The sequence below is a fragment of the Paraburkholderia tagetis genome, from assembly GCF_022213065.1.
GTDB classification, from domain to species: domain Bacteria; phylum Pseudomonadota; class Gammaproteobacteria; order Burkholderiales; family Burkholderiaceae; genus Paraburkholderia; species Paraburkholderia tagetis.
The window spans coordinates 114,241-171,911 of sequence record NZ_JAKLJA010000005.1; the positions used below are offsets into that span (position 1 = coordinate 114,241).

Below are 57,671 nucleotides of genomic sequence, written 5' to 3' on the forward strand. Positions count from 1 at the left end.
GGCGAAACACAGCAATCGATCACCTCGAGCCGGTCTATCCACGTCTGCAGCGTCTCGCCGGCGATGAGCGCGGCAAGCTCGCGCGTGAGCGCCACTGCGTCCGAGCCGCCTGGCGTCTGGCCGAGGCTCCAGTGCCGCTGAGCCCAGTCGTCGCGACCGATGGCCGCGCACAGCGCCTGCCAGAATTTCAGCTCGAGCGCGCCCACCGCGAGCCAGCGCGCGTCCTGCGTGCGGTACAGGTTGTAGCAGGGCACGCCGCCGTTGAGCAGGCCGCCGCCGGGCTGGAGCGCCGCTGCGTCGTCGTTGGCGAGGGCGACCTGGGCCATCACGTTGTGCGCATGCGCCTGGTGCGCCATGGAAACGTCGACAAAGCGGCCTTCGCCGCCGCGCGCCACGTGCCAGAGCGCGGCGAGGATCTGCGTGAGTGCGGCCTGCGCGCCGCCGAGCAGGTCGGCAATCTGGAAGTTCGGCAGCACGGGTTCGCCTTCGCGCGTGGCGATCTGGTCGAGCACGCCCGCGTAGGCGATGTAGTTCAGGTCGTGGCCCGCCCGGTCGGAGAACGGACCTTTTGCGCCATAGCCGGTGATCGCGCAGTAGACGAGCTTGGGATTATTCGCGCGCAACGTTTCGTAGCCGAGGCCGAGCCGTTCCATCACGCCGGGGCGGAAGCTTTCCACGAGCACGTCGGCGTCACGCGCGAGCGCGAGCAGCACCGCGCGACCGCCTTCGGACTTGAGGTCGAGGCGCGTCTCGCGCTTGCCGCGGTTGACGAGCCGGTAGAACGCGCCAGGGCGGCCCGCGATTTCATCCTCGGCGCTTTGCATCATGTTGCGCGCCGCGTCGCCGGCGCCGGGCGGCTCGATCTTCAGCACGTCGGCGCCCATTTCTGCGAGGCGCAGTGTGGCCACAGGCCCGGGCAGGAGGCGGGTCAGATCGAGAACACGTAGGCCTTGCAATGCGGCGGGTATCGACACTCGTTTGTCTCCTGAAGACTTCTGAAGGCTCCTGACCGTTGCGCTGACTACGACACCGGCAAAACGGCCGACGCGTCGGTAAAGATGCGGGGCGGGCCGGTGCGTGCGCAAGCGGCGCTGTGCCAGCCCGCGATGCGTCAACCGATCTGCTCGAGCTCCTCGTGTGCCTCGAGCCAGTCGGCCTCGAGCGTTTCGAGGCGTGTTTGGACCTCGGCCTGCCGGCGGATGGCTTCGGTCAGCCGCGTCTTTTGCGTCGGCTCGTAGCTGGCGGGGTCGGCGACGAACGCGTCCAGCGTGCCTTTCTCCGCGTTGAGCGTGTCCATTTCCTTTTCTATCTTGCCGATCTTCGCCTGCAGCGGCTTTTTCAGGTGCGAGAGCCGCTGGCGCGTTTCCGCCTCCTGGCGGCGCTGTTCCTTGCGGTTCACGCCGGCGTCGCCGGCGTTTGCGCCATCGAGTGCATTTGCCGTGCCGAGCGCCGCGCTCTTGATGGCCGCGCGCTGTTCGGCGGCGTGCTGCAGGAGCCAGTCGCGGTAATCGTCCAGGTCGCCGTCGAACGGTTGCAGGCGGTGCTTGGCCACCAGCATGAACTGGTCGGTCGTGGCGCGCAGCAGATGCCGGTCGTGCGAGACGAGGATCAGCGTGCCTTCGAACTGCGCCAGCGCCATGGTGAGCGCGTGACGCGTTTCAAGGTCGAGGTGGTTGGTCGGCTCGTCGAGCAGCAGGAGGTTGGGCTTCTGCCAGATGATGAGCGCGAGCGCGAGGCGCGCCTTCTCACCGCCCGAGAACGGGGCGATGGGCGCGGTGGCCATCTCGCCCGGAAAGTTGAAGCCGCCCAGAAAGTCGCGCAGCTCTTGCTCGCGCGTATCGGGCGCGAGGCGCGCGAGATGTTGCAGCGGCGTGTCGTCGGGGCGCAGCGTTTCCAGCTGGTGCTGCGCGAAATAGCCGATCTGCAGGCCCTTGCCGGTGCGCAGCTCGCCCGAGAGCGGCGCGAGCGTTCCGGCGAGCGTCTTGATGAGCGTGGACTTGCCCTGGCCGTTCGCGCCCAGCAGGCCGATGCGCTGCCCGTTCTGGATCGACAGCGCGACGCCCCCGACGATGGGCGTTTCGCTGCCGTCGTCGGCGCGGTAGCCGCAGCGCACGCTGTCCATCACGAGCATGGGGTTGGGCGCGGAATCGGGCGTGCGGAACTCAAACGTGAACGGCGAACTCGCGTGCGCGGGCGCGATAAGCTCCATCTTCTCCAGCGCTTTGACGCGGCTTTGCGCCTGGCGCGCCTTGGTGGCCTTCGCCTTGAAGCGGTCGATGAAGCTTTGCAGATGCGCGACGGTCCTTTGCTGCTTTTCGTAGGCGCTTTGCTGGAGCGCGAGCTGTTGCGCGCGCAGGATCTCGAACTGCGAGTAGTTGCCGCCGTAGCGTTTGACTTGCTGGTTCTCCAGATGCAGCGTGACGTTGCAGACGGAATCGAGAAACTCGCGGTCGTGCGAGATCACGACGAGCGTGCCGGGATAGCGCTGGAGCCAGTCTTCGAGCCAGACAATTGCGTCGAGGTCGAGGTGGTTCGTGGGTTCGTCGAGCAGCAGCAGGTCCGAGCGGCACATCAGCGCCTGGGCGAGGTTCAGGCGCATGCGCCAGCCGCCCGAAAAGCTCGCCACGGGCTGTTGCGTTTGCTCCATGGTGAAGCCGAGGCCGAGCAGCAGCGCCTCGGCGCGCGCCGGCGCGGTGTAACCGTCGGCGTCGGCAAAGGCGGCGTGAGCCTCGGCCTCGGCCGCGCCGTCGTGGGCTGCGGAGGCCGAGGCGATGCGCGCCTCGATTTCGCGCAGTGCGGCGTCGCCATCGAGCGCGTATTCCAGCGCGTTCTTTTCGACCGCCGGCGTTTCCTGGGCGACATGGGCGATCTGCCACGACGGCGGCATCGAAAAGTCGCCGGCATCCGCATGCAGTTCGCCGCGCAGCACGGCGAAGAGCGTGGACTTGCCCGCGCCGTTGGCACCGACGAGGCCGACCTTTTCGCCCGGATTCAGGGTGAACGAGGTCTGGTCGAAAAGCGGCTTGGTGCCGCGGGCAAGGCTGAATTGATTGAAGCGGATCACGAGAGCGCCAGCACGGACAAAACGTAAAGCGCTATTTTAACCGGGGCGCGCAGCCCGGGGCGCGTAGCTCGGGGCGCGTAACTCGGGCAGCGCAGGCTGCTCGGCCCTTGCCTCGGCATCGGCCGGACGGCTAACGCTGGGCGGCGGCGCATTGGGTCGTTCGGCCAGGGTGCGGTGGACCGGTTTTCTCACGTAGACTGGCGCTTTCGTTGGGAGAGCCAGATGTCGACGGTTTATTCGTTTTCGGCCGCGCCGCTCGGCGGCGGCACGCCGGTGAGTCTCGAGCAGTACACGGGCAAGATCATGCTGATCGTCAATACGGCGAGCGAATGCGGATTTACGCCACAGTACCAGGGCTTGCAGAAGCTCCACGAGCAGTATGCCGCGCGCGGCCTCGCGGTGCTCGGTTTTCCGTGCAACCAGTTCGGCAAGCAGGAGCCGGGCGACGCCGCGCAGATCGGCGCCTTCTGCGAGAAGAACTTCGGCGTCACGTTTGCGATGTTCGAGAAGATCGAGGTGAACGGCGCGAACGCGCATCCGCTCTATCAATGGCTCAAGGGCGAGGCGCCGGGATTGCTCGGCATTGGGCGGATCAAATGGAACTTCACGAAGTTCCTCGTGGACCGCAACGGCAAGGTCGTCAAGCGCTATGCGCCGGCCACGAAACCCGATGCCATCGCGGCGGACATCGAGCAACTGTTGTAAAGGCAGGCTCGCTTGCGGGCTCGTTACAGTACTGGCGCGAAGAGGCGGGCGACATGCATCGACATCTTGCGCCACGCGTGGGCGTCGCGGTATTCGCTGCGGTCGATCTCGAACGTATCCTCGAAGTCGCGCAGCAGCATCGCCTCCACTTCGGAGGCAAAGCCGCGGTGCACGGTCAGCACCATGATTTCGAAGTTCAGCCGGAACGAGCGGTTATCCAGATTCGCGCTGCCGATGGCGGCGGCGGTGTCGTCGATCAGCACCACCTTCTGGTGCAGGAAGCCCGGCTTGTAGCGGAAGATGCGAATGCCCGCGCGCACCGCGTCGAAGGCATAGAGCGTGGAGGCCTCGAACACCACGAAGTGATCGCGCCGGCTCGGGATCATGATGCGCACGTCCACGCCGCGCAGGGCCGCGAGGCGCAGCGCCGAGAACACGGCTTCATCCGGAATGAGGTAGGGCGTGGTGATCCAGATGCGCTTTTTCGCGGCATTGATCGCCTCGACGAAAAAGAGCGAGCAGGTCTCCTGACGATCGGCGGGGCCGGTGGGCATCACGAGGCAGTACATGTCATCGCCGTCGTGCGGCTTGACTTGCGACTTGACTGCCGGCGGCTCGCAGCCCGGCAGTTGCTGGGTGACCCAGTACCAGTCTTCGGTGAAGGCGAACTGGATGTTGGCCACCACCGGCCCGCGTACCTCGATATGGGTGTCGCGCCACGGCGAGAGGGGCGGCTTCGCGCCCAGATATTCGACGCCCACGTTGTGGCCGCCCACGAAGGCGCGCTCGCCGTCCACCACTACGATCTTGCGGTGGTTGCGAAAGTTGAGCTGGAAGCGGTTGACGAAGCGGCGCTTCGTCGAGAACGGGTGGACTTCGATGCCGCCCGCGCGCAGGTCGTGCACGTAGCTCGCAGGCAGGTCGAAGCTGCCGATGCTGTCATAGAGGAACAGGACGCGCACGCCGCGTGCGGCGCAGGCGAGCAGGATGTCCTTGAACATGTCGCCGAGTGCGTCGGCGCGCACGATGAAGAACTGCACGATCACGTAATGGCGCGCTTGTTCGATAGCGTCGAAGATCGCGGCAAACGTGGCTTCTCCGTTGACGAGCGTGCGCACCGTGTTGCCCGGCACGAGCGGCATGCCGCCCAGGTGCGAGAACGTGCGGATCACGCGCGTGCTCAATTCGTCGGCTGGCCAGTCGCCCACGTTGACGAGCTCGTCTGCCGTGCCGCCGGGTCGGCTCCAGGCGGGCACATGCGCGCGTGAACGCAAGGTTTCGTTGCGCAGCCGCCGCGCGTCCGCATAGCCCTCGAACTTGCTGCGGCCAAGGAACAGATAGGGGACCAGCGTGAGGTAGGGCATCGTCGCGAGCGAGACGGCCCAGGCGATTGCGCCTTGCGAGGTGCGTGTGTTGAGGATGGCGTGGCACGCCGCGATCAGGCCGAGCAGATGCATGATCGCGAGCAGGGTGCCGAGGGTTGACCAGTCGAATCGCATAAAGGCGCGGGACGCTCCTGAAGCCGGGCGGCGCTTGGCGCGACTGCGGATCGTGCGAAACGCTAAACGTCTGTGCTGCGTCCATGCCGCGTGAGCCGGGAAACGTCCATCTTACCGAACCCTGTCGGGCGGTGGCGCCTCGGCTTGCGCGCCGGCTTTGCGCCAATCGGGGGGGCGTGTTTGCGTGCCGCCGGCCAGGTCGTGCGTTGCGGTGCGCCGCGGTGTTCCGGAGCGTTCTTGAACGCCCAGGAACACCGCTTGATAGCTACTGCTCCATGCTCAGACCGGCAGGTCCGCGGCCTGGATCAGGAAAACCTGGTCGTCGCCCGCGCTCGTCGAGAGCCAGACGAGTTCGAGACCGCCGAACGCCGCTTCCACGTTCGCGCGCTCGTTGCCGATCTCCACCACGAGCACGCCCTCGTCGGTGAGCCAGTTGCGCGCTTCGCCGATGATGCGGCGCACGATGTCCATGCCGTCCGCGCCGCCCGCGAGCGCCATTTCCGGCTCGTGGCGGTATTCGGGCGGCAGCGCCTGCATCGATTCGGCGTTCACGTATGGCGGATTTGTGATGATCACGTCGTAGCGGCGCTCGGCCAGCGGCGCGTAAAGGTCGCCTTCGAAAAGCGCGATGCGCTCGTCGAGGCCATGCTCGCGCACGTTGCGCGCGGCGACTTCGAGCGCGGGCGCCGAGAGGTCGACGGCGTCGACGTCGGCGTTCGGGAACGCGTGCGCGGCGAGAATCGCGAGGCTTGCCGAGCCCGTGCACAGCTCGAGCACGGCGGTGACCGCTTCAGGATCTTCAACGTAGGGCTGCAAACCGTCTTCGAGCAGCTCGCCGATGAACGAGCGCGGCACGATCACGCGCTCGTCCACATAGAAGCGCACGCCGTGCATCCACGCTTCCTGCGTGATGTAGGCGGCGGGCACGCGCTCATTCGCGCGGCGCTCGATCACCGCGAGCACCCGGTCGACTTCCTCGGGCGCGAGGCGCGCGTCGAGAAATGGATCGAGCAGGTCGAGCGGTAGATGCAGCGTGTGCAGGATCAGGTACGCGGCTTCGTCATAGGCGTTGGTCGTGCCGTGGCCGAACGCGAGCTGCTCGGCCGAAAAGCGCGAGACGCCGTAGCGCAGCAGGTCGCGCACGGTGGAAAAGGTCGTGGCTAGCGGATGGGTCATATTTTTTACTCCAGCAATATTCCGGCAGGCGCGATTGCCGCTCGGTTGCCTCTCAGTTGCCGCTCAGGCGATCAATTGTTCCAGCACCCGGCGGTACACGTTCTTGAGCGGATCGACGAATTTTACTTCGATATGCTCATCGATCTTGTGGATGCTGCCATTGAGCGGCCCGAATTCCACCACTTGCTCGCACAGGCGCGCGATGAAGCGGCCATCGGACGTGCCGCCCGTGGTCGACAGCTCGGTGCTCACGCCGGTCTCGTCGAGAATCGCTTTTTCGAGCGCGTTCGAGAGCGCGCCGCGCGGGGTGAGGAAGGGCAGGCCGCTCACGCTCCAGTGCAGGTCGTACTCGAGGGCGTGCTTGTCGAGAATCGCATGCACGCGCTTTTGCAGGCCTTCCACGGTGCTTGCCGTCGAAAAGCGGAAGTTGAACATCACGTCGGCGTGGCCGGGGATCACGTTGGAGGCGCCGGTACCGCTATGGATGTTGGAGACCTGCCACGTGGTGGGCGGGAAGTATTCGTTGCCGTCGTCCCATTTTTCGGCGACGAGATCGGCCAGCGCCGGCGCGAGCAGATGCACGGGATTCTTCGCGAGATGCGGATACGCGATGTGACCTTGCACGCCTTTCACGATGAGCTTGCCCGACATCGAGCCGCGCCGGCCGTTCTTCACGCAGTCGCCGAGCGTGTGCGTGGAAGTGGGCTCGCCCACGATGCAGTAGTCCATTTTTTCGCCGCGCGCCTGCAGCGCCTCGACCACCTTGATGGTGCCGTCGGTCGCGGGGCCTTCTTCGTCGCTCGTGATGAGAAAGGCGATCGCGCCGCGATGCTGCGGGTGCGCCGCCACGAACTCTTCGCTTGCCACGACGAACGCCGCGAGCGAGGTTTTCATGTCGGCGGCGCCGCGACCGTAGAGCTTGCCGTCGCGGTGCGCGGGCTCGAACGGCGGCGAGCTCCATTGCTCGATCGGGCCCGTGGGCACGACGTCGGTGTGGCCCGCGAAGGCGAGCAGCGGGCCTTCGGTGCCCGCCGTGCCGCGCTTGACGGCCCAGAGGTTGGTCACGCCGTTGGATTCGATCGTTTCGCACGCGAAGCCGAGCGCGGAGAGGCGTTCGGTCATGATGCGCTGGCAGTGCTGGTCGTCGGGCGTCACGGACGCGCGTGCGATCAGGGCTTCGGTAAGGGCGAGGGTGGCGGACATGAATGAACCACTTTCAATAAAAATGCCGGCGCCGCTGATCGAACAGGGGCCGGCAACAGCAAGGGATAACAGTGTGCGCCCGATTCGGCAAACGCGCGCGCTAAAGGAGCTCGGCGGGCGTTCATCGTGCGCACGCGGCGCTCAAACAGCGAGCACCGCGTTCAGGCGAGCAGCGTCTTTCAAACGAACGGCGTTTCGCTCAAGCGAACAGCGTTTCGTACTGCTCGGCGGAAAAGCCCAGCGTCTTCACGCGGCCATTCACGGCAAGCACCGGGCGCTTGATGATCGACGGCTTGTGGATCATCAGCGCGATCGCGCCCGTGGTGGTATCGGCTTCGGCCTTGTGCACCTCGGACAGCCCGCGCCAGGTCGTGCCGCGCTTGTTGATGAGCTGATCCAGCGATACGTCCTTCAGCCAGTCCTGGACCAGCGCATTCGACACGCCCGCTTTCTTGAAGTCGTGGAATTCGAACTCGACGCCGTGCTCTTCGAGCCACACGCGGGCCTTCTTCACGGTGTCGCAGTTCGGAATGCCGTAGACGACGACGGTCTTTGCGGCCTTCGCCATCAGTCGCCTCGCAGCAGCTCGTTCAGGCCGACCTTGGCGCGCGTCTTCGCATCGACCTTCTTGACGATCACGGCGCAATAGAGGCTGTGCGAGCCGTCCTTCGAGGGCAGGTTGCCGGCCACGACGACCGAGCCCGCCGGGATGCGGCCGTACGAGACTTCGCCGGTTTCGCGGTCGTAGATCTTGGTCGACTGGCCGAGGTACACGCCCATAGAGATGACCGAGTTCTCTTCGACGATCACGCCTTCCACGACTTCCGAACGCGCGCCGATGAAGCAGTTGTCTTCGATGATGACCGGGTTGGCCTGCAGCGGCTCCAGCACGCCGCCGATGCCCACGCCGCCCGAGAGGTGCACGTTCTTGCCGATCTGCGCGCACGAGCCGACGGTGGCCCACGTGTCGACCATCGTGCCTTCGTCCACATAGGCGCCGATGTTGGTGTACGACGGCATCAGCACGACGTTCTTCGCGATGAACGAGCCGCGGCGCGCGATGGCCGGCGGCACGACGCGAAAGCCGCCCGCTGCGAAGTCTTCGGCCGTGTAGTTGGCGAACTTCGAGGGCACCTTGTCGTAGAACTGGCTGTAGCCGCCAGCGGGCATCGGCGCGTTGTCTTCCAGGCGGAACGACAGCAGCACAGCCTTTTTGACCCACTGGTTGACGACCCAGTCGCCGTCCTTCTTCTCGGCGCAGCGCAGCGCGCCGCGGTCGAGTTCCGCGATCACGTGGGCGACGGCTTCGCGCACGTCGTTCGGGGCGGACTTGGGCGAGAAGTCGGCGCGGTTTTCCCAGGCGGTATCGATGATCTGCTGAAGTTGTTGCGACATGGTGGTGGTTTCGTGTGAGTTCAAATGCGATGGCTCGCGCACCCGGAGACGGGCGCGCGTACGGAAGTGGCTTTGCTGCGCGTTACTACCCGAGCGAGCGGCAGAAGTCGACGATGCGCTGCGCGCCCTCGATGCACTCCTCGACGTCGGCGACGAGCGCCATGCGGACGAAGTCTTTGCCAGGATTCGCGCCATGCGCTTCGCGCGCGAGATACGAGCCCGGCAGAACCGTAACATTATAGTCGGCGTAGAGGCGCTGGGCGAACGCGGTATCCGACAGGCCAGTGCGCGCGACGTTGGCCCAGAGATAGAACGCGGCGTCGGGCAGCTTTACGTCGAGCACGTCGGCGAGCATCGGGGTGATCGTCGAGAATTTTTGCACGTACTTCGCGCGGTTCTCGCGCACGTGCGCCTCGTCGCCCCAGGCCGCGATGCTGGCGGACTGCCAGACCGGCGAGAGGGCCGAACCGTGGTACGTGCGGTAGAGCAGGAATTGCTTGAGCAGCGCCGCGTCGCCTGCGACGAAGCCCGAGCGCATGCCGGGCGCGTTCGAGCGCTTCGAGAGGCTCGAGAGCATGATCAGGCGCTCGAAGCCGCGGCCGAGCCGGTGAGCCGCTTCCAGGCCGCCGAGCGGCGGATTCGCTTCGTCGAAGTAGATTTCCGAGTAGCACTCGTCGGAGGCGATCACGAAGCCGTAGCGCTCGGACAGCGCGAACAGCTCGCGCCAGTCGTCGAGCGTGAGCACGGCGCCGGTCGGGTTGCCCGGCGAGCAGACATAAAGCAGCTGCGTGCGCGCCCAGACGTCTTCGGGAACCTGCGAATAATCGCAGGCGAAGTTGCGCTTCGGATCGCTGTTCACGAAGTACGGTTCGGCGCCCGCGAGCAGCGCGGCGCCTTCGTAGATCTGGTAGAACGGATTCGGACAGAGTACGATCGGCCGCCTTGCCGGGTCCGCTGGGTCTCTTGCTGCCGCCGTGGGATCCACGACCGCCTGGGCGAGCGCGAAGAGCGCCTCGCGCGAGCCGCACACGGGCAGCACTTGCGTGGCGGCGTCGACGGCGGGCAGGCCGTAGCGCTCAGTCACCCATTTCGCGATCGCTTCGCGCAGCGCCGGGCTGCCGGCCGTGGCCGGATAGGCCGAAAGGCCGTCGAGCGAGGCGACGATGGCGTCGCGGATCAGCGCGGGCGTCGGATGTTTCGGCTCGCCGATTCCGAAGCTGATAGGGCGCAGGCCAGCATTCGGCGCGACGTCCTTGAAGAGCGCACGCAGCTTTTCGAAAGGGTAGGGCTGGAGGGAGTCGAGTAGCGGATTCACTGGCTTGGCGGGCGAAAAGCGAAAGACGGGTGGACCGCGCGCGGCGCAAGGGTCGGCATGGCGGCCCGGTTCCGGCGACGACGTGACCATGACATGGCCATGATATGGCCGGTTTCTGCTGCGCCTGGCGGGGCGATCCGGCATGGGTGGAGCGGATCGCGGCGGCGCAACGCCTGTCGTGCGTCGGCTGTGGCTGCTGCGGCTGGAAAAGCGTGAAGTATAACTTGGCGATGCGCTGCCTGCGGACGCTCTCGCGTGTGCGCGGGCGAGGCACATGGCCGGGAATATGGGCTCGAGGGTCCCGCGAGACCCGGTGGGCGCGCTTCGGCGGCGGAGGTCGCCTGCGCATGACATGCCGCGCATAGCGCATATACGACAACAAGCAGGCCGACAAGCAGGACAATCGGGAATAAAAAAGGATAGGTATGCAGTCTGGAAATCGACCGATGCGCGCTATCTGCGAATCGGCGTATGGGTACGTATTGGTGTACGAAGCGGTGTACGAAGCGGTGTACGAAGCGGCGTATGTATCGGCGCTGAACGGGAGGGCTGTGCGATGAGCACGAGCCTGAAGTCCGGCTGGCCGACGCTCGCCATCATGATCGGCGCCTCGGTGTGGGGCGTGATCTGGTATCCGCTGCGCACGCTGGCGAGCCTCGGCCTGACGGGCACGGCCGCCGCGGCGGCGACCAGCGCGGCGGGGTGTCTCTTCGTGCTGTTGCTGCGCCGCCGCTCGATCGCCACGGTGCGCTGGCATTGGGTGCTGCCGATGCTGGGACTGGCGGCGGGCGTCACCAATATCGGCTTCGTGTGGGGCGCGATCCACGGCGAAGTGATGCGCGTGCTGCTGCTTTTCTATCTCACCCCGGCATGGACCGCGATCTTCGCGCATTTCATCCTGAACGAGCGCCTCACATGGCACGGTGCGGGGCTCTCCGCGCTGTCGCTCGCGGGCGCGGTGCTCATGCTGTGGTCGCCGAAGCTGGGCGTGCCGTTGCCGGCCAGCGCCGCCGAATGGGCGGGGCTGGCCGGCGGCATGGGCTTCGCGATGAGCAACGTGCTCGTGGTGAAGACGAGCCGCGTGCTGCCGCAGATGAAGCCCGAGATGCGCACCGCCGTGATTTTCTGCGGGGCGGCGATCCTGGGCACGGTGGCGTCGCAATTCGAGCCGATGCCGGTGCTGCACGGCGGCGAGTCGCTCGCGCGCATCGTGTTTCTCGTACTCCTGCTCGGCTTGTTGCTCAGTTCGAACAATATGCTCGTGCAGTACGGTCTCGCGCGCGTGCCGGCCAACCGCGCATCGATCATCATGCTGTTCGAGATCGTGGTGACCGCACTCTCGTCGTGGCTGCTCGCGGGTGAAACGCCGCGGCCGCGCGAGTGGGCGGGCGGCGCGTGCATCGTGCTCGCCTCGCTGCTTTCGAGCTGGGTGCACCGCGCGCAGGACGCTAAAAAGAGCGAGCGGCATGAGAAGCACGCGAGTGCCGACGCCAGCACGATTGCCCACGCGCAGGCGTGCCCCATCGACGAAAGCGGCAGAATCGCTGATTGCGGCGATGGCGACGGCGGCGCCAATGACCCCGGCGGCCCCGGCGCATCGCGGCGCGGCGGGCGGAATGGCGCGCGCACGATGGTATGATTGCCGCTGATCCTCGCCGGCCGGGCGCGCACAAGGTGCTCCGCGCGGCGAGCCGTGGCGGCTGCCCGACATGTAGTGCCTGAAGTGCTCAATGCGTGTGCGCCGCGTGGCGCACCGCCGTGCGACCGGTCGTGAGGTCGACGGCACGTGGCCTGCGGCACGGGCGGTCCCGTTCACTCTCCCTATTCAAACAGCGATATCGCCGTGCGTCTGACCTCGATTAAACTCGCTGGCTTCAAATCATTCGTCGATCCCACGCATTTCCAGGTCCCGGGCCAACTCGTCGGAGTGGTCGGGCCTAATGGCTGTGGCAAATCGAACATCATCGACGCCGTGCGCTGGGTGCTCGGCGAATCCCGCGCGTCGGAGCTGCGCGGCGAGTCGATGCAGGACGTCATTTTCAACGGCTCCACCGCACGCAAGCCGGGCAGCCGCGCGAGTGTCGAACTCGTGTTCGACAACGCGGACGGGCGCGCCGCGGGCCAGTGGGGCCAGTATGCCGAGATCGCTGTCAAGCGCGTGCTCACGCGCGACGGCACCTCGAGCTACTACATCAACAATCTGCCGGCACGCCGGCGCGACATCCAGGACATCTTCCTCGGCACCGGCCTCGGGCCGCGCGCGTACGCGATCATCGGGCAGGGCATGATCGCTCGCATCATCGAGGCGAAGCCCGAAGAGCTGCGCGTATTCCTCGAAGAGGCCGCGGGCGTCTCGAAGTACAAGGAACGCCGCCGCGAGACGGAAAACCGTCTGCACGACACGCGCGAGAACCTCACGCGCGTGGAGGACATCGTGCGCGAGCTCTCCGCGAACCTGGAGAAGCTCGAAGGCCAGGCGGTGGTGGCGACGAAGTTCCGCGAGCTGCAGGCCGAAGGCGAGGAAAAGCAGCGTCTGTTGTGGCTGCTGCGCAAGAACGAAGCGGCCAGCGAGCAGCAGCGCCAGCAACGCGCGATCGAGCAGGCGCAGATCGACCTCGAGCGGCACACCGCGCAACTGCGCGAGGTGGAAGCGCAGCTCGAAACGCTGCGCGTCGCGCACTATTCAGCGAGCGATGCGATGCAGGGCGCGCAAGGCTCGCTCTATGAAGCGAACGCCGAAGTGAGCCGCCTCGAAGCGGAAATCAAGTTCATCGTCGAATCGCGCAATCGCGTGCAGGCGCAGATCGCGGCGCTCACCGCGCAGCGCGAGCAATGGCAGGTGCAGGCGCAGAAGGCCCAGGACGACATCGCGGACGCCGAAGAGCAGCTCGCGATGGGCGAGGAAAAGGCGGCCATCGCCGAAGAACAGGCGGCCGCGAAGCAGGAAGCGCTGCCCGCGCTCGAAAACCGCTGGCGCGATGCGCAGGCGCAACTGAATGACGAGCGCGCGGGCATCGCGCGTACCGAACAGGCGATCAAGCTCGAAGCCGCGCATCAGCGCAACGCCGACCAGATGCTCCAGCAGCTTCAGCAGCGCCACGAGCGTCTGAAGTCGGAGGAAGGCGGTCTCGACGCGCCCGACGAAGTGCAGCTCGAAGAGTTGCGCATGCAACTGGCCGAGCAGGAAGAAGTTCTGCGCGAGGCGCAGGAGCGTCTTGCCGATGCGCAGGACACGGTGCCGCGCCTCGACGCGGAGCGCCGCGCCGCGCACGAGCGCGTGCAGGCCGAAGGCGCGCAGATCCATCAGCTCGAAGCGCGCCTCGCCGCGCTCAAGCAGCTCCAGGAGAACGTGCAGACCGAAGGCAAGATCCAGCCGTGGCTCGAGCGCCATGAACTGGGCGCGCTGCCGCGTCTGTGGAAGAAGCTCCATGTCGAAGCCGGCTGGGAGACCGCACTCGAAGCTGTGCTGCGCGAGCGGCTTGCCGCGCTCGAAGTATCGAATCTCGACTGGGTGAAGGCGTTCGCGACCGATGCGCCGCCGGCCAAGCTTGCGTTCTATGCGCCGCCGCCGGCCGGACAGGCGCCGGCCGCGCCCGCGGGTCTCACGCCGCTGCTCTCGCTCGTGCGCATCGACGACGCGGGCTTGCGCGCGGTGCTCAACGAGTGGCTCGGCACGAGCTTCGTGGCCGCCGATCTCGCCGAAGCGCTTGCGCAGCGCGCGCAGTTGCCCGAAGGCGGTGCCTTCGTGGTGAAGGCTGGCCATACGGTGACGCGCGTGGGCGTGCAGCTCTATGCCGCCGATTCGGAGCAGGCGGGCATGCTGGCGCGCCAGCAGGAAATCGAGAATCTCACGCGCCAGGTGCGCGCCCAGGCACTGCTCGCTGACGACGCACGTACCGCCGCGGTACGTGCGGAAGCTGCGCATACCCAGGCGGCCCAGGCGCTCACCGAAGTGCGCCAGCAGGCCGAGCGCGCGACGCAGCGCGTGCACGCGCTGCAGATGGACGTGCTCAAGCTCACCCAGGCGCACGAGCGCTATACGGCGCGCAGCACGCAGATTCGCGAGGAACTCGAAGAGATCCGCGCGCAGATCGAAGAGCAGCGCGCGCTGCGTGCGGAGTCGGAGGCGAACTTCGAGCGCCATGACGCCGAGCTCGCGGAGTTGCAGGCTCGCTTCGAAGACAATCAACTGGCGTTCGAGTCGCTCGACGAGGAGTTGGGCAACGCGCGCAACGAGGCGCGCGATCTCGAGCGTGCGGCGGGCGATGCGCGCTTCGCGGCGCGCAACATGGCCAACCGCATCGAAGAGCTCAAGCGCAACATCCAGGTCGCGCACGACCAGAGCGAGCGCGTAGCCGTTTCGCTCGAAGACGCGCGCGCCGAGCTGGAAACGATCAACGAGCAGACCGCGCACACGGGCCTGCAGGACGCGCTGGAAATCCGCGCGGAGAAGGAAGAAGCGCTGCGCGCCGCGCGCGCCGAACTCGACGACCTGAGCGCGAAGCTGCGCGCGGCCGACGAGACGCGCCTGACCGCCGAGCGCGCGCTGCAACCGCTGCGCGACCGTATCACCGAATTGCAGTTGAAGGAGCAGGCCGCGCGCCTGAACGGCGAGCAGTTCGTCGAGCAACTGCAAGCCGCGGGCGTGGACGAGGCCGCGTTGCAGGAAAAGCTCACGGGCGACCTCAAGCCTTCTTATCTGCAGGGCGAAGTCACGCGCATCAACAACGCGATCGCGGCGCTCGGGCCGGTCAACATGGCCGCGCTCGACGAGCTGGCCGCCGCGAAGGAGCGCAAGACCTTCCTCGATGCGCAGTCCGCGGACCTCACGAGCGCGATCGAAACGCTCGAAGACGCGATCCGCAAGATCGACCAGGAAACGCGCACGCTGCTGCAAGGCACCTTCGACGAGGTGAACCGGCATTTCGGCGACTTGTTCCCGCGCCTCTTTGGCGGCGGCCAGGCGAAGCTCATCATGACCGGCGACGAGATTCTCGACGCCGGCGTGCAGGTGATGGCGCAGCCGCCCGGCAAGAAGAACTCGACGATTCACCTGCTTTCGGGCGGCGAGAAGGCGCTCACCGCCACGGCGCTCGTGTTCGCGATGTTCCAGTTGAATCCGGCGCCGTTCTGTCTGCTCGACGAAGTGGACGCGCCGCTCGACGACGCCAACACGGAACGCTTCGCCAATCTGGTGCGCGCGATGTCGGACAAGACGCAGTTCCTGTTCATCTCGCACAACAAGATCGCGATGGAGATGGCGCAGCAGTTGATTGGCGTGACGATGCAGGAGCAGGGCGTTTCGCGCATCGTTGCGGTCGACATGGAAACGGCAGCCGGTTTCGCACAGAATATGGCCTGATGGTCTGACGGGCAGATCCGACGGCGGGACTGACGGGTTGGGCTGACGGTTGGACTGAATAACGGCGCGCGGCGCGCGGCTGGCAACGCCTGCGTTTTACGAGAAGGGCGGCCGCTGCAAGTGCCGCTGGCGCCACGCATGCGGTGCGCGTGTTCCTGAGGGATGGCGCGCGCCGCCGGAAAAGAATTGCAGATGGAGCATGCATGGATCAGTTGACTCTCGGGTTGATCGGCACGGGTGCCGTGGTCGTCGGGGGCGTGGTGGTGTACAACGCGTGGCAGAGCGCCAGGGTGCGCCGGCGCATGCCGCGCCCGATGCCCGAAGAAGCGGCTGAGGCGCCGCCGCGGGACGACCCGAACGAGCAGAGCCCGTTCATCGAGCCGGCGCGCGCGCCGGCCAAGCGCGAACCATCGCTCGCGGGCGGCAGTGCCGCCGAGGAGCGCGTGGAGCCGGGGTTCGGCGCCGTGGCGCCGGCCGATACGCCGGTGGACATCCAGGCAGAGAGAACCTCGCCGAATGGTTTTGCGAACGACGAGCCTGATGAGGCCGAGGGCGAGCAGCCGCACGCGTCCTCCACGGAGCACGGCGAGCCGGCGGCTCACGGCGCAGAGGACGAGAGGCGGGACGAGAAGCGCGATGAGAAGCGCGATGAGAAGCGGGACGAAAAACGCACCGAACGCGTCGAGCCGGTGCTGCCTGCCGCCACGACGATCTCGTCTGCGCCGCCCGCCATCGTGGACCGTCGCATCGACTGCATCGTGCCGATCCGGATCGGCGGGCCGCTGCCCGGCGAGCGCGTGATTCCGTTCGCGCAGCGCTTGCGCCGCGCGGGCAGCAAGCCGGTGCATATCGAAGGCAAGCCCGAAGGCGGCGACGGTTGGGAGCTGCTGCAAAACGGCGTGCGCTACGAAGAATTGCGCGCGGCTGCGCAACTGGCGAACCGCAACGGACCGCTCAACGAACTCGAGTTCTCGGAGTTCGTCGCGGGGGTGCAGCAATTCGCCGATGCGCTCGATGGGCTGCCCGAATTTCCCGATATGACGGAAACAGTGGCGATGGCCCGCGAGCTCGACGGTTTCGCTGCGCAGTGCGATGCCCAGCTTTCGATCAACGTGCTCTCGGACGGCGCACCGTGGTCGGCGAACTACGTGCAGGCGGTGGCGGCCCAGGACGGCTTGCTACTCTCGCGCGACGGCACGCGCTTCGTGAAGCTCGACTCGAAGCAGAGCCCGGTGTTCATGCTGCAATTCGGCGACACCAATTTCCTGCGCGACGATCTCACCTACAAGGGCGGCCAGATGATTACCCTGGTCCTCGACGTGCCGGTGGCCGACGAAGACATCCTGCCGTTCCGCCTGATGTGCGATTACGCCCGCTCGCTCGCGGAGCGCATTGGCGGTCGCGTGGTGGACGACCAGCGCCGACCGTTGCCTGAATCCGTGCTGCAGTCCATCGACAAGCAGCTCATGACGCTCTACGCGAAGCTCGAGCAGGCCGGCATTCCGGCGGGCTCGGCGGCCACGCGGCGGCTCTTCAGTCAGTAAAGCCAACGCTTTGTCATAGCAAGAGGCGCGGCGCCAATCACGGCGCCGCGCTTTTTTGTGCGCGGCGCAAACGCCGGGACAGTTCGGCGACGCACCGAGCTAGCCGATCGGCCGATGCCACGTCCGTGGCTTCCTGAGATAATCTGACAATCTAATTCACTCAGAAGAAGCCGCCCCAAGCATGGTCCGTTCTCCCGCCCGTCCTCCCGAAGAATCCACTGCTGCGCAGCGCGCGTCGTGGTTGCGCGCCGAACTCGAGCGCGCCAATTACGCGTACTACGTGCTCGATCAGCCGGAGCTGCCCGACGCGGAATACGACACGCTGTTTCGCGAGCTCCAGGGCATCGAGTCCGAGCACCCGGAGCTTGTCTCGCCCGATTCACCCACGCAGCGCGTGGGCGGCGAGGCGGCGGCAGGCTTCGAGCCCGTGGTGCACGACGTGCCGATGCTCTCGCTCAACAACGGCTTCGCTGACGACGACATCGCCGCGTTCGACAAGCGTGTGTCCGACACGCTCGGCAAGGCCGAAGGCGACCCGGTCGAGTACGCCTGCGAGCTCAAGTTCGACGGCCTGGCCATCTCGCTGCGCTATGTGGACGGTGTGTTCGTGCAGGCTTCCACGCGCGGCGACGGCACGACCGGCGAGAACGTCACGGAAAACGTGCGCACCATTCGCTCGCTGCCGCTACGCCTGAAAGGCCAGCACGTGCCGAAGGTGCTCGACGTGCGCGGCGAAGTGCTGATGTTCCGCCGCGACTTCGACCGCATGAACGAGCGTCAGCGCGAAGCGGGCCACAAGGAGTTTGCGAACCCGCGCAACGCGGCGGCGGGCAGCCTGCGCCAGCTCGATTCGAAGATCACGGCGCAGCGGCCACTGTCGTTCTTCGCATATGGTATTGGCGTGCTAGAGGGCGAGCCCATGCCGGCCACGCACAGCGAGTTGCTCGACTGGTACGCGAAAATGGGCTTGCCGGTGAACAGCGAGCGCGCGGTGGTGAAGGGCGCGCAGGGTCTGCTGGAGTTTTTCCGCGGCATGGGCGATAAGCGCGACGCGCTGCCCTACGACATCGACGGCGTGGTCTACAAGGTCAACCGGCGCGACGAGCAGGAGCGGCTCGGCTTCGTCTCTCGCGCGCCGCGTTTCGCGCTTGCTCACAAATTCCCGGCCCAGGAGGCGCTCACCAAGGTCGTCGCCATCGACGTGCAGGTGGGTCGCACCGGCGCCATCACGCCGGTTGCGCGTCTCGAACCCGTGTTCGTGGGCGGCGCGACCGTCACGAATGCCACGCTGCACAACGAAGACGAAGTGCGCCGCAAGGACATCCGCATCGGCGACACGGTGATCGTGCGCCGCGCGGGCGACGTGATTCCCGAGGTGGTGAGCGCGCTCATCGACCGCCGTCCCGAGGACGCTCGCGAGTTCGTGATGCCCACCGCGTGCCCGGTGTGCGGCTCGGGCATCGAGCGCCTGCCCGATGAAGCGATTGCCCGTTGCACCGGCGGCCTGTTCTGCCCGGCGCAACGCAAGCAGGCGCTGTGGCACTTCGCGCAGCGCCGCGCGCTCGATATCGATGGCCTGGGCGAGAAGATCATTGACCAGCTCGTCGACCAGAATCTCGTGCGCACGCCGGCCGACCTTTTCAACCTCGGATTCTCGACGCTGGCCGAGCTCGAGCGCATGGCGGACAAGTCGGCACAGAATCTGCTCGATTCGCTCGAGAAAGCCAAGTCAACGACGCTGGCTCGTTTTATCTATGCGCTTGGTATTCGCCACGTGGGCGAATCCACGGCGAAGGACCTGGCGAAGCATTTCGGCTCGCTCGACCCCATCATGGACGCGTCCCTCGAGCAGTTGCTCGAGGTCAACGATGTCGGCCCCGTGGTGGCCGAGTCGATTCATCAGTTCTTTGCGGAAGAACATAACCGCACCGTAATCGAGCAACTGCGCGCGCCGGGCAAGGTCAGATGGGCGGACGGTCCGCCCGCGCCGAAGGCGCCGGTGGGCGTGCTGGCGGGCAAGACGGTGGTACTCACCGGTACGCTGCCCACGCTCAAGCGCGAAGAGGCGAAGGAGATGCTGGAAGCGGCCGGTGCGAAGGTGGCCGGCTCGGTGTCGAAGAAGACCGACTACGTGGTGGCGGGCGCCGACGCGGGCAGCAAGCTCGCGAAAGCCGAGGAACTCGGCGTGCCGGTGCTCGACGAAGAAGGGTTGCACAAGCTCCTGGAGGGGCACACGACATGATTCGCGAAATTCTCAGGATGGGCGATCCGCGCCTGCTCGGCATCGCCAGACCGGTCGACCATTTCGACACGCCCGAGTTGCACGAACTGATCGCCGACATGTTCGACACGATGCGCGCAGCGAACGGGGCGGGGCTCGCCGCGCCGCAGATCGGCGTCGACCTGCAGGTCGTGATCTTCGGCTTCGAAGACAACGAGCGCTATCCCGACGCGCCGGCGGTGCCGCAAACGGTGCTGATCAATCCGGTTATCCATCCGCTTTCGCACGACATGGAAGAGGGCTGGGAAGGCTGTCTTTCGGTGCCGGGCATGCGTGGCGCGGTGAGCCGCTACTCGATGATCCGCTACGACGGCTTCGACCAGCACGGCAACCCCATCGAGCGCGTGGCCGAAGGCTTTCACGCGCGCGTGGTCCAGCACGAATGCGACCATCTGATCGGCAAGCTGTACCCCATGCGCATCACCGACTTCTCGAAGTTCGGCTTCACCGACATCCTGTTCCCCGATCTCGATCCGAAGAGCGACGATTGAGACGGGGCGCGCCGGAAAGCGGGCGCGCATGAAAAACGGGAGCCAGACGACTCCCGTTTTTTGTTGCAGCCCGCGCGCGATGCGCGGGTTTCAGCGGTTTCAGCAACCGCGGCGGCTTCAGAACGCCTCGTCAGCCGACAGATAGCGCCATTGCCCTTGCGGCAGTGCGCCCAGCAGCACGCGGCCCATGCGCACGCGCTTGAGGCCCACCACTTTCAGCCCGACCAGTTCGCACATGCGGCGGATCTGGCGCTTCTTGCCTTCGCGCAGCACGAAACGCAACTGCTCACCGTTTTGCCAGCTCACCATCGCGGGCTTGAGCGGCACGTCGTCGAGCGAGAGGCCGTGGCGCAGTTTCGCGAGCGACTCGGGCGGGAAGTGCTGGTCGACTTCCGTCTCGATATCGCCGTAGGTCACGCGCACGAGGTACTCCTTGTCGATATCTGAGCTTTCGCCGATCAACTGCTTCGCGACACGGCCATCCTGGGTCAGGACGAGCAGACCCGTCGAGTCGATGTCGAGGCGGCCCGCCGGGGCGAGCGTACGCAGGTGTTGCGCCGAGAAGCGGATACCCGAGTGGTCGCCGTCCCAATGATTCCCGGCCGTGACGAGCGTGGTCGCCGGCTCATAGCCGTCCTCGGCCTGACCCGAAACGTAGCCCACCGGCTTGTGCAGCAGGATCGTCACCTGGCGCGCCTGTGCGGCGAGCGCAGCGGGATCGATTTCGATGCGTTGCTCCGGCGTGACCTTGGCGCCTAGCGTATCGACGACCTCGCCGTCCACGTAGACCCAGCCTTTCTCGATCCATTCATCGGCCTCGCGGCGTGAGCACAGGCCTAGCTCCGACATGCGCTTGGACAGGCGCAGCGTATTGTCGCCGTCGACTTCCACGCGCGCGGTGCGTTGCGGGGAGGTATGGTCATCGGCAGTGCGCGCCGGCGCGCGGCGCGGTGCCTGGTCGGGGCCCTTCGCGAAGGGTTTGGGCCCGGACTTGCGTGCGTGCGCGACTTCTGCGCCGCGCCGCTCGCGCGGAGCGAACGATTCGCCATCGTTGCGGCTGCGGGGGCGCGAGCCTTCGCCGCTGCGCTCGTTTGCGTTGCCCCAGGAGGGTTTCACGGGGCGCGCGAAGCCTCGGTCGTCGCGCGGACGCCGTTCGTCGGAGCCCTGATCGCGGCGAAACGCGGGGCGTCGATCGCCGCCTTCATCGCGAGCACGGAACGGGCGGCGTTCACCACCTTCGTCGCGAGCGCGGAAGGGGCGTTGGCCTTCGCCTTCGTCACGACGCGGGAAGCGGCGTTCGCCGCCTTCATCGCGAGCACGGAACGGGCGGCGTTCACCACCTTCGTCGCGAGCGCGGAAGGGGCGTTGGCCTTCACCTTCGTCACGGCGCGGGAAGCGGCGATCGCCGCCTTCATCGCGAGCACGGAACGGGCGGCGTTCACCACCTTCGTCTCGAGCGCGGAAGGGGCGTTGGCCTTCACCTTCGTCACGGCGCGGGAAGCGGCGATCGCCGCCCTCTTCACGAGCACGGGGGGGGCGGCGTTCACTGCCTTCGTCACGGCGTGGGAAACGGCGTTCGCTACCCTCATCGCGGGCACGGAAAGGACGTTGGCCTTCACCTTCGTCGCGGCGTGGGAAACGGCGTTCGCCACCCTCGTCGCGGGCACGGAAAGGACGTTGGCCTTCACCTTCGTCACGGCGCGGGAAGCGGCGCTCGCCACCCTCTTCACGGGCACGGAACGGGCGTCGCTCATCACCATCAGTGCGGCGCGCGGGCCGCGCATCGCGGTCCCACGGCTTGGCGCCGCGCGGCGCGTCTCCCGCATCGCGGCGGCGACGTTCGTCGCCATAGCCGCCGCCTTCGCGCGGCGCGCGTGCGGGACGGCCGGATGTGTCGCGCTCGCGCGCCATCGCCGGCTTTCCTGAGGCGGGTTTTCCGCCGGGTTTCGCCGAGGACGGGCGCGCTTGTGCGGGCCGTCCTTCAGCCGGCCGCGCCTCGGCTGGCCGTACCGGCTTGCGGGCAGTTGTGCTGCCGCGGCGGACGGGGGCGCGTTCGGGGGTGGCCGGGCGCGGATGTTTGGCTGTCAGTTTGGCTCGCATGGTTCTACGTCTTTCGCTGTTGCTTTCACACTGCTATCGCGCGCAGCAGTTCTGTTTCGACGCGGATCTGCTGGCGGTTGTCGGACAGACCCGAACCGTCGAGCAGAAACACGTCCTCCACGCGCTCGCCGAGCGTATTGATCCGCGCCGCCTGGACGCCGATGCGGTGCTCGGCCAGCACGCGCGCGATGGAATAAAGAAGGCCCAGCCGGTCGTTCGCCGACACGGACAGGATGTAGTATTGGTCGCGCTCGTCGGCCCGCAGGTCGACGCGCGGTGTCACCGGGAAGGTGCGCGACAGGCGCGAGAGCCGCCCCTTCGACGGCTCCGGCAATGGATTGCCGGACGCCGCGAGGCGTTGGGCGAGCTCCTGCTCGACCAGGTTCGCGATATCGCGGTAATGCACGTCGTCCTCGGTGTGGGCGACGATGAAGTTATCGAGCGCGTAGCCGTGGCGCGTCGTGCTCACGCGCGCATCGAGCACGGACAGGCCGCTGCGGTCGAAGTAGGCGCACATGGTGGCGAACAGGTCCGGCCGGTCCTTCGCGTAGACGAGCACTTGCAGCGCCTCGCCAACCGGCGAAGGCCGCGCGCGCACGACGGGCGAGGGCGTCTCCACGTACCGGTAGAGCACGCGCGTCTGCCACGCGATGTCGGCGGCGTCGTGACGCAGGAAATAACCGACGTCGAGCTTGTCCCACAGCGCGCGGTGCGCGTTTTCCGGCACCGTTTCGAGGCGCAGCAGCGCGAGCGCCAGCTCCTGGCGCGTCTTGAGCTCCGAGTGGGCATCGGGCTTGGCGCCGCCGAGCACGGCGAGGGTCGAGCGGTAGAGGTCCTCGAGCAGCTTGCCTTTCCAGTTATTCCAGACCTTGGGACTGGTGCCGCGGATATCGGCGACGGTCAGCAGATAGAGCGCCGAGAGCCGCCGCTCCGTGCCCACCAGATCCGCAAACCGCTTCACCACTTCGGGATCGCTCGTGTCCTGCTTCTGGGCGACCTGGCTCATGGTCAGGTGCTGCTGCACGAGCCAGACGATGAGTTCGGAGTCGTCCGTGGCGATGCCATGCTCGCGGCAGAAACGTCGCGCGTCGGCCATGCCGAGCTGCGAGTGGTCGCCGCCACGCCCCTTGGCGATGTCGTGAAAGAGCGCCGCCACGTAGAGCACCCAGGGCCGCTCGAAATTGCCGATCAACTGGCTGCAGAACGGATACTCGTGCGCGTGCTCGGCCACGGCGAAGCGGCGAATGTTGCGCAGCACCATCAGGATGTGCTGATCGACCGTGTAGACGTGATAGAGATCGTGCTGCATCTGCCCGACGATGCGCCGGAAGTTCAGCAGATAGCGACCCAGCACGCTTGTCTGGTTCATCAGCCGGATGGCATGGGTGATACCCGCGGGCTCCTTGATGATCGCCATGAAGAGGCGGCGGTTTTCGGGGTCGCGGCGCCAGTGCTGGTCCATCTTTTCGCGCGCGTTGTACAGCGCGCGCATGGTGCGCGCCGAGAGGCCCTTCACGCCCGGCACCTGTTCGTACAACAGGAAGGCTTCGAGGATGGCATGCGGCTCGCGCTCGAACACGTCGTCGGTCACGATTTCGATCATGCCCTGTTTCTCGACGAAGTGATTCGAGAGGGTGCGCGTGATGCCGCTCGTGCTCGGGAAGAGCTGCGCCTCGATGTTCTGGATCAGGATGGTCGAAAGCTGCGTAACCGCCTTGGCGGCCCAATAGTAGCGGCGCATGAGCTGCTCGCTCGCGCGTCGCGCCGCGCTGGCCGAGTAGCCAAAGCTTTCGGCGACGCTCGTCTGCAGATCGAACACGAGAATGTCCTGGCGGCGGCCAGCGATCACATGCAGGCGCGCGCGCAGCGTCTTCAGGAATGCCTCGTTGCGGCGCAGCTCGCGCGCCTCGCGCCCGGTAATGAGGCCGCGCTGATCGAGTTCTTTCCAGCTGCTGCCAAATGCCGCGGCTTCGGTGACCCAGAGGATCAATTGCAGGTCGCGCAGGCCGCCGGGACTTTCCTTGATGTTCGGCTCCAGCGAGTAGGGCGTGTCCTGGAAGCGTCCGTGGCGCTGGCGCATTTCCAGCACTTTCGCCTGGAAGAACGCGCGCGGGTCCATGGCGTCGCGGTAGCGCTGGGCGAAGTCGCCGAACAGCGTCGGGCTGCCTGTGAGGCGGCGCGCTTCGAGCAGCGACGTGCGCACTGTGACGTCGCTGGCGGCCTCGTCGAGGCATTGCGAGACGCTGCGCACACTGCTGCCGATGTCGAGGCCGAGGTCCCACGCGAGGCCGATGAAGTGCTCGATGCGCGCTTCGAGCGGCGCGAGCGCTTCGTCGTCGGGGAGCAGCACGAGAATGTCGACGTCGGAGTATGGCGCGAGCTCGCCGCGCCCGAATCCGCCCACAGCCACGAGCGCGAGCGAGGCCGGCAGCTCGCACAGGTTCCAGGCACGGCGCAGCGTGTCGTCGGTGGTGCGGGCAAGGGCGCGCATCAGCGAGTCGACATTGGCCGCGTGCTTGAACCGTTCGAGCAACTGGGCCTTGGCGGCCTTGTAGTCGGATTTCAGCGACGACGTATCGGGTGCGGCGACGGCGGGAACGCTCATGGGCTTCGGTGCTGGTGGCGCGGATTGAAGGATGCCCGCCGCGCGCGGACTGCCGGGCGAAGGGCCGTGCGCGCGTGGGGTGATGATGCCGGCTTGTGCCTGGTTTGTGCCCGACGTCACGCGCTCACGCGTCCAGGGCGCCGTGATCAGAGAAAAACCAGGCGGCGACCAGGTGCAAATTGGGCACTGCGCCGCGGCTGGCGCGCAGTGCCTTCACGACTATTACAATCAGACCGCGGAGCCCGCCAACTGCGCGACGATGGCCGGCTTCGCGGGCGTGCCGGCCGAAACCGTCAGCACTTCATAGCCCGTTTCGGTCACGAGCACAGTGTGCTCCCATTGCGCCGAAAGGCTGCGGTCCTTGGTCTTGACCGTCCATTGGTCCGGCATGGTGCGGATCTCGCGGCGGCCGGCATTGATCATCGGCTCGATGGTGAAGATCATGCCGGGCAGCAGCTCGACGCCGGTACCGGGGCGGCCGTAATGGAGCACCTGCGGATCATCGTGGAACACCGTGCCGATGCCGTGGCCGCAATACTCGCGCACGACGCTATAGCCTTGCGATTCGGCGTAACGCTGGATGGCGTGCCCGATGTCGCCCAGATGGCCGCCCGGGCGCACCTGGTCGATGCCGAGCCACATGCATTCGTAAGTGGTCTGCACGAGGCGCTTCGCGAGAATCGAGCCCTCGCCGACGATGAACATGCGGCTCGTGTCGCCGAAGTAGCCTTCCTTGATCACAGTGATGTCGATATTGAGCGTGTCGCCGTTCTTCAGCGCCTTGTCGCCCGGAATACCGTGACAGATCACGTCGTTCACCGAGGTGCAGATCGCCTTCGGGTAGGGCGGATAGCCGGGCGGCTGATAATTCAGCGGCGCCGGAACCGTGCCCTGCACGTTGGTCATGTATTCGTGGCAGAGCCGGTCGATTTCGCCCGTCGTCACGCCCGCCACGATAAACGGCGTAATGTAGTCGAGCACCTCACTCGCCAGCCGGCAGGCGACGCGCATCTGCGCGATATCGTGTTCGTTTTTGATCGAAATGGCCATGGTGTGCGCCCGAAAATGCAGTCGAATATCAAATTATCGCACCTTATCTGCACGGTCGCAGGCTTTTGAGCGGCGAGGCGGACGCATTGAGCTACACATCGGATTACATATCGGCCACACCGTCGGCGCACCGGCGCACTCCCTTCCGAGGGTAATAGCCGGCTTGAGTGTGGTCAGTTTTACGTGCTATAATCTTCGGCTAAGTCGCCCCTTGTATCTTTTTTAACGGGATTCAGGAGTCGATTATGCCTGTTGTCGCCGCAGGCAAAAAATAACGGCGGCAACTTTGTTGAAATCGCGAGCCGGCGCACCCAGGGTGTCGAGCGCGTCAGTCCTGTAAAGAGCGGGGCGGCGCACCCGATACGGCAGCCGGCTTAAGACCCAAACCCTAGCGGAGAATTGCAACATGGCAGTTACCATGCGTCAGATGCTGGAAGCCGGTGTCCACTTCGGTCACCAAACGCGCTTCTGGAACCCCAAGATGGCCCCGTTCATCTTCGGTCATCGCAACAAGATTCACATCATCAACCTCGAAAAGACGCTGCCGATGTACAACGACGCACTGAAGTATGTGCGTCAACTGGCAGCGAACCGCGGCACGATCCTGTTCGTCGGCACGAAGCGTCAATCGCGCGACACGATCGCCGACGAGGCAGCACGCGCAGGCATGCCGTTCGTGAACGCACGCTGGCTCGGCGGCATGCTGACCAACTTCAAGACGCTGAAGGTTTCGATCAAGCGCTTGAAGGACATGGAGGCAGCTGTCGAGGCGGGCGAGCTCGAGAAGATGAGCAAGAAGGAAGCGCTCCTGTTCGAACGCGAAATCGCCAAGCTGCAAAAGTCGATCGGCGGCGTGAAGGACATGGGCGGCATTCCCGACGCAATCTTCGTGGTCGACGTCGGCTACCACAAGATTGCTGTGACGGAAGCGAACAAGCTGGGCATCCCCGTCATCGCCGTGGTCGACACGAACCACTCGCCGGAAGGCATCGACTACGTGATCCCGGGCAACGACGACGCCAGCAAGGCCGTTGCGCTCTACACGCAAGGCGTGGCTGACGCGATCCTCGAAGGCCGCGCAAGCGCGGTGAACGAAGTGGTCGCAGCAGTGCGCGGCGACGACGGCGGCGACGAGTTCGTCGAGGTCAATTCGGAGGCGTAAGCCGCCCCGTGTCCGGCAAGAAAAGGGGGCTTTCCATAGGCCCCTTTTTTTTAAGCCGTGGCGTTCGAAGCCGCGTCATATGTGCGGCACCGTAGTCCTGTAGAAGCAGCTGTAAAAAAGCGTTTCAGCACGGCATTTACGGAAACGAATTCCTGCTGGCCGCATCGAATCATGCGGCTGGCGCGTACCAGACAGATTCAAGGAGCGAATGATGGCGGCAATTACCGCAAGCATGGTGGCAGAACTGCGCGCGAAGACCGATGCGCCGATGATGGAATGCAAGAAGGCGCTGACGGAAGCCGACGGCGACCTCGCGCGTGCAGAAGAACTGCTGCGTGTGAAGCTCGGCAACAAGGCAAGCAAGGCTGCGTCGCGCGTCACGGCTGAAGGCGTGATCTCGTCGTTCATCGGTGCCAACGCTGGCGCCGTGGTCGAACTGAACTGCGAAACCGACTTCGTTGCGAAGAACGACGACTTCCTCGCGTTCGCCAAGACGGTCGCTGAACTCGTCGCTACGCAAAACCCGGCTGACGTCGCCGCTCTGTCGGCGCTGCCGCTGGACGGCTCGACGGTCGACGCAGTGCGCCTCGCGCTGGTCGGCAAGATCGGCGAAAACCTTTCGATCCGCCGTTTCGCGCGTTTCGAAACCGCCAACAAGCTGGCTGCGTACCTGCACGGCACGCGCATCGGCGTGCTGGTCGAGTACACGGGCGCCGAAGAGCAAGTGGGCAAGGACGTCGCGATGCACATCGCCGCGATGAAGCCGGTCTCGCTGTCGTCGGACGACGTGCCGGCCGAGTTGATCGCCAAGGAGCGCAGCATCGCCGAGCAGAAGGCTGCCGAATCGGGCAAGCCGGCTGAGATCGTCGCGAAGATGGTCGAAGGTTCGGTTCAGAAGTACCTGAAGGAAGTCTCGCTGCTGAACCAGCCGTTCGTGAAGAACGACAAGCAGACGATCGAGCAGATGCTCAAGGCTGCTGGCGCGACGGTGCAAAAGTTCGCCCTCTTCGTGGTGGGCGAAGGCATCGAGAAGCGCCAAGACGACTTCGCCGCCGAAGTGGCCGCGCAAGTCGCTGCTGCAAAGCAGCAATAAAGGCCGCGCAAGCCTTTCGAGTATTAAGCCGTATCAAGCAGCATCAAGCTTTATCGCAGTAAAAGCATCACCGCAGTACCGTAGCAAGCCGCGGCGGAGTGATCCGCCGCGGTGGGCAGCGTAGCGACGCCCGATGTAGCGGCGCCTTGCGCGGCGGACTCCCGCCGCGCCCCGTGGCGCAAATCTTCGCTATTCTGGCGGCGCTTGCCCCAAGTCGTATTTCACCCCTACAGTTTCAAGTTATTGCCCTGTTAGTGCCCTTTGCGCGCGATCCTGGATACCTCCATGCCCACACCCGCCTATAAACGCGTCCTGCTCAAACTTTCCGGCGAAGCCCTCATGGGCGACGATGCCTTCGGCATCAACCGCGCCACGATCGAACGAATGGTGGCAGACGTGGCCGAGGTGGTTCGGCTCGGCACCCAGCTCGCAGTCGTGATTGGCGGCGGCAACATTTTCCGCGGCGTCGCGGGCGGCGCGGCCGGCATGGACCGCGCGACGGCCGACTACATGGGCATGCTCGCCACCATGATGAACGCGCTCGCGCTGCAAGACGCCATGCGTCATGCGGGCATTGAGGCGCGCGTGCAGTCGGCGCTGCGCATGGACCAGGTGGTCGAGCCGTACATTCGCCCGCGTGCGATTCGCCAGCTCGAAGAGGGCAAGGTCGTGATCTTCGCGGCGGGCACCGGCAATCCATTCTTCACCACCGATACCGCCGCCGCGCTGCGCGGCGCGGAAGTGGGCGCGGAAGTCGTGCTCAAGGCCACCAAGGTCGACGGCGTCTACTCGGCGGACCCGAAAAAGGATCCCACGGCCACGCGCTATTCGTCGATCAGCTTCGACGAGGCAATCGGCCGCAATCTGCAGGTGATGGACGCGACGGCGTTCGCGCTGTGCCGCGACCAGAAGCTGCCCATCCGGGTTTTTTCCATCGTCAAGCCGGGCGCGCTGAAGCGCATCATTCAAGGCGAAGACGAAGGCACGCTCGTCCACGTGTAAACTCTCGTCTCACGCGAGACACGAACGCGGGCCGCGCCGCCCTTTGAGCGAGCAGGCGGGCCCGTACCGTAATGAAGGTTCGGAGGTATCAAAATGGCTGTGGCTGACATAAAGAAGGGCGCTGAGCAAAAAATGCAGCGCTCGATCGAAGCGTTCAAGAGCGACCTGGCGAAAATCCGCACGGGCCGCGCCCATACGGGCCTGCTCGATCACATCCAGGTCGATTACTACGGTTCGCCCGTGCCCATCTCGCAGGTCGCGAACCTCACGCTCGTGGACGCCCGCACGATCGGCGTGCAGCCATGGGAAAAGAAGATGGTGCAGGTCATCGAAAAAGCGATCCGCGAGTCGGATCTCGGCCTGAACCCGGCTACGCACGGCGATCTGATCCGCGTGCCGATGCCCGCGCTGACCGAAGAGCGCCGCAAGGAGCTCACCAAGGTCGTCAAGAACGAGGGCGAGACGGCGAAGGTGGCCGTGCGCAACCTGCGTCGCGACGCCAACGAGCAGCTCAAGAAGCTCGTGAAGGACAAGGAAATTTCCGAAGACGACGAGCGCCGTGGCGGCGACGACGTCCAGAAGCTGACGGACCGCTTCGTGGCCGAGATCGACAAGCTCGTCCAGACCAAGGAAGCGGAGATCATGACGGTCTGAGGCCCGTAGGCTCTCAGTTCCGCCAGGGTCTCTTGCCCTATTGTCCGTATCTGCAGTTTTAGTCTGACGGCCATGACCTATACCAGCTCAACCGTTCGCGTGCCCGACGTGGCGGCCGTGCCGCGCCACATCGCGATCATCATGGACGGCAATGGCCGTTGGGCGACTCAACGCCGCTTGCCGCGCGTCGCGGGCCATACGCGCGGCGTGGACGCCGTGCGCTCGGTCGTCGAGGCCTGCGTCCAGAGCGGCGTCGAATACCTCACGCTGTTCGCTTTCAGTTCGGAGAACTGGCGACGTCCGACCGACGAAGTCTCGTTCCTCATGCGTTTGTTCGTCACCGCGCTCGAGCGCGAAGTGGCGCGTCTGCATGCGAACGGCATTTGCCTGCGCGTGGTCGGCGACCTGTCGATGTTCAACGAACGCATCCAGGACCTGATCCGCCGCGCGGAAACCAAGACCGCGCGCAACACCCGTCTCACGCTGACCATCGCCGCGAACTACGGCGGCCGCTGGGACATCATGCAGGCGACCCGCAAGCTGGTTGAAGCGGCTGCGGCAGCCGGCGAGCCGGTGCCCGTCACCGAGGACACGATTGGCCAGTACCTGGCCATGAGCTACGCGCCGGAGCCGGATCTCTTCATTCGCACGGGTGGTGAGCGGCGAGTGAGTAATTTCTTGCTGTGGCAGCTCGCATACGCAGAATTTTATTTTACCGAAACGTTCTGGCCGGACTTCAACGCCGAGGCGCTCAATCGCGCGATCGCCTCCTATGCCGAACGTGAGCGCCGCTTTGGCCGCACGAGCGCCCAGCTCGCAAAACAATCCCAGAACGCCGACTCTCTTTCATGCTAAAGACCCGTGTCATCACGGCGATCGTCCTGCTGGCCGTCTTGCTGCCGGTCACGCTGTTCGCGCCGGTTGCCTGGTTTGGCGTGCTGATCGGCCTCGTGGTGTTGTTCGCCGCGTGGGAGTGGGCGCGCCTGCTCAACGCCGGCAAAGTGGGCTCGGTCGTCTACGCGGCAATTGCGGTGCTGGTCGTGCTCGCGAGCCAGCGGCTCGCATCGGCGCATCCGCTCTATCAGGCGGCCGGCATCTTCTGGGTCATCGCAGGCCCCTACGTGCTCGTGCGCAAGCCTACGCTCGCTGCGGGTGTCTGGCGTGCGTTTCTGCTCGCCGCCGGACTCGTGATTTTCAGCGCCTGCTGGCACGCGCTGGTCGCGGCACGCGCGGTGGGCATCGCATTCGTGCTCTCGCTGCTGCTGGTGGTCTGGCTCGCCGATATCGGCGCATACTTTGCTGGTAAGGCATTCGGAAAGCATAAGCTCGCGCCATCGATCAGCCCGGGCAAGACCTGGGAAGGCGCCGTGGGCGGCTGGGTGGCCGTGATGGTGGTGTCCATCGCCGCGCTCGCGCTGCATGCGTTCGAGCCGACCCTGTATTCGGAGCTCGCCGACCATCAGGGGCTTGGCCGGGCGCTTCTGGTGCTTACCGTGCTGGTCGCGTTCAGTGTGATCGGCGATCTGTTCGAGTCGATGACGAAGCGCCAGGCGGGCGTAAAAGATTCGAGCGGCCTCCTGCCAGGCCACGGCGGCGTGCTCGACCGCATCGACGCGTTGTTGCCGGTGTTGCCGCTTGCCATGCTGCTGCTTGCTTAGAGGCACTTGGGCACTCGGTTAGAGACGCCCGGTTAGAGAAATGAAAATGCAAAAACGACTCACCTTGCTCGGGTCCACGGGCTCGATCGGAGACAGCACGCTCGACGTGGTCGCGCGTCATCCGCAACGCTTCTCCGTCTACGCGCTTACCGCGCACCGCAACGGCGACAAGCTCGTCGAGCAATGTTTGCGCTTCGCGCCCGAAGTGGCCGTGGTCGGCGACGCCGACACGGCCGCGGCGGTCGAGCGCAAGCTGCGCGCGGCCGGCTCGAAGACCGTCGTGACATACGGGCCGCAGGCGCTCGTCGAGGTCGCGAAGAGCGATGGCTGCGACACCGTGGTCGCGGCCATCGTGGGCGCAGCGGGCCTCGTGCCCACGCTCGCGGCGGGGCAGGCCGGCAAGCGCATCCTGCTCGCGAACAAGGAAGCGCTCGTGATGTCGGGCGACATCTTCATGGATGCCGCGCGCGAGAACGGCGCGGTGCTTTTGCCGGTGGACAGCGAGCACAACGCCGTGTTCCAGTGCCTGCCGTCCGAAGGCACGAAGCATGGTGGCGTGACGAAGATTATTCTGACCGCTTCGGGCGGCCCGTTCCGCACGCGCGAGCCGGCCACGCTCGTTGGCGTGACGCCGGACGAGGCCTGCAAGCACCCGAACTGGTCGATGGGCCGCAAGATCTCCGTCGACTCGGCCACGATGATGAACAAGGGTCTCGAGGTCATCGAGGCGCATTATCTGTTCGATCTGCCAGGCGATCGCATCGACGTGCTGATCCACCCGCAGAGCGTGATCCATTCGATGGTCTCGTACGCGGACGGCTCGGTGCTCGCGCAACTGGGCAACCCGGACATGCGCACGCCGATTGCGCACGCGCTGGCATTCCCGGATCGCGTGGATTCGGGCGTGGCGCAACTCGACCTGACTCAGGTGGCGACGCTCAATTTCGAGAAGCCGGACTACGCACGTTTCCCGTGCCTTGCGCTGGCCATGAAGGCGCTGGCCGAGGGCGGCGTGGCGAGCGCCACGCTCAACGCGGCCAACGAAGTCGCGGTGGACGCGTTTCTCAACCGCCGGATCGGTTTCATGGCGATCGCGCAAACGGTCGACGCGGTGCTCAATGCGCTGGACAATCGCAGCGCCGCGAGCCTCGACGTCGTACTCGAAGCCGACGCAGCCGCGCGCCGCGCGGCGCTCAAGATTATCGACAGCCTGCCGGTGCCGGCCTGAGACCTCGCTCGGGCCGCTCCCGGGCTGCGCGCAGGCCGCCCGAGGGTACATGAGGGCCTGCTTGCAGGCTCGTCGGCCCGCCAATGAGGTTGCCCCGCATCGGCGCGCTGCTTCCAGCAGAGGAGGCACATATGAATCTGCTCACCGAACTGGTGGCTTTTGTCGTGGCGATCGGCGTACTCGTCGTCGTGCACGAGTATGGGCACTACAGCATCGCGCGCCTGTGCGGCGTCAAGGTTCTGCGGTTTTCGATCGGCTTCGGCAAGCCGCTCGTGCAATGGGTCAGCCAGAAGAGCGGCACCGAGTGGACGATCTCGGCGCTGCCGCTCGGCGGGTACGTCAAGATGCTCGACGAGCGCGAGCTGACGGACAAGCAGGACAAGATTCCCGAGGCTGACTTGCCGCACGCCTTCAATCGGCAGTCGGTCGGCAAGCGCATCGCCATCGTCGCCGCCGGGCCGGTTGCCAATTTCATTCTTGCCATCGTGCTCTTCGCGGGGGTGTTCGCGAGCGGCGTGACCGAGCCGTCCGCGATCGTGGCCGTGCCGCCGGCACAAACGGTCGCCGCGCAGGCCGGTTTTCAGGGTGGCGAAACCATTGTTTCCGTGAGCGACGCCAATGGCAACGATACCGAGCCCGTGCGCTCGTGGGCGGATCTGCGCTGGAAGCTGCTATCCGCGGCCTTCGATCAAAATCGCGTGGTGCTTTCCGCGCGCGATGGCGGCGGCACTTACGACTTTCCCCTCGATCTCTCGCACCTCACCAGCAAGGATCTCGACGATGACTTCATGTCGAAGCTCGGTCTCGAGGCCGGCGGCAGCAAGCTGACGATCGCAGGCGTGGAGGCGGGCAGCGCCGCACAGCAGGCGGGGCTGGAAAAGGGCGATCGTCTGCTTGCGATCGATGGCCGTCCCGTTGACAGCGCAAGCACTTTCATCGGCTATGTGAAGGCTCATGCGGGCCAGCCCGTGCATCTGCGGATCGCGCGCGGCGCAGCACAAAACGCCGAACAAAACGCCGCGCAAGCCGGGGACGCAGGCCAGGTGCAGACGATGATGGTCACGGTCACGCCCGCGACACAGCGCGACGGCGAAACGGGCCAGGAAGTGGGGCGTATCGGTGCGGCGCTCGCGGCGCAGGCGCTGTCGGTGGACGTGCGTTACGGGCCGATCGAGAGCATTCGGCTGGGCGCGTTTCGCACGTGGGACATCTCGATATACTCGCTGCGCATGTTCGGCCGCATGCTCACGGGCGAGGCATCGCTGAAGAATCTGTCGGGCCCGGTGACGATTGCTGACTATGCAGGCAAGAGCGCAAGACTCGGTCCGTCCGCGTTCCTGTCGTTCCTCGCCCTTGTCAGCATTAGCCTCGGCGTACTCAACCTGCTCCCAATTCCGGTATTGGATGGGGGGCATCTGTTATATTATGCGGTTGAAGCCGTAACGGGCAAAGCCGTCTCGGACCGCTGGCAGCTCGTGTTGCAGCGCGCGGGACTTGCCTGCATCGTCGCGCTGTCGGCGATCGCGTTGTTCAACGATCTGGCTCGGTTAATCCATTTTTAAAGATGTCTGGCGGCGTCCGAGGGCGGGCCGCCCGATCTGATGCAGCTATACACACTGGGGAAGCACGTTGTTTAGACCTCATCGCTTGGTTCCAAAAACGGTTGCGGCCGCGGCGATCGCCGCACATGGTCTCGTCGCTCATGCAGCGACTACGCCATTCGTGGTACAGGACATCCGCATCGAAGGACTGCAACGCGTCGAGCCGGGCACGGTGTTCGCGTACCTGCCCATCAAGCAGGGCGATACGTTCACCGACGACAAGGCCTCCGAAGCCATTCGCGCATTGTATGCGACGGGTTTCTTCAACGACGTGCGCATCGGCACCGAAGGCGGTGTCGTCGTCGTGCAGGTGCAGGAGCGTCCGGCGATCGGCACGATCGACTTCGCGGGCATCAAGGAGTTCGACAAGGACAACCTCACGAAGGCGTTGCGCGCAGTCGGCCTCTCGCAGGGCCGCTACTACGACAAGGCGCTCGTGGACAAGGCCGAGCAGGAGCTCAAGCGCCAGTACCTCACGCGCGGCTTCTATGCCGCCGAGGTCACGACCACGGTCACGCCGATCGACCGCAACCGCGTTGGCCTGCTGTTCTCGGTGGTCGAAGGCCCGAGTGCGAAGATCCGCCAGATCAACTTCATCGGCAACAAGACGTACAGCAGCGGCACGCTCCTCTCGGAGATGCAGCTGTCCACGCCGAACTGGTTCTCGTGGTACACGAAGAACGACCTGTACTCGAAGGAAAAGCTCACGGGCGACCTCGAGAACGTGCGCTCGTACTACCTGAATCACGGCTACCTCGAGTTCAACATCGACTCGACGCAGGTTTCGATTTCGCCCGACAAGAAGGACATGTACCTGACGGTCGGGATCCACGAGGGCGAGCCCTACAAGATCTCCGGCATCCATCTGGCCGGCAATCTGCTCGACCGCGAGGCCGAGCTCAACAAGCTCGTCAAGATCAAGCCGGGCGACCGCTTCTCGGCCGAGAAGCTGCAGGCCACGACCAAGGCCATCGTCGACAAGCTCGGCGAATACGGCTACGCGTTCGCGACCGTCAATGCGCTGCCGCAGATCAATCAGGCCGATCACACGGTCGACCTCACGCTGCAGATCGATCCGAGCCGCCGCGTGTACGTGCGCCGCATCAACGTGATCGGCAACACACGCACGCGCGACGAAGTCGTGCGGCGCGAAATGCGCCAGCTCGAAAGCTCGTGGTTCGATTCGAGCCGCCTCGCGCTCTCGAAAGACCGTATCAACCGCCTCGGCTACTTCACCGACGTCGACGTGACTACGGTTCCGGTGGAGGGCACGCCCGACCAGGTCGACGTGAACGTCAAGGTGGCCGAAAAGCCGACCGGCGCCATCACGCTGGGTGCGGGCTTCTCCTCCACGGACAAGGTGGTGCTCTCGGCCGGTGTCTCGCAGGACAACGTGTTCGGCTCGGGCACGAGCCTCTCGGTGAACGTGAACACCGCGAAGACGTACCGCACGCTGGCAGTCACGCAGGTGGACCCGTACTTCACGGTGGACGGCATCAAGCGCATTACCGACGTCTACTACCGCACGTACCAGCCGCTGTACTACTCGACCGATTCGAGCTTCCGCATCGTCACGGCGGGCGGCGACCTGAAGTTCGGCATCCCGTTCTCGGAAGTCGATACGGTCTTCTTCGGCATCGGCTTCGAGCAGGACCGTCTCGACACCGACGCGTACACGCCGCAGAGCTACATCGACTACGTGAAGAACTTCGGCCGTGTGTCGAACAACATTCCGTTCACGATCGGCTGGTCGCGCGACGCGCGTGACAGCGCGCTGATTCCGAGCCGCGGCTACTTCACGCAGGCGAACTTCGAATGGGGCACGCCGGTCGGCTCGACGCCGTACATCAAGACCGACGTGCAAGCTCAGTACTATTATTCGTTCGCGCGCGGTTTCGTGCTGGGCATGAATTTCCAGGCCGGTTACGGCAAGGGCCTCGGCGGCAAGCCGTACCCGATCTTCAAGAACTACTACGCGGGCGGTATCGGCTCGGTGCGTGGCTACGAACCGAGCTCGCTCGGCCCGCGCGACGCCAAGACGAACGACCCGATCGGCGGCTCGAAGATGGTGGTCGGCAACATCGAGCTCACGTTCCCGCTACCGGGCACTGGCTACGACCGCACACTGCGCGTCTTCACCTTTGTCGACGGTGGTAACGTCTGGGGCGACGAGGGCAGCAGCATCGGCTCGAACGGTCTGCGTTACGCATACGGTGTGGGTCTTGCGTGGATTTCGCCGATTGGCCCGCTCAAGCTGAGCCTGGGCTTCCCGGTCACGAAGCATACGGGTGACCAGTACCAGAAGTTCCAGTTCCAGATTGGTACGGCCTTCTGACGACACGCGCAAGAACAGGCATTTACAGAAACGAGAGGATAACTTTGCTAACGGGTATGTTTTCCAGGCGGACGATCGGGGCCTTGACGCTGTCGCTGGCGATGCTCGCTGCTGGCACGGGCGTGGCCCATGCGCAGGAAGCGAAGATCGCGGCGGTCAACTCCGACCGCATCCTGCGCGAATCCGGCCCCGCGAAAGCCGCGCAAACCAAGCTCGAAGCCGAGTTCGCAAAGCGCGACAAGGACCTGCAGGACATGGCGCAACGCCTGAAGGCCATGTCGGATGCCCTCGACAAGAACGGGCCGGGCATGTCGCCTGGCGATCGCGCGCAGAAGCAGCGCGATCTGTCGCAGCTCGACAGCGACTTCCAGCGCAAGCAGCGTGAATTTCGCGAAGATCTGAACCAGCGTCGCAACGAAGAGCTTGCGGCGGTGCTGGACCGGGCTAACAAGGTGATCAAGCAGATCGCCGAGCAGCAGCACTACGATTTGATCGTGCAGGAAGCGGTGTACGTGAGCCCGCGCATCGACATCACCGACCAGGTCCTGAAGGCGCTTGCAGCGTCGAGCGGCGCTGGCAGCAGCAATTAAGGCAGGAGCATCACGCGCATGGCTTTTACGCTTGAGGACATCGCCGGGCGGTTTGGCGGCGAAGTGATCGGCGATCCGACGCAACGTGTCGGCTCGCTTGCGCCGCTCGACCAGGCCGGTCCGCAGCAGCTGGCGTTCCTCGCCAACCCGAAGTATCTGTCGCAGGTCGAGACGACTCGCGCAGGCGCAGTCCTCATCAGCCCGGACGATCTCGAAAAGCTTGCTTCCCGCGAGGCGCGCAACTTCATCGTCACACCCAATCCGTATGCTTATTTTGCACGCGTGGCGCAGGCGTTCATCGACCTCGCCGCGCCGAAGGTACAGCCGGGCGTGCACCCGAGCGCCCATGTCGACGCCACCGCGAAGGTCGCCGCGAGCGCAGTGATTGGCCCGAACGTCACGGTCGAGGCGGGGGCCACGATCGGCGAGCATGTACGGCTGGATGCCAACGTGTTCATCGGGCGCGGCACACAGGTGGGCGAGGGCTCGCATTTCTACCCGGGCGTGACGGTTTACCACGGCTGCAAGATCGGTGCGCGCGCCATCGTGCACGCAGGCGCCGTGATCGGCTCGGACGGCTTTGGCTTTGCGCCCGATTTCAAGGGTGACGGCGATGCTCGCACGGGCAGCTGGGTGAAGATTCCGCAAGTGGGCGGCGTTTCGATCGGAACCGACGTCGAGATTGGTGCGAATACCACGATCGACCGTGGTGCAATGGCCGACACGATCATCGAGGAGTGCGTCAAGATCGACAACCTCGTGCAGATCGGCCACAACTGCAAGGTTGGCGCGTATACCGTGATCGCGGGCTGCGCAGGCATCGCGGGCAGCACCACGATCGGCCGTCATTGCATGATCGGCGGCGCGGTCGGCGTCGCGGGTCACGTCACGTTGGGCGACTACGTGATCGTCACGGCGAAGTCGGGCGTCTCGAAGTCGCTGCCCAAGGCGGGTATTTACACGAGCGCATTCCCCGCGGTGGACCACGCCGACTGGAACAAGAGCGCCGCGCTGCTACGCAATATCGACAAGCTGCGCGACCGCATCAGGGCGCTCGAAGCCGCTGCCCAAAAGGTACAGGGCGACGCATAACGAAGCAGGTTCGGGGCTTGACCGTACCCCGGTCTGCGAGACCCGGGGCAATCCGCATGCACGAAGTGTTGCGCGTAGCGCATACTGCGCCTGAAGCGCGGGCCGCAGGGATACCGCCAGAGCCGGGCTTCGATATGCCGGACACTTTCAGACATCGCATCGACAGTCACACGCAATTCCTGCGTGAGCAGAAACACCATGAACATCGAAAAACTCAACTTCGACATCCACAAGATCCTCACGCTGCTTCCGCACCGTTATCCGTTCCTGATGGTGGACCGGGTCACCGAACTCGTGCCGCACAAGAGCATCAAGGCGTTGAAGAACGTGACCGTCAATGAGCCCTTTTTCACGGGCCATTTTCCGCAGCGTCCGGTCATGCCCGGCGTGATGATCCTCGAAGCCCTGGCGCAAACCGCCGCGCTCCTCACGTTTTCGGAAGAGGAGCAGGACTTCGAGAACACGCTTTACTACTTCGTCGGCATCGACGGCGCGCGCTTCAAGCGCGTGGTCGAGCCGGGCGATCAGCTCATCCTGAACGTGACGTTCGAGCGCTACATGCGCGGCATCTGGAAGTTCAAGGCACAAGCCGAAGTGGAAGGTGTCGTCGCCTGCGAGGCGGAACTGATGTGCACCGTCAAGAAAATGGACGCGGCGCAGTAAGATGCGCCGCCGCGTGCCGCTGCGCGCCCTAAGCCCTGGCGAGGTGCGCCGGCGCGGCAACAGAATCGGAGAGTGAGGACGAATGAGCAGGATCCATCCCACTGCGGTCGTCGAATCCGGCGCGCAAGTCGATGAATCGGTAGAGATCGGGCCGTATGCGGTGATCGGCGCCAACGTCACCATTGGCGCGCGCACCAGGATCGGTTCGCACAGCGTGCTGGAAGGCCACACGACGATCGGCGAGGACAACGCGATCGGCCACTATGCGATCATCGGCGGCCGTCCGCAGGACATGAAGTACAAGGGCGAGCCCACGAAGCTCGTGATCGGCAACCGTAATACCATTCGCGAGTTCACGTCGATCCATACGGGCACGGTGCAGGACACCGGCGTCACGGTGGTCGGCGACGACAACTGGATCATGTCCTACGTGCACGTGGGACACGACTGCCGGCTCGGCAACAACGTGATCATGTCGAGCAACGCGCAGCTCGCGGGCCATGTGATCGTCGACGATTTCGCGATCGTCGGCGGCATGACGGGCGTGCATCAGTTCGTGCGCATCGGTGCGCATTCGATGGTGGGCGGCGCATCGGCACTCGTGCAGGACGTGCCGCCGTTCGTCATCGCGGCGGGCAACAAGGCGGTGCCGCACGGCGTCAACGTAGAAGGTCTGCGCCGCCGCGGCTTTTCGGCCGATGCAATCTCCGCGCTGCGCTCGGCCTACCGGACGCTGTACAAGAACGGCCTGTCGCTCGAAGAAGCGAAGGTGCAGCTTGCCGAACTCGCGCAAGCGGGCGGTGACGGCGACGAGCACGTGAAGGCGCTGCTCGGTTTCGTCGAGCAGTCGCAACGCGGCATCATCCGCTAACCGATGGCGCTGCAAACCCGACCGTTGCGCCTCGCCATGGTCGCCGGCGAGCCGTCCGGCGACCTGCTCGCGGCGTCGCTGCTCAAGGGGCTGGCCAGCCGGCTACCAGATACTGCGCACTACTATGGAATTGGCGGGCCGCGCATGCAGGCCGCCGGTTTCGATGCGCACTGGCCGATGGACAAGCTCTCGGTGCGCGGCTACGTCGAGGCGCTCAAGCATATTCCCGAGATCCTGCGCATTCGCGGCGAACTCAAGCATCAACTGCTCGCGGATCCGCCCGACGTCTTTATCGGCGTGGACGCGCCCGATTTCAACTTCGGTCTCGAACACCCGTTGCGTGACGCGGGCATTCCCACGATCCACTTCGTGTGCCCGTCCATCTGGGCGTGGCGCGGCGGCCGCATCAAGAAGATCCAGAAGGCGGTGGATCACATGCTCTGCGTGTTTCCGTTCGAGCCGGCGATCCTCGAGAAAGCTGGTGTGGCGGCGACCTACGTGGGGCATCCGCTCGCCGACGACATCCCGCTCGAGCCGGATGTGCCCGGCGCGCGCCGCGCGCTCGGCTTGCCCGAGTCCGGCCCGGTGATCGCGGTGCTGCCAGGCAGCCGCCGCTCCGAGATCAACCTGATCGGCCCGACGTTCTTCGACGCGATGCAGATCATGCAGCAGCGAGAGCCGGGCCTGCGCTTCGTGATGCCTGCGGCGACGCCGGCCATTCACGCGCAGTTGCAGGAGCTCGCTAACCAGCACCAGGGCCTCGCGCTCACGATCATCGACGGCCAGTCCCAGGTGGCGATGACGGCCGCCGACGCAATCCTCGTGAAGAGCGGTACGGTCACGCTCGAGGCGGCGCTGCTCAAGAAGCCGATGGTCATCTCGTACAAGGTGCCCTGGCTCACGGGGCAGATCATGCGCCGCCAGGGCTATCTGCCGTATGTCGGCCTGCCGAATATTCTGGCAGGGCGCTTCGTGGTGCCCGAGATCCTCCAGCACTTCGCGACGCCCGAGGCGCTCGCGGACGCGACGCTCACGCAGTTGCACGACGAGGCGAACCGGCGCACGCTAACTGAAGTGTTCACGCAGATGCACCATGCACTGCGCCAGAACACGGCGGAGCGCGCGGCGGAAGTCGTCGCCAGCGTCGTGGAGCGCCGCAGGGGGCAGGCATGACCGAGAAGACGATCAAGCGTGCGCAGGCGCCGACGAGGGCGGAATCGTCCTCGCCATCGGCGCCGATTGCGACCCCGAATGCGGTCCCGGCTTTAACCAGAAAGCCGCCGTCGCAGGTGGCGCTCAAGATCGCCGCGCGTCGCAAGGCAGCGCGTCAGGCCGGACTGCTGTTCGAGTCTCCCGACGACGTGATCTGCGGCGTGGACGAAGCCGGCCGCGGTCCGCTCGCCGGTCCGGTGGTCGCGGCTGCTGTGATTCTCGATCCCGCGCGGCCCATTCGCGGACTCAACGATTCGAAGATGCTGACTGCGCAGGCGCGCGAGAAGCTATACGACCGGATCGTCGAGCGCTCGCTCGCATGGAGCGTCGCATCGGCGTCGGTCGAAGAAATCGACACGCTCAACATCCTGCACGCGACCATGCTGGCGATGCGGCGCGCGGTCGAAGGCTTGAGCGTCGCGCCCACGCTCGCGAAGATCGACGGCAATCGCTGCCCGGTCATGCCGGTGCGCAGCGAGGCCGTGATCGGCGGCGACGCGCTCGTGCCCAGTATTTCAGCGGCCTCCATCATCGCGAAGGTGACGCGTGACCGCATGCTGACGCAGTTGCACGAGACGTTCCCCCACTACGGCTTCGATGCGCACGCGGGCTATGGCACGCCGCAGCACCTCGCGGCGCTGCGTGAGCACGGCCCTTGCGAGCATCACCGGCGCTCGTTCGCGCCCGTGCGCGAGGCCTACGCGCTGCATGGCGTCGTGCTGCCCGGTGTGGCCACCGTGGTCAGCGACGTAGCTGCGCTGGAAGACGATGCCGTCGGTCCGGACGACGACGCCTTCATGCCAGCCTGATCCCGCACGATGTCGCTGCCCATGCAATCCGGCGCCGCCCTGTGCGGCGCCGTTTTCCTTTCCAACCATCCTTTTTCAGATCGCCAGGCCCGCCCGTGAAAGCCATTACTTCGCGCGACAATCCGCTCTACAAGCGCCTGAAAGCGCTGGCCGGCTCGACGCACCAGCAGCGGCGCAGCCATCAAGCCCTGCTCGAGGGCTTCCACCTCGCGAGCGCATGGCTCGACGGCGGCACGCAGCCCGAATACTGCATCGTGACCGAGGGCGCGCTCGCGCATGCCGAAGCTCAGGCCATCGTTGCGCGCGTGGACGAGCGCCGGGTGGTCACTTTGCCCGACGCGCTCTTCGGCCAGATCTCGAACGTCGTGCACGGCGTGGGCATGCTGCTGCTCGTGGACATGCCCGAGGCGCGTCTGCCTGGGCACGTAGAATCGACCTGCCTCGTGCTCGATGGCTTGCAGGACGCGGGCAACGTCGGCTCGATCCTGCGTAGCGCGGCGGCCGCAGGGATCGACAAGGTGTTTTGCACGCCCGGAACCGCCTACGCGTGGTCGTCGAAGGTGCTGCGCTCGGCAATGGGCGCGCATTTCCTGCTGCAGGTTTTCGAAAACGTCGATCCCGAGACGCTGATCGAGATGCTCGGCGTGCCGATTGTGATCACCGATTCGCATGGCGCGCGAGCTATCGACGAGAGCGATCTCACGGGGCAGGTGGCGTGGGTTTTCGGCAACGAAGGGGCGGGCGTCTCGCAGTTCTGGCGCGATGCGGCGGCACTGCGCGTGACGATTCCGCAACCGGGCGGCATGGAATCGCTGAATGTAGCGGCGGCGGCAGCCGTATGCCTCTTTGAGCAATGCCGTCAGCAGCGTCACGCGCACTGAACGTTGCGTGATTTGCTTCAAATCGTTGCAACAAAAAGGCCCGCAGGTCACCACCTCTGCAGGCCTTTTTCGTTTCTATGCGAAGTGAACTTCAGTACACCGGTTTGTCGAGGCGGATTTCCTGCAGGATCGTGGTGGCGATTTCCTCGATGGACTTGTGCGTGGACGAGAGCCACTTGATGCTTTCGCGGCGCATCATTGCCTCGGCCTCGTTCACTTCATAACGGCAGTTCTCCAGCGCCGCGTACTTGCTGCCCGGCCGCCGCTCGTTGCGGATTTCAGTGAGACGTTGCGGATCGATCGAAAGCCCGAAAATCTTCCCGCGATACGGAAGCAGTGAATTGGGCAGCTTGGCGCGTTCGAAGTCGTCCGGGATCAGCGGATAGTTGGCCGCTTTCACGCCGTACTGCATCGCCAGATAGAGGCTGGTCGGCGTCTTGCCGCTGCGCGACACGCCCACGAGGATCACGTCGGCGTCGTTGAGGTTGCGGTCGGACTGGCCGTCGTCGTGCGCGAGCGAGAAGTTGATGGCCTCGATACGGTTCTTGTACTCGTCGGTGTCGGCGTTCTGGTGGCCGCGGCCCATCGCGTGGCTCGACTTGAGCTCCAGCTCCTGCTCGAGCGGCTCGACGAAGGTCTGGAACATGTCGAGCACGAGCGCGTTCGAGCGCTTGACGATCTCGTTCGAGTTGCTATCCACCAGGGTCGTGAAGACGATCGGGCGGCGGCCTTCGTGCACGGCGGCTTCGTTGATCTTTTCTGCCGTCGAGTAAGCCTTGTCCGTCGAGTCGACGAACGGCAGACGCACGAGGCGGAACTTCTGGTCGAACTGCGAGAGGATCGAATGCGCGAACGTTTCGGCAGTGATCCCGGTACCGTCGGAGACGATGAATACGGTAGGCGACATCGGTTGAGGCTGGGTACGTGAGTGGGGCCAGACGGGTGAAACGCCCGGTGGCGTCCCGGGAAGCATTGTGTAACGATTCCGAGGCGCGATTCTCGCCGACAGACACATTTTGGAGAGTCGGCACGGTAGAATAGCGGCAACCTGTTGGATAAGCAATTGCAGTCAATCGCGCCAAATCGCAGTCCATTGTGGCTCAATCAGGCGTCAATTTGCAGCGATTTCGGGTAATTTCGCGCAATCGCACGCATCTTCCTGCTTCTCCTTCCACTGGATGAGAGCCCCGTCGCGGTTGCGATTGCTTCTCCAACAGGTTGCGCAAGGCGCAGATCCGCTTCCAATGGGCGGCCTGCGTTCGAGCCCACTTGCGCAATCGTGAATTTTTTTCACACTTAGGGGCTTGTATGACTAACACCGTTGCCAAGGATCAGGCGTATGTAGTGCCTTTCGAGCAGTTGCGGATGACCGATGTCGAGATCGTGGGCGGCAAGAACGCCTCGCTCGGCGAAATGATCAGCCAGTTGGCTGAGGCTGGCGTGCGTGTGCCCACGGGCTTCGCCACGACCGCGCTCGCCTTCCGCGACTTCCTGAAACACAACAACCTGACCGAACGGATTGCCGCTCGCCTGGAGAAGCTCGACGTCGACGACGTCAAGGCACTGGCCGAAGCGGGCAAGGAAATTCGCCAGTGGATCGTCGACGCGCCGCTGCAGCCGAAGCTCGAAGCGGACATTCGCGCGGGCTTCGAAACGCTGCAGGCCAGCTCGCCGAGCGAGCTGTCGTTCGCGGTGCGGTCGTCGGCTACGGCAGAAGATCTGCCGGACGCGTCGTTCGCCGGTCAACAGGAAAGCTACCTGAATGTGGTGGGCATCGAAGACGTGCTCGATCGCCTCAAGCACGTGTTCGCGTCGCTCTACAACGACCGCGCCATTTCCTATCGTGTCCACAAGGGCTTCACCCACGCTGAAGTCGCGCTGTCGGCTGGCGTGCAGCGCATGGTCCGTTCGGACCGCGGCGCCGCAGGCGTGATGTTCACGCTGGATACGGAATCGGGCTTCAAGGAAGCCGTGTTCATCACGTCGAGCTATGGCCTTGGTGAAACGGTCGTGCAGGGCGCCGTGAATCCGGACGAGTTCTACGTCTTCAAGACCACGCTCGCGCAGGGCAAGGCTCCGATCATCCGCCGCTCGATCGGCTCGAAGCTCATCAAGATGGAATTCACGCAGCCGGGCGAGCCGGGCCGCGTGAAGACGGTCGACGTCTCGCACGAACAGCGCAACCGCTTCTCGATCACCGACGAAGACGTGATCGAGCTGGCCAAGTACGCCGTCATCATCGAGAAGCACTATCAGCGTCCGATGGACATCGAGTGGGGCAAGGACGGCCTCGATGGCAAGATCTTCATTCTCCAGGCACGTCCGGAGACGGTGAAGAGCCAGGCCGCGGGCAAGATCGAGCAGCGCTTCAAGCTCAAGGGCCAGTCGCAGGTTCTGGCAACGGGCCGCGCGATCGGCCAGAAGATCGGCGCGGGCCGCGTGAAGGTGATTCACGATCCGTCCGAAATGGAGCGCGTGCAGCCGGGCGACGTGCTGGTCGCCGACATGACCGACCCGAACTGGGAGCCGGTGATGAAGCGCGCTTCGGCCATCGTCACGAATCGTGGCGGCCGTACCTGCCACGCGGCGATCATCGCGCGTGAGCTGGGCGTCCCGGCAGTCGTGGGTTGCGGCGACGCGACCGACATGCTCAAGGACGGCTCGCTCGTGACCGTGTCGTGCGCGGAAGGCGACGAAGGCCGCATCTATGACGGTCTGCTCGAAACCGAAGTCAGCGAAGTTCAGCGTGGCGAGCTGCCGGCGATTGCGGTCAAGATCATGATGAACGTCGGCAATCCGCAGCTCGCGTTCGACTTCTCGCAACTGCCGAACGCAGGTGTGGGCCTCGCGCGTCTCGAGTTCATCATCAACAACAACATCGGCGTGCACCCGAAGGCGATCCTCGAGTACCCGAACGTCGATGCAGACCTGAAGAAGGCGGTCGAGAGCGTGGCGCGCGGTCATGCGTCGCCGCGTGCGTTCTACGTCGACAAGCTCACGGAAGGCATCGCCACGATCGCGGCGGCGTTTTATCCGAAGCCCGTCATCGTGCGTCTCTCGGACTTCAAGTCGAACGAGTACAAGAAGCTGATCGGCGGCTCGCGCTACGAGCCGGACGAGGAAAACCCGATGCTGGGCTTCCGCGGCGCCTCGCGCTACATCGCCGAGGACTTCGCGCAAGCGTTCGAGATGGAATGCCTCGCGCTCAAGCGCGTGCGTGAAGAGATGGGTCTCTCGAACGTCGAGATCATGGTGCCGTTCGTGCGCACGCTCAAGCAGGCGGAGCGCGTGGTGGGCCTGCTCGAGAAGTTCGGCCTCAAGCGCGGCGTGAACGGCCTCAAGCTCATCATGATGTGCGAAGTGCCGTCGAACGCGATTCTCGCCGAAGAGTTCCTGCAGTACTTCGACGGTTTCTCGATCGGTTCGAACGACCTCACGCAGCTCACGCTCGGCCTCGACCGGGACTCGGGCATGGAACTGCTGGCCGCCGATTTCGACGAACGCGATCCGGCCGTGAAGTTCATGTTGAAGCGCGCGATCGAAACCTGCCTTCGCCTCGGCAAATACGTCGGCATTTGCGGCCAGGGGCCGTCCGATCATCCGGACTTCGCCCGCTGGCTCGCCGACGAAGGCATCGCGTCGATGTCGCTGAACCCTGACACGGTCATCGAGACGTGGCAGGCACTCGCGAAGGCACAGGCGAAGTAATGCCCGCCTGTTGACGCTACTTTGGCGCGCGCGGCGTGCGGAAGTCGAGGCGGCTTACGCCTCGCTTTGCACGCTGCGCAAAATAGTGTCAGCTTCGTGCTATAACACCCCGGTCAAGCCGGGGTGTTTTACTTTGGGAGGTCGACGTGGGTCCGCATGGTTTGTTCTGGTGGATCGGCGCAGGCGTGCTGATCGTGGCCGAGCTGATGACCGGCACGTTCTATCTGCTGATGATCGCGCTCGGCTTCCTCGCGGGCGTGCTCTCGTATGAGCTGGGCGCGCCGCTCGACCTGCAACTGGTGATAGCGGCGCTCGTGGCGCTGGCGGCCGTGATCGTGCTGCGGCGCTCGCGGTTCGGGCGGCGCCGGCGCATGGTCGATGCATCGACCGATCCGGGCGTGAATCTCGACATCGGCTCGACGCTCCCGGTTGCCGTGTGGCGCGATAGGCGTGCGCGCACGATGTATCGAGGCGCCGAATGGGACGTCGAACTCGCGCCAGGTGAGCCCGAGGACGCTCACCTCTACGAAATCAAGGCGGTACGGGGCAATTGGCTTGTTGTCGTGGCCAGGCGTGCAGCCTCGGGTGCGGGCCCGCACGGGGCTCACGAAGACACGCGCCACGCCTGAAGGGGCACGCATCGGCCGACTGGCAGGGCGACGCAGGTCTTGCATCGAAGAAGCTAAATCGAAGTCAAATCGAAGCCAATTGGGGGAAGCGTATGCAAGTGCCAATCGTCGGGGTCATCCTGCTCGTGATCGTCATCGTGCTGATCTCGAAGACCATGAAGATCGTGCCGCAGCAGCATGCCTGGGTGCTCGAGCGGCTGGGCCGCTACCACTCCACGCTCACGCCGGGCCTCTCGATCGTGCTGCCGTTCATCGACCGAGTGGCCTACAAGCACGTGCTCAAGGAAATCCCGCTCGATGTGCCGAGCCAGATCTGTATCACGCGCGACAACACCCAGCTCCAGGTGGACGGCGTGCTGTACTTCCAGGTGACCGATCCGATGAAGGCCTCGTATGGCTCGAGCAACTTCGTGTTCGCGATCACGCAGCTTTCCCAGACCACGCTGCGCTCGGTGATCGGCAAACTGGAGCTCGACAAGACCTTCGAGGAGCGCGATTTCATCAATCACAGTGTGGTTTCGGCGCTCGACGAGGCGGCCGCCAACTGGGGTGTGAAGGTACTGCGCTACGAGATCAAGGATCTCACGCCGCCGAAGGAAATTCTGCACGCCATGCAGGCGCAGATTACGGCGGAGCGGGAGAAGCGCGCGCTGATCGCGGCCTCGGAAGGGCGCAAGCAGGAGCAGATCAACCTCGCGGCCGGCGCGCGCGAGGCAGCGATCCAGAAGTCGGAAGGCGAGAAGCAGGCGGCCATCAACCAGGCCCAAGGTCAGGCGGCCGCGATTCTGGCGGTGGCCGAGGCGAATGCGCAGGCCATCCAGAAGATCGGCAACTCGATTCAGGCCCAAGGCGGCATGGACGCCGTCAACCTCAAGGTGGCGGAGCAGTACGTCACGGCGTTCGGCAACCTCGCAAAGCAGGGCAATACGCTGATCGTGCCCGGCAATATGAGCGATTTGAGTTCGATGATCGCCTCGGCGCTCACCATCGTGAATCGCACGGGTATGCAGGAGACGCAGTTGGGCCGGGATACGGCGAAGGGCGTTTGAGCCGGGCGAGGCACGATAGCGGCCACAAATAGGCCACAAAAAGGCTGTCAAAAGGCCACAAAAATGGGCGGCTCGGGCCGCCCATTTTTATTTCCGCCACTTTTGCCGCGTCTGGCTCGCGGGTCGGTGAAGTGACGGACCGATGCGCGCTGCGCTCAGGTGGGCGTGCGCATCAAGCGCGCCTTTTCGCGCTGCCAGTCGCGCTGCTTCTCGGTTTCGCGCTTGTCGTGCAGCTTCTTGCCCTTCGCGAGGCCGATCTCGCACTTCACGCGGCCGCCCTTGTAGTGGAAGTTCAGCGGCACGAGCGTGAACCCGCGCTGCTCGACCTTGCCGATCAGTTTGTCGATCTCTTCGCGGTGGAGCAGCAGCTTGCGCGTGCGCGTGGGGTCCGGGTGGATGTGCGTCGAGGCTTCGGGCAGCGGGCTGATGTGCGTGCCGATCAGGTACAGTTCGCCGTCCTTGATCACGACGTAGCTTTCCTTGATGTTGGCTCGCCCGGCGCGCATGGCCTTGACCTCCCATCCTTCGAGCACGAGTCCCGCCTCGTGGCGCTCTTCGATGAAGTAATCGAAGAACGCTTTTCTGTTGTCGATGATGCTCATAGGAAAATGGGAAACGCCCAACTCGTTTAAAATTACGATTTTAGCAAAGCGGGCCACCGAAAGCCCGTGGCGCCTTCACCCTTGCCTCGCATTGCGCAATTTATGGCGGATGTCCAGAAAACCGTGTTGATTCGCCATTCGGCGGAACAGATGTTCGACCTCGTCACCGATGTCGACGACTATCCCAACTTCCTGCCCTGGTGCGGTGGCGTCGAGGTTCGCCGCAAGGACGAGGACGGAATGGAGGCGAAAATCGATATCAACTTCAAGGGCATCAAGCAGCACTTCGCCACGCGCAACAAGCACAAGCGGCCCGAGCGCATCGATATGGAGTTCGCCGACGGTCCGTTCAAGAAGTTCACGGGCGCCTGGCGCTTCACGCCGCTGCGCGCCGATGCCTGCAAGATCGAATTCTCGCTGCACTACGAGTTTTCAAACATCATTCTCGAGAAGCTCATCGGGCCGGTGTTCCACCACATCGCGAACACCTTCGTCGACACGTTCGTGAAGCGCGCCGACCAGCGTTACGGCAAGAACAAGCCATGAGCGCGAAACTGTCCATCGACGTCTGCTACGCGCTGCCTGACGCGCAGACGCTCATCGGCGTGGAGCTGGCGCCTGGCTCGACGGTTCGGCAGGCCATCGAGGCGAGCGGCATCCTCGCACGTCATCCCGAAATCGACCTGACGAAGCTGAAGGTGGGCGTCTACGGCAAGCTCAAGCCGCTCGATACCGTGCTCGCCGATCACGACCGTGTGGAGATCTACCGCCCGCTGGTGGTCGACCCCAAGCTCGCGCGCCAGCGCCGCGTCGATAAAACCCGCAAGGAAGGCTCGATCGAGGGCCGCAAGTGGCAGAACAAGGATTCGCGCTGAATTTGCGTTGACGGCCGCCAAACCTGGTGCGTTGCGGCCCCCAAATTCCCTCAGTTCGCCGCGCGGCGATGTTCCGTGCCGTTCTTGCCCGAGGCATCCGTCTCGCCGACGCCAGGGGCTCCACGAATACCCGGCAAGTCGCCTTCCGGCACGATGCCGTCGCCGTGTGCCGTGTCTTTCGCTCCGCCCGAATGCTGGCGGACCGACCAGCTCACGCCCACCACCAGCAGCACGATCGCCGCGACTTCGAGCAGGCGCGGCAGGCGGTGGTCGTAGACAAAGGCGTAGAGCAGGGCGAACAACGTCTCGAAGACGATCATCTGGCCGGAAAGCGTGAGCGGGAGGCGCTTGGAGGCCGCGTTCCAGAGGCCGTTGCCGAGCCACGACGCGCCAATCGCCAGCACGAGATTCAGTTGCCAGAACGTGCTCCAGCGCCCGCTGCCCACGCTTTCCTGCACTGCGCCAGCGGGCATGACGAGCACTGCGAGCCAGAGCAGGCCGCCGAGCGCACCCGTGACGACGCCCCAGAGCACCGACCACTCGTTGCCGCCGAAGCGCGCGTTGCGTTGCAGATAGCGGGCATTTTCGACGGCGTACCATGTCCAGCATGCGAGTGCGCCAACTGCGCAGCCAAGGCCGGCGATCTTCGTGAGCGTGCTCGCGTGATTGCCGGCGCTTGCCGTGAAGACGTCGACGTTGATGCACACGATGCCCGCTGCGATCATCGCGAGCGGCCAGACCAGCTTCGAGAGCGCCACGGCGCCGTGATCGCCGCGTCCGAGCAGGGTGACCGTGACCGGCAGGACGCCGACGATCAGCGAGGCCGGCGCAATGCCCACGAGATGAATCGCGCTCGCCAGAAAGAGGTAATAGAGAAGGTTGCCCACCAGGGCGAGCTTCACGAGCGCGATAAGGTCGGCGCGCGTGATGCGCGGCCAGACGCGCCGCAGCATGGGCAGGAGCGCGGCGAACGAGACGAGGCCGTACATCGTGTAGCGTCCGGCGCTCAGGAGCAGCGGCGAGAATTCCGGCAACTGGCGAGGCACCAGGAACACGGTTCCCCATAACGCACCGGCGAGCACGCCGTACAACACACCACGCTGCATTTTCCTTGCCTCCGCAATTGACCTGGGCCGTCCGTGGCCCTACAGGATGGGCGCCAGCTTAATCGCGAGTCTGCACGATCGTCTTGTTCAATCCTGCACGGTGCGATTCCCGTTTCGCGGCGCATGGCTGACGGCCCGAAAATCGGGTCTGACGCGCCGCTCCCGCGCCGCCGCGCGGCTCGTCCCAAACCTCAAAAAAATCCCGAAAACGGCGCTAAGCTACTGTACGCACTGATGATTTCCAGGGCGCTATCCCGTATAATCTGCTTTTGCGCCTATAGGATTTGCCATGCGTCTGATCCAGAAAGCACTCACGTTCGATGACGTGCTCCTCGTTCCCGCCTTTTCTGACGTTCTCCCGCGCGATACCAGCCTGAAGACCCGGCTGACCCGCAATATCTCCCTGAATATTCCGCTCGTCTCGGCCGCGATGGACACCGTCACGGAAGGTCGTCTCGCCATTGCGATGGCGCAGCAGGGTGGCGTCGGCATCATCCACAAGAACCTCACGCCGGCCGAGCAGGCGCGCGAAGTTGCGAAGGTAAAGCGTTTCGAGTCGGGCGTGGTGCGCGATCCGATCACGATTCCGCCGCAGATGAAGGTCGCGGATGTGATCGCGCTTTCTCAGCAGCATGGCATCTCCGGCTTCCCGGTCGTTGAGGGCGCACAGCTCGTCGGCATCGTCACGAATCGCGACTTGCGCTTCGAAACGCGTCTGGACGAGCCGGTGCGCTCGATCATGACGCCGCGCGATCGCCTCGTTACCGTCAAGGAAGGCACGCCGCTCAATGAAGCCAAGGCGCTCATGCATAGCCACCGCCTCGAGCGCGTGCTGGTCGTGAACGACGCGTTCGAACTGCGCGGCCTGATGACCGTCAAGGACATCACCAAGCAGACCGAGCACCCGGCCGCCTGTAAGGACGAGCACGGCAAGCTGCGCGCGGGCGCAGCCGTCGGCGTAGGCGCGGACAACGAAGAGCGCGTCGAGTTGCTGGTGCAGGCCGGCGTGGACGTGATCGTGGTCGATACGGCGCACGGCCACAGCAAGGGCGTGCTCGAGCGCGTCCGGTGGGTCAAGGAGAACTTCCCGCACGTCGAGGTCATCGGCGGCAACATCGCCACGGCCGACGCCGCGCGTGCGCTCGTCGAGTACGGCGCGGACGGCGTGAAGGTCGGCATCGGCCCGGGTTCGATCTGCACGACGCGTATCGTGGCGGGCGTGGGCGTGCCGCAGATCAGCGCGATTTCCAATGTCTCGGAAGCGCTCAAGGGCACGGGCGTGCCTTGCATCGCAGACGGTGGCGTGCGCTACTCGGGCGACGTTTCGAAGGCGCTGGCAGCCGGCGCGAACGCTGTGATGATGGGCAGCATGTTCGCGGGTACCGAAGAGTCGCCTGGCGACGTGTTCCTGTATCAGGGCCGTCAGTACAAGTCGTACCGCGGCATGGGCTCGGTCGGCGCGATGAAGGACGGCGCCGCGGACCGCTACTTCCAGGACAACTCGGCCAACATCGACAAGCTCGTGCCGGAAGGCATTGAAGGCCGCGTTGCCTACAAGGGCCCAATCAACGCCATCCTGTTCCAGCTGATCGGCGGCGTGCGCGCCTCGATGGGGTACTGCGGCTGCAGCACGATCGACGAGCTGCATGCGAAGGCGGAGTTCGTGCAGATTACGGGCGCCGGCCTGAACGAATCGCACGTCCACGACGTGCAGATCACGAAGGAAGCGCCCAACTACCACGTGGACTAAACCGCGATGAAGCCGCTGCTGCGCATAGTGCTGGTTGTCGACGCGTTGATGTTGCTGGGGTTCGGTGGGCTGTTTCTGCTCACGCCTTGGAACTCGCTCTACAACGCGTTGCAACTGGTGCAGCCGCAGCCGGCGCTCATCGGTCAGGTGTTCGGCGTCGTGCTGATCGGTTTTGCGTGGATCGCGTTGCGCGCGGCCTTCGACGGCGGCCTGACCGCCACGGTCGGGCGCACCGTGGGGCACGTCAACTGGATCGCCGGCGTGCTGATGCTGGTCTGGCTGATTGGCCTGCATACGCCGCAGCTCACGGGCTTCGGCCAACTGGTGGCCGGAGCGGTGGGTGTCTGGCTGATCATCGTCGGGCTGGGCGGCACCCGGCTGGCCGGCGTGGTGAAGCAGCGCGAGAAGGCGCAGGCGGCCGAGGCCACCGCGCAGGAACGCGAAGCGCGCGCCGCAGCCAGGACCAGGCGCGAGGAGCCGGTCGTGTACGCGAAGCCGGTTGCGGCTGGCGGGTCGGCGGAAACCGGCGCGCCGGGCTACGGGCCGGCCGTGACGCCGGGGGCGACAACCTCGGTGCCGTCTGAGGTCACGCCGCGCGTCGCTACGCCGGGCGTCGCCACGCCGGGTGCGGCTGCGCAAGCGCAAGAGGCGCGCTTTGTCGCGCGAGACGAAGCGGCCGATGCGCCGCGGCCGCCGCTGCATGGCTGACTTGCGCGAGACGCCCAGACACCGGCAGTGCCAACTGCTGTGTGCCCGGATCGCGCCGCCTGAGCGTGACTCGTTCGTTGTTGTGCACCGCTGCCCACAAGCGCCAATGAGCGCCAACCAGCGCCAAGGTTCCGATGAATTCACGCCGCGCGCCAGATTTACCCAGCGCGCGGCTTTCTGTATCTGTTCTTTTTTAGGTCTCGTCCGCTGCCATGCACGACAAAATCCTGATTCTCGACTTCGGTTCGCAAGTCACCCAACTGATCGCGCGCCGCGTGCGCGAAGCCAACGTCTACTCTGAAATCCATCCGTACGACGTGGACGACGCGTTCGTTCGCGAGTTCGCGCCGAAGGGCATCATTCTCTCGGGCGGCCCGAACTCGGTCACTGAAATCGATACCCCGCGCGCGCCGCAAGCTGTGTTCGAGCTGGGCGTGCCGGTGCTCGGCATTTGCTACGGCATGCAAACGATGGCCGAGCAGCTCGGCGGCAAGGTCGACGGCGGCCACCTGCGCGAGTTCGGCTACGCCGAAGTGCGCGCACGCAACCACACGAGCTTCCTCGACGGCATCGAAGATTTCCGCACGAGCGAAGGCCACGGCATGCTCAAGGTGTGGATGAGCCACGGCGACAAGGTCACCGACATGCCGCCCGGCTTCAAGCTGATGGCATCGACCGAATCGTGCCCGATCGCGGCAATGGCCGACGAAGCGCGCCACTTCTACGGTCTGCAATGGCACCCGGAAGTCACGCACACGGTGCAGGGCCGCGCGATGCTCGAGCGCTTCGTGCTGGGCATCTGCGGCGCGAAGGCCGACTGGGAAATGGGCCACTACATCGACGAAGCCGTCGAAGCGATCCGCAAGCAGGTGGGCAACGAGCACGTCATTCTCGGCCTTTCGGGCGGCGTGGATTCGTCGGTGGCCGCGGCACTGCTGCATCGCGCGATTGGCGATCAGCTGACCTGCGTGTTCGTCGATCACGGCCTCTTGCGCCTGAACGAAGCCGAGCAGGTGATGTCGATGTTCGCGGACAACCTCGGTGTGAACGTGATTCACGTCGATGCGAGCGAGGCATTCCTCTCGAAGCTCGCTGGCGTGACCGATCCGGAAGCGAAGCGCAAGATCATCGGCGCGGAGTTCGTCGAGGTATTCCAGACTGAAGCGGGCAAGCTCACGGACGCGAAGTGGCTCGCGCAAGGCACGATCTATCCGGACGTGATCGAGTCGGCGGGCAAGGGCAAGAAGGGCGCGCACACGATCAAGAGCCACCACAACGTGGGTGGCCTGCCCGAGACGCTGAATCTCAAGCTGCTCGAGCCGCTGCGCGAGCTCTTCAAGGACGAAGTGCGCGAACTGGGCGTGAAGCTCGGCCTGCCGCACGATATGGTGTATCGCCATCCGTTCCCGGGCCCGGGTCTTGGCGTGCGCATTCTGGGTGAAGTGAAGCGCGAGTTCGCGGACCTGCTGCGCCGCGCCGATGCGATTTTCATCGAGACGCTGCGCAACACCATCGACAAGGAAACCGGCAAGTCGTGGTACGAGCTGACGAGCCAGGCGTTCGCGGTGTTCCTGCCGGTGAAGAGCGTGGGCGTGATGGGCGACGGTCGTACTTATGAGTATGTGGTGGCGCTGCGCGCGGTGCAGACGCTCGACTTCATGACCGCGCATTGGGCACATCTGCCGCACGAACTGCTCGGGCATGTGTCGAATCGCATCATTAATGAGGTGCGCGGTATTAATCGCGTCGTGTACGACATTTCGGGTAAGCCGCCGGCGACGATCGAGTGGGAGTGATTCAGACCGCTCTGCTGCGGTCTGCAGACATCGGAATTCCCTCACTTTTCCCCACAGAATCAACGGGCTGGCGCAGTCTGATGGCGACCGACAACAACTGCGCGCTACCGACGGCAGGACTGACGGTATAGCATTTTGCTCTGCGGACGATCCAACGCGATACCGTCACGAGGCGTGACGGTATCAGTTCACTGAGCATCGCATGCTTACGGATCTCGAATTGCGGGCGCTCAAGCCTGCTGGAAGGGCGTGCAAGGTTGCCGACCAGCGCTGCCTGTACGTTGCGGTCACGTTGTCGGGCGTGGTCAGCTTCCGCTCGGCCATCGCCCAGGCTGACGGAAACATGTCGCGAGCGGTCTCACTGCTCGGCATCTCGCGCGGCTAATTGCTCTATCTACTCTATCGACGCAAACGTGGTGACCACAGCGCTCGAGAAACCTGAAGCATGCCATTCACCGTTGGCCAGTCGACATCGCTTCTGAAAGAGCGAGTGACTCGTCAGCCTCCACGTCGCGACCTGTTTTTCTGATGCGCACGCGTTGCCGTAGCGCCGTCGCGTTGCCCTCCGTCCGACTGCTCGGGGCGAGCGTATAACCCCGCTAGCAACGTCGCGACGGTCTGTTGAGCGACCTCTTCTGGACTAAGCGGTCCATCCGGTCGATACCAGCGAGCGATCCAGCTTAGCCCGCCAGCAACTGCAAAGGCGGCAATCTTCGGGTTACAAGGCGCGAAGGTACCCTCGTCGATAGCTTGCTCGATCAGGGTGCGGAATTCCCTGTCGATGCCCGCTTTCAAGTGACGGAGCGCCTTGCGATTGTCCGGCGTCAACGAGTCTTCTCCGACGCGAACGACGCACATACCGAAGTCCATTGTCACGATCATCGCGTATTCGAACATGGCGGCCTGGAGCTTCTCGACCGCTGTTCCACCGGACTCCGAAACGGCGCGAATCGCGTTCTGCATCATGTCCAGACCGGTCCGGACGCACTCGAACAGAATCTCGTCCTTGTTCTTCGCGTAGTAGTACAGCGTCGGTTTGGTGACGTGGAGTCGTTCGGCCACTTCGTCGAGCGAAGCGGCGTGAAATCCCTTTTCGTTAAACAACTGCGCGGCGGTCCGAAGCACGGCCTCGCGCTTCATCTCGCGTTGTTTCTGTCGCTCGGATTGCTTGGGCCAGGGCGATGCTGTCTGGGCGCTCGTCATCAGTGTTTCCTGCTGTCTCGAACATTTATGCCAATGGGCGGAACCGTGAGCCGGACCGGAGTGCTCATCTTACCAAAGGTTCTTGGTAGTACTCGTAAGTACTATATTTACTTTTGAGTAGGTTTTTGGATATATTGCGCTGACGCTGGCGAAGAATGTGGGCGCCGCAGCATTTGGGGACTGTATGAGCGAGGAGATAGCGATGAAACAGGTTGACGGACTGACGTTTTGGGAAGCAAGAGCACCGAAGCCGCGCAGGGAGCGACATTTTGATAATCGTGATGTGCTTTGTTTCCCGGACGCGCCGGGCAGTTTCGCGAAGCTGTTTATCGATGCGGTGGCGAAAAATCCGCATGGTGACGCTGTCGTTTGTGGCGACGAGCGCCTGACGTGGAACGCCCTTGACGAGCGGGTGCGTCGTGTCGCGACTGGGCTTTCGCGTCGAGGGGTGGGCAAAGGCGATCGTGTGGCTCTGCTGCTGAGCAACAGGGCGGAATTCGTCATTGCGATGTTTGCCGTAACCTGTCTCGGCGCGATCTTCGTGCCTATGAATATCCGCGAACAGAAGCCCGAGCTTCAATACGTCCTCAATCATTGCGGCGCCATCCTGCTGATCCACGATGCCGATCTGCTAGAGCGGCTGCCCGCTTCCGTTGACGTCCCGTCGCTCCTGTCTCGCATCTCGGTGGGCGGCGCTGGCGGACCGGACGACTTCACAGAATTGCAGAACGATGCGCCGCTCGCGGAGCACGTGTCGCTGGCTGCCGACGATACCGCTGCAATCGTTTATACGTCTGGAACCACCGGGCGCCCAAAGGGCGCCATGTTGAGCGGTCTCGGTATCGTGCATGGTGCGTTGCACTACAAATATGCGATGGAGTTGACGAGCGAAGATCGTTCTATTGCTGCGGTGCCGTTGAGCCATGTGACAGGGTTGACCGCGCTGGTAGCCGCGATGACAGCCTGTGCGGGCGCGATTCTCATTCTGCGGGAGTTCAAGGTCGAAGCTTTCTTGAGTCTGGCTGAAAAAGAGCGAATGACGCACACCGTGATTGTCCCGGCGATGTACAACCTCTGTCTGGTGCGTGCCGATATGGGCAAATCGAACCTCTCGGCGTGGCGAATTGGCGGCTACGGCGGGGCGCCGATGAGCGCGGCAACGATTGCCAAATTGGCGAACGTATTGCCGGGTCTCAAGCTGATGAATCTGTATGGCGCCACCGAGACAACGGCCCCGGCCACCATCATGCCGCCTGACAAAACGTACGAGCGTCCGGACAGCGTCGGGTTGCCGGTTGCGTGTGCCGAAATCTCAATCATGAATGACGTAGGGCAAGAGGTTCCGGCTGGGGAGTCGGGAGAGATCTGGATCAAGGGGCCTTCTGTTTCGCCGGGATACTGGAATGATGCCGCTGCGACCGAGAAGGAGTTTACGCAAGGGTACTGGCACTCCGGCGACATTGGCTCAATGGATGCTGGCGGTTATGTGCAGGTTCTCGACCGGAAGAAGGATCTGATCAACCGCGGTGGCTACAAGATCTACAGCGCCGAAGTCGAAAGCGTAATGCTCGAACATAATGACGTGGTCGAAGCGGTCGTCGTTG

The 57,671-nt window shown here is 64.7% G+C and carries 49 protein-coding genes (2 of these 49 only partly in view); 33 read left to right on the plus strand and 16 right to left on the minus strand.

Going from position 1 to position 57,671, the window contains the following annotated elements; translation table 11 throughout:
* On the minus strand, window positions 1–974 hold the 5' portion of the coding sequence (locus L5014_RS09275; protein ID WP_238463330.1) for a CaiB/BaiF CoA transferase family protein. 214 nt of this gene lie to the left of the window's left edge; only the first 974 of its 1,188 coding nucleotides appear in the window; the start codon lies at window positions 972–974; the stop codon falls past the left edge of the window.
* 137 nt (window positions 975–1,111) lie between these two features.
* Window positions 1,112–3,064 carry an ATP-binding cassette domain-containing protein gene (locus tag L5014_RS09280; protein ID WP_238463331.1) on the minus strand — a complete coding sequence of 651 codons (1,953 nt, stop codon included), beginning with the start codon at window positions 3,062–3,064 and terminating at the stop codon, window positions 1,112–1,114.
* Window positions 3,065–3,286: 222 nt separating this feature from the next.
* Between L5014_RS09280 and L5014_RS09285 the strand changes: the two genes are divergently transcribed.
* Window positions 3,287–3,769, plus strand: coding sequence for a glutathione peroxidase (locus tag L5014_RS09285; protein WP_238463332.1), 483 nt, complete (start codon window positions 3,287–3,289; stop codon window positions 3,767–3,769).
* Between the two features lie 23 nt (window positions 3,770–3,792).
* On the opposite strand, the gene cls is transcribed toward L5014_RS09285, so the two are convergent.
* The 6 genes from cls to dapC form a co-directional block, all read right to left on the minus strand.
* Window positions 3,793–5,268, minus strand: a complete 1,476-nt coding sequence (cls, locus tag L5014_RS09290; RefSeq protein WP_238463333.1) for a cardiolipin synthase — start codon at window positions 5,266–5,268, stop codon at window positions 3,793–3,795.
* Between the two features lie 279 nt (window positions 5,269–5,547).
* The gene (gene prmB / locus L5014_RS09295; protein WP_238463334.1) at window positions 5,548–6,444 is read right to left on the minus strand and encodes a 50S ribosomal protein L3 N(5)-glutamine methyltransferase; all 897 of its coding nucleotides are present in this window, start codon (window positions 6,442–6,444) and stop codon (window positions 5,548–5,550) included.
* Between the two features lie 63 nt (window positions 6,445–6,507).
* Entirely contained in the window at window positions 6,508–7,647 is a 1,140-nt protein-coding gene (gene dapE / locus L5014_RS09300; RefSeq protein ID WP_238463335.1) for a succinyl-diaminopimelate desuccinylase, read from the minus strand.
* Between the two features lie 199 nt (window positions 7,648–7,846).
* On the minus strand, window positions 7,847–8,215 hold the full coding sequence (locus L5014_RS09305; protein ID WP_238463336.1) for an ArsC family reductase: 369 nt from the start codon (window positions 8,213–8,215) through the stop codon (window positions 7,847–7,849).
* Window positions 8,215–9,042, minus strand: a complete 828-nt coding sequence (gene dapD / locus L5014_RS09310) for a 2,3,4,5-tetrahydropyridine-2,6-dicarboxylate N-succinyltransferase (protein ID WP_112172816.1) — start codon at window positions 9,040–9,042, stop codon at window positions 8,215–8,217. Before dapD ends, L5014_RS09305 begins: the two co-directional genes overlap by 1 nt.
* An 85-nt stretch (window positions 9,043–9,127) precedes the next feature.
* Entirely contained in the window at window positions 9,128–10,357 is a 1,230-nt protein-coding gene (gene dapC / locus L5014_RS09315; RefSeq protein WP_238463493.1) for a succinyldiaminopimelate transaminase, read from the minus strand.
* A 556-nt stretch (window positions 10,358–10,913) separates the two neighbouring features.
* Here dapC and L5014_RS09320 point away from each other — a divergent pair.
* The 5 genes from L5014_RS09320 to def all read left to right on the plus strand — a co-directional run bounded on the left by L5014_RS09320 (window position 10,914) and on the right by def (window position 20,035).
* The gene (locus tag L5014_RS09320; protein ID WP_238463337.1) at window positions 10,914–11,996 is read left to right on the plus strand and encodes a DMT family transporter; all 1,083 of its coding nucleotides are present in this window, start codon (window positions 10,914–10,916) and stop codon (window positions 11,994–11,996) included.
* 204 nt (window positions 11,997–12,200) lie between these two features.
* A complete protein-coding gene (gene smc, locus L5014_RS09325; RefSeq protein WP_238463338.1) occupies window positions 12,201–15,719 on the plus strand; it encodes a chromosome segregation protein SMC in 3,519 nt (1,172 codons plus the stop codon).
* Window positions 15,720–15,922: 203 nt separating this feature from the next.
* On the plus strand, window positions 15,923–17,263 hold the full coding sequence (locus tag L5014_RS09330; RefSeq protein WP_238463339.1) for a cell division protein ZipA C-terminal FtsZ-binding domain-containing protein: 1,341 nt from the start codon (window positions 15,923–15,925) through the stop codon (window positions 17,261–17,263).
* 181 nt (window positions 17,264–17,444) lie between these two features.
* Window positions 17,445–19,505, plus strand: coding sequence for an NAD-dependent DNA ligase LigA (ligA, locus tag L5014_RS09335; protein ID WP_238463340.1), 2,061 nt, complete (start codon window positions 17,445–17,447; stop codon window positions 19,503–19,505).
* Window positions 19,502–20,035, plus strand: a complete 534-nt coding sequence (gene def, locus L5014_RS09340) for a peptide deformylase (protein ID WP_238463341.1) — start codon at window positions 19,502–19,504, stop codon at window positions 20,033–20,035. Before ligA ends, def begins: the two co-directional genes overlap by 4 nt.
* A 117-nt stretch (window positions 20,036–20,152) precedes the next feature.
* Here def and L5014_RS38785 read toward each other — a convergent pair whose 3' ends face one another.
* Complete coding sequence (locus L5014_RS38785; protein ID WP_338019272.1) at window positions 20,153–21,151, minus strand: pseudouridine synthase; 999 nt, start codon at window positions 21,149–21,151, stop codon at window positions 20,153–20,155.
* A complete protein-coding gene (locus L5014_RS38790) occupies window positions 21,148–21,516 on the minus strand; it encodes a hypothetical protein (protein WP_338019273.1) in 369 nt (122 codons plus the stop codon). The genes L5014_RS38785 and L5014_RS38790 overlap by 4 nt, the downstream gene beginning before the upstream one ends.
* On the opposite strand from L5014_RS38790, the gene L5014_RS38795 reads away from it, so the two are divergent.
* Window positions 21,506–21,961, plus strand: coding sequence for a hypothetical protein (locus L5014_RS38795; protein ID WP_338019274.1), 456 nt, complete (start codon window positions 21,506–21,508; stop codon window positions 21,959–21,961). The two genes, L5014_RS38790 and L5014_RS38795, sit on opposite strands and share 11 nt — an antisense overlap.
* 199 nt (window positions 21,962–22,160) lie before the next feature.
* On the opposite strand, the gene L5014_RS09350 is transcribed toward L5014_RS38795, so the two are convergent.
* Together L5014_RS09350 and map are read right to left on the minus strand one after the other, a co-directional pair.
* Entirely contained in the window at window positions 22,161–24,740 is a 2,580-nt protein-coding gene (locus L5014_RS09350) for a [protein-PII] uridylyltransferase (RefSeq protein WP_238463343.1), read from the minus strand.
* Between the two features lie 228 nt (window positions 24,741–24,968).
* Window positions 24,969–25,790: a type I methionyl aminopeptidase gene (gene map, locus L5014_RS09355; protein ID WP_238463344.1), complete on the minus strand. Its 822-nt coding sequence runs from the start codon at window positions 25,788–25,790 to the stop codon at window positions 24,969–24,971.
* Between the two features lie 406 nt (window positions 25,791–26,196).
* On the opposite strand from map, the gene rpsB reads away from it, so the two are divergent.
* The 16 genes from rpsB to L5014_RS09435 all read left to right on the plus strand — a co-directional run bounded on the left by rpsB (window position 26,197) and on the right by L5014_RS09435 (window position 42,641).
* Complete coding sequence (rpsB, locus tag L5014_RS09360; RefSeq protein ID WP_238463345.1) at window positions 26,197–26,952, plus strand: 30S ribosomal protein S2; 756 nt, start codon at window positions 26,197–26,199, stop codon at window positions 26,950–26,952.
* A gap of 211 nt (window positions 26,953–27,163) precedes the next feature.
* Window positions 27,164–28,045 (plus strand): translation elongation factor Ts, encoded by an 882-nt coding sequence (gene tsf, locus L5014_RS09365; protein ID WP_238463494.1) that lies wholly within the window; start codon window positions 27,164–27,166, stop codon window positions 28,043–28,045.
* 285 nt (window positions 28,046–28,330) lie between these two features.
* The gene (gene pyrH, locus L5014_RS09370; RefSeq protein WP_238463346.1) at window positions 28,331–29,047 is read left to right on the plus strand and encodes a UMP kinase; all 717 of its coding nucleotides are present in this window, start codon (window positions 28,331–28,333) and stop codon (window positions 29,045–29,047) included.
* Window positions 29,048–29,140: 93 nt separating this feature from the next.
* Window positions 29,141–29,701: a ribosome recycling factor gene (gene frr, locus L5014_RS09375; protein ID WP_213295905.1), complete on the plus strand. Its 561-nt coding sequence runs from the start codon at window positions 29,141–29,143 to the stop codon at window positions 29,699–29,701.
* A gap of 72 nt (window positions 29,702–29,773) precedes the next feature.
* Window positions 29,774–30,556: a polyprenyl diphosphate synthase gene (gene uppS / locus L5014_RS09380; RefSeq protein ID WP_238463347.1), complete on the plus strand. Its 783-nt coding sequence runs from the start codon at window positions 29,774–29,776 to the stop codon at window positions 30,554–30,556.
* Complete coding sequence (locus tag L5014_RS09385; protein ID WP_238463348.1) at window positions 30,550–31,359, plus strand: phosphatidate cytidylyltransferase; 810 nt, start codon at window positions 30,550–30,552, stop codon at window positions 31,357–31,359. Before uppS ends, L5014_RS09385 begins: the two co-directional genes overlap by 7 nt.
* Before the next feature lie 46 nt (window positions 31,360–31,405).
* The gene (locus L5014_RS09390; RefSeq protein ID WP_238463349.1) at window positions 31,406–32,587 is read left to right on the plus strand and encodes a 1-deoxy-D-xylulose-5-phosphate reductoisomerase; all 1,182 of its coding nucleotides are present in this window, start codon (window positions 31,406–31,408) and stop codon (window positions 32,585–32,587) included.
* 131 nt (window positions 32,588–32,718) lie between these two features.
* Window positions 32,719–34,149: an RIP metalloprotease RseP gene (rseP, locus tag L5014_RS09395; protein ID WP_238463350.1), complete on the plus strand. Its 1,431-nt coding sequence runs from the start codon at window positions 32,719–32,721 to the stop codon at window positions 34,147–34,149.
* 67 nt (window positions 34,150–34,216) lie between these two features.
* Window positions 34,217–36,523 (plus strand): outer membrane protein assembly factor BamA, encoded by a 2,307-nt coding sequence (gene bamA, locus L5014_RS09400; RefSeq protein ID WP_238463351.1) that lies wholly within the window; start codon window positions 34,217–34,219, stop codon window positions 36,521–36,523.
* Between the two features lie 44 nt (window positions 36,524–36,567).
* On the plus strand, window positions 36,568–37,113 hold the full coding sequence (locus L5014_RS09405; RefSeq protein WP_238463352.1) for an OmpH/Skp family outer membrane protein: 546 nt from the start codon (window positions 36,568–36,570) through the stop codon (window positions 37,111–37,113).
* 18 nt (window positions 37,114–37,131) lie between these two features.
* Window positions 37,132–38,205 (plus strand): UDP-3-O-(3-hydroxymyristoyl)glucosamine N-acyltransferase, encoded by a 1,074-nt coding sequence (gene lpxD / locus L5014_RS09410; RefSeq protein WP_238463353.1) that lies wholly within the window; start codon window positions 37,132–37,134, stop codon window positions 38,203–38,205.
* Between the two features lie 198 nt (window positions 38,206–38,403).
* Entirely contained in the window at window positions 38,404–38,868 is a 465-nt protein-coding gene (gene fabZ / locus L5014_RS09415) for a 3-hydroxyacyl-ACP dehydratase FabZ (protein WP_238463354.1), read from the plus strand.
* An 82-nt stretch (window positions 38,869–38,950) separates the two neighbouring features.
* Window positions 38,951–39,739 (plus strand): acyl-ACP--UDP-N-acetylglucosamine O-acyltransferase, encoded by a 789-nt coding sequence (gene lpxA, locus L5014_RS09420; RefSeq protein WP_238463355.1) that lies wholly within the window; start codon window positions 38,951–38,953, stop codon window positions 39,737–39,739.
* Between the two features lie 3 nt (window positions 39,740–39,742).
* Complete coding sequence (gene lpxB, locus L5014_RS09425) at window positions 39,743–40,912, plus strand: lipid-A-disaccharide synthase (RefSeq protein WP_238463356.1); 1,170 nt, start codon at window positions 39,743–39,745, stop codon at window positions 40,910–40,912.
* Window positions 40,909–41,760 carry a ribonuclease HII gene (gene rnhB, locus L5014_RS09430; RefSeq protein WP_238463357.1) on the plus strand — a complete coding sequence of 284 codons (852 nt, stop codon included), beginning with the start codon at window positions 40,909–40,911 and terminating at the stop codon, window positions 41,758–41,760. The genes lpxB and rnhB overlap by 4 nt, the downstream gene beginning before the upstream one ends.
* A 95-nt stretch (window positions 41,761–41,855) precedes the next feature.
* Window positions 41,856–42,641, plus strand: coding sequence for a TrmH family RNA methyltransferase (locus L5014_RS09435; RefSeq protein WP_238463358.1), 786 nt, complete (start codon window positions 41,856–41,858; stop codon window positions 42,639–42,641).
* Between the two features lie 91 nt (window positions 42,642–42,732).
* On the opposite strand, the gene ppsR is transcribed toward L5014_RS09435, so the two are convergent.
* The gene (ppsR, locus tag L5014_RS09440) at window positions 42,733–43,548 is read right to left on the minus strand and encodes a posphoenolpyruvate synthetase regulatory kinase/phosphorylase PpsR (protein ID WP_238463359.1); all 816 of its coding nucleotides are present in this window, start codon (window positions 43,546–43,548) and stop codon (window positions 42,733–42,735) included.
* Between the two features lie 401 nt (window positions 43,549–43,949).
* On the opposite strand from ppsR, the gene ppsA reads away from it, so the two are divergent.
* The 3 genes from ppsA to L5014_RS09455 all read left to right on the plus strand — a co-directional run bounded on the left by ppsA (window position 43,950) and on the right by L5014_RS09455 (window position 48,027).
* The gene (gene ppsA / locus L5014_RS09445) at window positions 43,950–46,349 is read left to right on the plus strand and encodes a phosphoenolpyruvate synthase (RefSeq protein ID WP_238463360.1); all 2,400 of its coding nucleotides are present in this window, start codon (window positions 43,950–43,952) and stop codon (window positions 46,347–46,349) included.
* 146 nt (window positions 46,350–46,495) lie between these two features.
* A complete protein-coding gene (locus tag L5014_RS09450; RefSeq protein ID WP_238463361.1) occupies window positions 46,496–46,978 on the plus strand; it encodes an NfeD family protein in 483 nt (160 codons plus the stop codon).
* Window positions 46,979–47,070: 92 nt separating this feature from the next.
* On the plus strand, window positions 47,071–48,027 hold the full coding sequence (locus L5014_RS09455; protein WP_238463362.1) for an SPFH domain-containing protein: 957 nt from the start codon (window positions 47,071–47,073) through the stop codon (window positions 48,025–48,027).
* A 155-nt stretch (window positions 48,028–48,182) separates the two neighbouring features.
* On the opposite strand, the gene smpB is transcribed toward L5014_RS09455, so the two are convergent.
* Window positions 48,183–48,629 carry an SsrA-binding protein SmpB gene (gene smpB, locus L5014_RS09460; RefSeq protein ID WP_028219508.1) on the minus strand — a complete coding sequence of 149 codons (447 nt, stop codon included), beginning with the start codon at window positions 48,627–48,629 and terminating at the stop codon, window positions 48,183–48,185.
* Between the two features lie 102 nt (window positions 48,630–48,731).
* Between smpB and L5014_RS09465 the strand changes: the two genes are divergently transcribed.
* The gene (locus tag L5014_RS09465) at window positions 48,732–49,175 is read left to right on the plus strand and encodes a type II toxin-antitoxin system RatA family toxin (RefSeq protein ID WP_238463363.1); all 444 of its coding nucleotides are present in this window, start codon (window positions 48,732–48,734) and stop codon (window positions 49,173–49,175) included.
* Complete coding sequence (locus L5014_RS09470) at window positions 49,172–49,504, plus strand: RnfH family protein (protein WP_238463364.1); 333 nt, start codon at window positions 49,172–49,174, stop codon at window positions 49,502–49,504. The genes L5014_RS09465 and L5014_RS09470 overlap by 4 nt, the downstream gene beginning before the upstream one ends.
* A 50-nt stretch (window positions 49,505–49,554) precedes the next feature.
* Here the strand turns inward: L5014_RS09470 and L5014_RS09475 are convergent, their stop codons facing one another.
* Window positions 49,555–50,610 (minus strand): DMT family transporter, encoded by a 1,056-nt coding sequence (locus L5014_RS09475; RefSeq protein WP_238463365.1) that lies wholly within the window; start codon window positions 50,608–50,610, stop codon window positions 49,555–49,557.
* Between the two features lie 289 nt (window positions 50,611–50,899).
* Here L5014_RS09475 and guaB point away from each other — a divergent pair, with 289 nt between their 5' ends.
* The 4 genes from guaB (at window position 50,900) to L5014_RS38595 (ending at window position 55,249) form a co-directional block, all read left to right on the plus strand.
* Complete coding sequence (gene guaB, locus L5014_RS09480) at window positions 50,900–52,360, plus strand: IMP dehydrogenase (RefSeq protein WP_238463366.1); 1,461 nt, start codon at window positions 50,900–50,902, stop codon at window positions 52,358–52,360.
* A gap of 6 nt (window positions 52,361–52,366) precedes the next feature.
* Entirely contained in the window at window positions 52,367–53,068 is a 702-nt protein-coding gene (locus tag L5014_RS09485; protein ID WP_238463367.1) for a hypothetical protein, read from the plus strand.
* Window positions 53,069–53,280: 212 nt separating this feature from the next.
* The gene (gene guaA / locus L5014_RS09490; RefSeq protein WP_238463368.1) at window positions 53,281–54,864 is read left to right on the plus strand and encodes a glutamine-hydrolyzing GMP synthase; all 1,584 of its coding nucleotides are present in this window, start codon (window positions 53,281–53,283) and stop codon (window positions 54,862–54,864) included.
* 202 nt (window positions 54,865–55,066) lie between these two features.
* Window positions 55,067–55,249: a hypothetical protein gene (locus L5014_RS38595; protein WP_274389329.1), complete on the plus strand. Its 183-nt coding sequence runs from the start codon at window positions 55,067–55,069 to the stop codon at window positions 55,247–55,249.
* Window positions 55,250–55,362: 113 nt separating this feature from the next.
* Here L5014_RS38595 and L5014_RS09500 read toward each other — a convergent pair whose 3' ends face one another.
* Window positions 55,363–56,067: a TetR/AcrR family transcriptional regulator gene (locus L5014_RS09500; RefSeq protein WP_238463369.1), complete on the minus strand. Its 705-nt coding sequence runs from the start codon at window positions 56,065–56,067 to the stop codon at window positions 55,363–55,365.
* A 202-nt stretch (window positions 56,068–56,269) separates the two neighbouring features.
* Between L5014_RS09500 and L5014_RS09505 the strand changes: the two genes are divergently transcribed.
* Window positions 56,270–57,671, plus strand: partial view of a class I adenylate-forming enzyme family protein gene (locus tag L5014_RS09505; protein ID WP_238463370.1) — the 5' portion only. Its footprint extends 221 nt past the window's final position; only the first 1,402 of its 1,623 coding nucleotides appear in the window; its start codon is at window positions 56,270–56,272; the stop codon falls past the right edge of the window.

Bases quoted from the DNA above. Each gene is read 5' to 3' on its own strand.
- pyrH (WP_238463346.1), top strand. From the start codon at position 28,331: ATGCCCACACCCGCCTATAAACGCGTCCTGCTCAAACTTTCCGGCGAA.
- fabZ (WP_238463354.1), top strand. From the start codon at position 38,404: ATGAACATCGAAAAACTCAACTTCGACATCCACAAGATCCTCACGCTG.
- tsf (WP_238463494.1), top strand. From the start codon at position 27,164: ATGGCGGCAATTACCGCAAGCATGGTGGCAGAACTGCGCGCGAAGACC.
- lpxD (WP_238463353.1), top strand. From the start codon at position 37,132: ATGGCTTTTACGCTTGAGGACATCGCCGGGCGGTTTGGCGGCGAAGTG.
- L5014_RS09350 (WP_238463343.1), bottom strand. From the start codon at position 24,740: ATGAGCGTTCCCGCCGTCGCCGCACCCGATACGTCGTCGCTGAAATCC.
- guaB (WP_238463366.1), top strand. From the start codon at position 50,900: ATGCGTCTGATCCAGAAAGCACTCACGTTCGATGACGTGCTCCTCGTT.
- smpB (WP_028219508.1), bottom strand. From the start codon at position 48,629: ATGAGCATCATCGACAACAGAAAAGCGTTCTTCGATTACTTCATCGAA.
- uppS (WP_238463347.1), top strand. From the start codon at position 29,774: ATGACCTATACCAGCTCAACCGTTCGCGTGCCCGACGTGGCGGCCGTG.
- L5014_RS09385 (WP_238463348.1), top strand. From the start codon at position 30,550: ATGCTAAAGACCCGTGTCATCACGGCGATCGTCCTGCTGGCCGTCTTG.
- L5014_RS09330 (WP_238463339.1), top strand. From the start codon at position 15,923: ATGGATCAGTTGACTCTCGGGTTGATCGGCACGGGTGCCGTGGTCGTC.
- rseP (WP_238463350.1), top strand. From the start codon at position 32,719: ATGAATCTGCTCACCGAACTGGTGGCTTTTGTCGTGGCGATCGGCGTA.
- L5014_RS09470 (WP_238463364.1), top strand. From the start codon at position 49,172: ATGAGCGCGAAACTGTCCATCGACGTCTGCTACGCGCTGCCTGACGCG.
- ppsR (WP_238463359.1), bottom strand. From the start codon at position 43,548: ATGTCGCCTACCGTATTCATCGTCTCCGACGGTACCGGGATCACTGCC.
- L5014_RS09500 (WP_238463369.1), bottom strand. From the start codon at position 56,067: ATGACGAGCGCCCAGACAGCATCGCCCTGGCCCAAGCAATCCGAGCGA.
- ligA (WP_238463340.1), top strand. From the start codon at position 17,445: ATGGTCCGTTCTCCCGCCCGTCCTCCCGAAGAATCCACTGCTGCGCAG.
- map (WP_238463344.1), bottom strand. From the start codon at position 25,790: ATGGCCATTTCGATCAAAAACGAACACGATATCGCGCAGATGCGCGTC.
- guaA (WP_238463368.1), top strand. From the start codon at position 53,281: ATGCACGACAAAATCCTGATTCTCGACTTCGGTTCGCAAGTCACCCAA.
- L5014_RS09285 (WP_238463332.1), top strand. From the start codon at position 3,287: ATGTCGACGGTTTATTCGTTTTCGGCCGCGCCGCTCGGCGGCGGCACG.
- ppsA (WP_238463360.1), top strand. From the start codon at position 43,950: ATGACTAACACCGTTGCCAAGGATCAGGCGTATGTAGTGCCTTTCGAG.
- lpxB (WP_238463356.1), top strand. From the start codon at position 39,743: ATGGCGCTGCAAACCCGACCGTTGCGCCTCGCCATGGTCGCCGGCGAG.
- prmB (WP_238463334.1), bottom strand. From the start codon at position 6,444: ATGACCCATCCGCTAGCCACGACCTTTTCCACCGTGCGCGACCTGCTG.
- rnhB (WP_238463357.1), top strand. From the start codon at position 40,909: ATGACCGAGAAGACGATCAAGCGTGCGCAGGCGCCGACGAGGGCGGAA.
- dapE (WP_238463335.1), bottom strand. From the start codon at position 7,647: ATGTCCGCCACCCTCGCCCTTACCGAAGCCCTGATCGCACGCGCGTCC.
- L5014_RS09455 (WP_238463362.1), top strand. From the start codon at position 47,071: ATGCAAGTGCCAATCGTCGGGGTCATCCTGCTCGTGATCGTCATCGTG.
- cls (WP_238463333.1), bottom strand. From the start codon at position 5,268: ATGCGATTCGACTGGTCAACCCTCGGCACCCTGCTCGCGATCATGCAT.
- L5014_RS09465 (WP_238463363.1), top strand. From the start codon at position 48,732: ATGGCGGATGTCCAGAAAACCGTGTTGATTCGCCATTCGGCGGAACAG.
- rpsB (WP_238463345.1), top strand. From the start codon at position 26,197: ATGGCAGTTACCATGCGTCAGATGCTGGAAGCCGGTGTCCACTTCGGT.
- L5014_RS09305 (WP_238463336.1), bottom strand. From the start codon at position 8,215: ATGGCGAAGGCCGCAAAGACCGTCGTCGTCTACGGCATTCCGAACTGC.
- L5014_RS09485 (WP_238463367.1), top strand. From the start codon at position 52,367: ATGAAGCCGCTGCTGCGCATAGTGCTGGTTGTCGACGCGTTGATGTTG.
- L5014_RS09475 (WP_238463365.1), bottom strand. From the start codon at position 50,610: ATGCAGCGTGGTGTGTTGTACGGCGTGCTCGCCGGTGCGTTATGGGGA.
- L5014_RS09320 (WP_238463337.1), top strand. From the start codon at position 10,914: ATGAGCACGAGCCTGAAGTCCGGCTGGCCGACGCTCGCCATCATGATC.
- L5014_RS09390 (WP_238463349.1), top strand. From the start codon at position 31,406: ATGCAAAAACGACTCACCTTGCTCGGGTCCACGGGCTCGATCGGAGAC.
- lpxA (WP_238463355.1), top strand. From the start codon at position 38,951: ATGAGCAGGATCCATCCCACTGCGGTCGTCGAATCCGGCGCGCAAGTC.
- dapD (WP_112172816.1), bottom strand. From the start codon at position 9,042: ATGTCGCAACAACTTCAGCAGATCATCGATACCGCCTGGGAAAACCGC.
- L5014_RS38595 (WP_274389329.1), top strand. From the start codon at position 55,067: ATGCTTACGGATCTCGAATTGCGGGCGCTCAAGCCTGCTGGAAGGGCG.
- def (WP_238463341.1), top strand. From the start codon at position 19,502: ATGATTCGCGAAATTCTCAGGATGGGCGATCCGCGCCTGCTCGGCATC.
- frr (WP_213295905.1), top strand. From the start codon at position 29,141: ATGGCTGTGGCTGACATAAAGAAGGGCGCTGAGCAAAAAATGCAGCGC.